This is a genomic window from Micromonospora sp. NPDC004336, from assembly GCF_053602615.1.
Genome location: NZ_JBSGDY010000023.1, coordinates 1 through 50,849, shown reverse-complemented (window position 1 = coordinate 50,849; position 50,849 = coordinate 1). Strand labels below are relative to the sequence as shown.

Here is a 50,849-nt window from a genome sequence, read left to right as displayed (position 1 = left end):
CGGCGCGCCCCCGCCCGTCGCGCTCAGCCTCCGGTGGCGCAGCTCCGGCCGGCCTCGGTGACGCGGTAGATGCTGATCCGGCCGATCTCGTGGGCCAGCTCCAGCTTGTCGCTGGCCTCCAGCCGCTCGCGCTCGTAGTGCTTGTCCCAGGCGCCGGGCATGTTCCGCTTCCCGACCACCACGTACGAGATGTTGAACTGGCGCACCTCGCAGCCGGCCGGGCGGGCGTCGGCGTTGTTCACCAGCCAGTTCCAGGCGTCCCACCGCCGGTCGTAGTTCTCCGTCGGCAGGCCGGGCAGCGGCGGGATGCCGAACAGCAGCGGCACCTCGTAGTCGGCGTACGCCCAGGTGATGAACTCGTGGTGCCGGTCGTAGGCGACGGTGGCGCCGGGCGGGTTGTTCTCCGCCAGCCACCGGTACGTCTTCTCGTAGGACGCGCCCACCGGCGCCCGGCCCTTGAGCGCGCCGCGCAGCGGCTGCCAGCTCGCCGGCACCGCCGCGAGGCCGAGCAGCACCGCCACCAGCACCCCCGCGGCGACCGCCGCCGGGGCCTCGGACCCGCGCAGCGCCGAAGCCTTCGCGGCGACGCGGGTCAGCAGCCACTGCACGGCCAGCCCCAGCACCACCGCGCCGGCCACCGCCAGCACCCCGTAGACCGGGAAGATCATCGAACGGACCCGCTCCCGGACGCCGTACCAGAGGCTGGACAGCGTCATCGCGGTCGCCGAGTCGGACGCGGTGGTCCACACCCCGATCGCGGTCCAGACCACGCCCGCCGCGAACCACGGCCGGGCCCAGCGCAGCCGGGGCAGCACCAGGCAGAGCGGCGAGAGCAGCAGACACGGGATGACGAGCCAGAGGCCGACCTGGATCGTCGGCTCGCTGAGCTGGAAGTCCGCGCCGCCGACCCCCGGGTAGGCGAACAGCACGTAGCGCTGCGGGTCGGTGACCCAGTACTCGAACGACTCGCCGTACTTGCCGAGCAGGGCGGGCGGGTTCGACAGCCGCTCGCCGTTGGCGCCCGCCAGCACCCCGAGCAGGGGCAGTAGCGGCACCAGCCCGGCCACCACCATCGCGCCGGCCGCCGCGGCGACCCGGCGCAGCGCCCACCGGCCGCGTACGGCCAGCAGCATCCCGATCGCCAGGACCGCGATGAACAGCACGTCGTAGGTGTGCGTCATGACGATCCCGGCGCCGCACAGGCCGGCGAGCAGACCCAGCCGGACGGGGTGGGCCCCGCGCGCGGCCAGCGCGATCAGCAGCGCGATCGCCCCCGCCATGCAGGGGGCGGTCTGCTCGGTGATCCGACCCGTGATAACCGACATCCACATCGGGCCGAGCACGGCCGGCGCGGCGGCGGCGCTGGCGGCCACCACCGGCCTGCCGCCGAGGGCCCGGACGCAGGCGTAGACGGCCGCCACCAGCGCGAGCGGCCCGACCACGATCGACCAGGCGCTCAGCACCGTGCTGATCCGCCCGCCGGAGAGTTCCGCCGCCTGCGCCCAGGACACGTTCGCCGCGAGCGGGTAGAAGGAGCAGGACAGCGCCGGGTCGGTGGAACCGCTGGTGCAGGCCGAGGAGATCAGCACGCTGTCGGTCTCCATGATCCGCCGGGTGAGGAAGCCGTGGTTCATGGCGTCCCAGCCGGGCGGGGCGGTGAGCCGGCCCAGCATCAGCCAGCCGAAGGCGACGCTGATCGCGGCGGGCACCGAGATGCCGACGACGTCGGCGAGGCGGGGGCGTACCGCCGGCAGCCGCAGCCGGGCGACGCGGGCCCGCCAGCCGGCGCCGGCCGCCGCGTCGGCCGGGCGCCCGTCGGTGTCCCGGTCGGCGGTGGCCGTGTCCCGGCCGGCGACGTCAGCCTCGACCAGGCCGCGGGTGACCAGCCGGGAGGCGAGCACCGCGAGGCCGGCGAGCAGCACCTCGGCGGCGAGGACCGCCAGCGGGCCGTCCGGCAGGCCGAGCTGCGGCAGCCAGGTCATGGCGAGAGTGACCAGACCCAGGGTCAGCGCCGGTGCGGCGGCCCAGGTGGCCCACCGGTAGCGGCCGGGAGGCAGTGCGAATCCGAGCAGCGCGCCGGGCACGACGGCGACGGCGAGCGCGATGAGGGTGGTCAATCCGTGGATCCTTTCCAACGGAACACGCGGTTCCCCCGCGACGGCTGGTGCGCGGAGCCGCGGCGTGGCCGCGCGCGGCCACCCGGACGGCGAGCGGCCGGACCAGTATAGGAACGCGCGACGGGCGTACCGTGCCGGCGAACCCGCGGTTCGCCGCCCGCCGTCACCGGCGTCGTTTTTGCGGCGGATGATCCAGGTCCGGCCGCCGATCCGGTCCGGAGGGAGCAAATCGTCCCGGTGTGGCGGTACCCGAGCGGTACCGGCGCGTTCCTTCGCGTTAAGGTCACACCGGCGTGGTGGCGGGTGGCCCGCGGGCGCCGGTGCCGTCGCTGTTCGGCGACGACGGGCGGACAGGCGGTCGACCCCGATCTCCGTCCCGTCGCGACCCTGGCCGGCGCGCCGGTGGCGTCCCGGCGTGCCGACGGCCGCCTGAGCGGGGGATCCCTGCCGTCACGGCGCCAGTGACGGTCCAGTGAGCCAGTCGTCGATCTCGTAGGGAGCTAGTCCTTGTTCGGCAAGTTGATGGGACCGGCGGGAGTCGCCGCCCGCGGCGCGCTGCTGCTGCTGGCCTACCTCGTGATGCTCGCCGCCGGCGCGTTCGGCTGGGTCGGCGTCTTCGCCGTCGCCGGGCTCGCCGCGCTCGTCGGCGAGTACGCGCTCGCCCGCTGGTCGCCCGCCACCCACCTGCTGCTGGAGAAGGTCGGCCTGCGGGGCGACTACCGCCAGCTCGCCCGCGACCTCGCGGTCGTCCTGCTGGTGGTGGCCGAGGTCCGGCCCGGCGCGGCGCAGCTCAGCCTGATCCTGGCGCTGCCGTCCCTGGTCTGGTTGATCTCGGTCTTCGCCGGCGCGCTCGCGACGATGATCGACCGGCGCAACCCCCAGTCGGCGCTGGTCCGCAACATCGAGCTGGGCCCGATGCGCGCCGCGCCCCGCCCGCCCGACTGGGCGGCCTGGCTCGCCGGCGACCGGCTGGCCCTGGTCAACGTCGTGCTGGCGCCCGCCGCCGTCTTCGCGGCGGTGCTCGACAACGCCGCCCCGGTGATCGGCGCGGGCGCGGTGGCGGTGTTCGCCGCCGCCCTGGTCGGCGGGATCGTCGCGCTGACCTGGCTGCGGGGGCGCGGCATGGGCCAGAGCCCGCTGCTGCCCGCCGTCCAGCGCTGGCTGGACAGCTACCAGCCGCGGGTGGCCCTCTACTTCGCCGGGCCGGCCAAGGACGTCTACCAGGCCAACATGTGGCTCGCCCCGACCGAGGCGCTCGACCAGCGCGCGGTGGTGCTGATGCGCAGCAAGGAGGCCTTCCTCGAGCTGGCCGACACCCGGCTGCCGGTGATCTGCGTGCCGGCCGGCGTGGACTTCATGAACCTCGAACTGGGCAGCGTGCGCGCCGCGCTCTACGCCGCGAACGTCGGCGCCAACATCCACATGCTCCGCGAGCCCGGCATGAAGCACGTCTTCGTCGGCCACGGCGACAGCGACAAGCAGGCCAGCGTCAACCCCTACAGCAAGGTGTACGACGAGGTGTGGGTCGCCGGTCTCGCCGGGCGCGAGCGGTACGCCCGCGCCGGGGTGGGCGTCCTCGACTCCGACATCGTCGAGATCGGCCGGCCGCAGCTGGCCGGGGTGCACACGTTCGGCGCCGAGTCGGTCGACCGGCCGTTCACCGTGCTCTACGCCCCGACCTGGGAGGGGTGGCTCGACGACGACCCGTACCACACCTCGCTGGTGCTGATGGGGGAGCGGATCGTCAAGGGGCTGCTGGCCACCACGCCCGCCGTCCGGCTCGTCTACAAGCCGCACCCGCTGACCGGCTCCCGCTCGAAGGAGGCCAAGGCGGTGCACGAGCGGATCGTGGAGCGGATCCGCGCGGCGGGCGGCGACCCCGACGCGCGCTCCCTCGACGGCACGCGGCACCTCGTGGTGACCGGCCGGACGCCCGCGCTGTTCGACTGCTTCAACCAGACCGACCTGCTGATCAGCGACGTGTCCAGTGTGGTCTCCGACTTCGTGCAGAGCCAGCGGCCGTACGTGGTGGCCAACCCGGGTGGCCTGCCCGAGGACGAGTTCCGCCGGGACTACCCGACGTCGCGGGCCGCGTACCTGCTCTCCCGCGACTGCGGCGAGCTGGAGAAGATCGTGTCGGTGACCCGGGCCGGCGACGACCCGATGACCGAGGCCCGGCGGGAGCTGAAGACCTACCTGCTCGGCCCGGCCGAGGCGAACCCGATGGAGCGGTTCCGGGAGGAGATCGGCCGGCTCTGCCGCTGAGCGGCGCGGACGCGCGAACGGCGGTGGACGGGGGGCCCGTCCACCGCCGTTCGTCGTCGGGGGATCAGCCCTGCCGCTGCGGCGGGGTGTCCACGTCGCGCGAGACGACCTCGCCCCGCTCGTCGACCCAGCCCTTCGGCCGCGCCGGGTTGCCCGCCACGAGCTGGTACGGCGCCACGTCCCTGGTGACCACGGAACCCGCGGCGATCATCGCGTACTCGCCCACCTCGATGCCGCAGACCAGGGTCGCGTTCGCGCCGATCGAGGCGCCCCGGCGGACCACGGTCGGGGTGATCTTCCAGTCCGGGTTCTGCGCCCGGGGCCGGAAGTCGTTGGTGAAGACCGCGCACGGCCCGACGAAGACCTCGTCCTCCAGGGTCACGCCCTGGTAGACGGAGACGTTGTTCTGGATCTTGACCAGGTCGCCGACCGTGACGCCGGCGTCGACGTACACGTTGCGGCCGATGACGCAGCCGGCGCCCACCTGGGCGGTGGACCGAATGTGGGCCAGGTGCCAGACCTTGGTGCCGTCGCCGACCCGGGCACCCTCCTCGACGTCGGCCGTCGGGTGGACGAAGACCGAGGGGGACGGGGAACTGCTGTCAGTCATCCTTCAACTCGCATGCTCGCAGGGCGCGCCGGGCGCCGTCGGTGACCCGCGTTCGGCGTGCGCCGCGAGCGGCGGCCGGCCGCGCGGATCCGGGCTGCCGCGCCGGCCCCGGGCACGAAAGGGTGGGGTTGGGGCGCGCGGACTCGGCGTAGCATATCGACCCGCTCAGCCCAGCAGCGCCGCCACCGCGTCGGCGACGGGCACGTCCGCCGGCAGCGCGTCGGCGGCCACCACCGCCGGCACCGGCAGCGGCCCGTAGAGGTGGGGGAAGAGCGCGCCGCCGCGCGAGGGTTCCCAGCGCAGCGCCTCGCCCAGCCGGGCCGGGTCGACGGTGAGCAGGGTCAGCCCGGTGGCGCCGGTGAAGACCCGCCGGGCCGTCTCGACCACCTGGTCCGGCCCGGAGAGGTGGATGAACCCGGACTGCGCGTCCGTGGCGGTGCCGGCGAAGTGTCCCGCGGCCAGGGCGTCGTCCCACTCGACGGTCGTCAGCAGCTTGTAGATCACCCCGGCAGCCTACGCACGGCCGGCCCGGTTTTCCGGCGGTACGGCCGCCCGCCGGGCATGCTCTCAGGTGGAGCGGCCGCGTGGAGGGTGGGCGATGGAGAGCTACGACGACGACTGGACCGACGGCCAGCGCGCGCTGTACGACGAGTGCTATCGGGCCGGCGGCGAGTGGGCCGGCGACCCGGACACCCCGACCGAGGACGTGCAACACGTGATCAACCTGGGCCAGGCCGACGACGACGCCCTGGGCGACGCCGAACTCGACTACCCGCCCCTGGTCGACGCGGTCACCCAGGCCACCGGCGAGAACGTCACGAGCGTGCCGGCCAGCCACCACGATCCCGGCTTCCGGGGCTTCGTCGACGGCGTCCGGGACGCCGCCGCCGACGACGTCTTCGGGCTCTGACCCCCGGCCCGCCGACAAGGTCTTCGGGCGCCGACCCCCGGCCCGCCGACGACGTCTTCGGGCTCTGACCCCCGGCCGGCCGACGACGCCGGGCCCGCGCTCCGCGCGCAGCCGGGGCGCGCTCCGCGCGCTCCGCGCGGGCCTACCCTCCCGCTCCGGGCCGGCTTCTGCCACCATTCGGGTCGACGAACCGACGAATGGGGGCCCCGGGTGCGCATCCTGCTGGTCGAGGACGACTGCCGGGTGGCCGCCGCGCTCTCCTCCGCGCTGACCCGGCGCGGCTACGAGGTGGAGCACGCGGCGACCGTCGCCGCCGCCCTCTCCGCCGCCCCCTGCGACCTCGTGCTGCTCGACCTGACCCTGCCCGACGGGGACGGCACCGACCTGTGCCGGGAGCTGCGCCGGCGCAGCAGCCAGCTCGGCATCATCGCCGTCACCGCCCGGGGCGAGGAACGCGACCGGGTGCTCGGCCTGCGGCTGGGCGCCGACGACTACGTGGTCAAGCCCTTCTCCATGACCGAGCTCCAGGCGCGCATCGAGGCGGTGCTGCGCCGGGCGGCGCACACGGTGCCCGAGCGCAACCTCATCGAGGCCGGCCCCGTACGCATCGACGTGGCCGCGCGGACGGTCGCGGTGGACGGCCGGCCGGTGGCGCTGACCCGCAAGGAGTTCGACGTCCTGCTCTCCCTGGCCCGGCAGCCCGGGGTGGCGGTGCCCCGCGAGCGGATCCTGCTGGACGCCTGGGGCACCACCTGGGGCGACGGGCACACCGTTGAGGTGCACGTCGGGTCGCTGCGCGGCAAGCTGGGTGACGCCCGCCTCGTGGAGACCGTCCGCGGGGTCGGCTACCGGCTGCGCGGCGAGTGAGGCGACGCCGTGCGACGTCGGCTGGTGATCAGCTACCTGCTGCTGATGGTGCTGGTGCTGATCGCGCTGGAGACCCCGCTGGCGGCCACCCTGGCGACCCGCGAGACCGACCGGGTGCGCGCCGACCGGCTCGCCGACGCCACCCGGTTCGCCTCGCTGGCCGGCCCGGCGCTGCGCGGCGGCACCTCGGGCCCGCTCGACAACGAGCTGCGCAGCTACGACGACCTGTACGGGATCGGCGCGGCGGTGGTCGACCGGGAACGCCGGACGGTGACCGCCTCGGAGAACTGGCGGCCGGCCGGGGGCACCCGCGAGGCGCTGGACACGGCGCTCTCCGGCCAGCAGGCCAGCGGGCCGGAGTCGGTCTGGCCCTGGGTCGACCGGCCGATCGTGGTGGCGGTGCCGATCAACGACGGCGGCGAGGTGCTGGGGGCGGTGGTCACCGCCACCCCGACCGACGGCGTCCGGCGTTCCGTCACGCTCTGGTGGCTGCTGCTGGCCGGCACGGGCCTGCTCGCCGTGCTGGCCTGCGTGCTCACCGCCTTCGGGCTGGCCGGCTGGGTGCTGCGGCCGGTCACCGAGCTGGACGCGGTCACCCACGAGATCGCCGAGGGCGACCGGAGCGCCCGCGTGCAGCACCGGCTCGGCCCGCCGGAGCTGCGCCGGCTGGCGGCCAGCTTCAACCACATGGCCGACGTGGTCTCCGACGTGATGGACCGGCAGCGCGCGTTCGTCGCGCACGCCAGCCACCAGCTGCGCAACCCGCTGACCGCGCTGCGGCTGCGGGTCGAGGAGCTGGGACCGAGCCTGACCGACGCGGACGGGCGGGCCGAGCACCGGCTGGCCCTTGAGGAGACCGACCGGCTCGCCCTGGTGCTGGACGCGCTGCTCACCCTGGCCCGCGCCGAACGGCGGGAGAACCAGCGGGTCACCGTCGACGCGGCGGCCGTGGCCGCGTCCCGGGTCGCCGCGTGGGAGCCGCTCGCCCGGCACCGGTCGGTCACCCTCCGGCTGACGGCGGACGACCGCCCGGCGTACGCGCGGACCGTGCCGACCGCCATCGACCAGGCCCTGGACGCGCTGATCGACAACGCGGTGAAGTTCAGCGGGCCCGGCGGGGAGGTGACGGTGGTCGTCCGGCACCACGAGGGCGGGACCGCCCTGGAGGTGCGGGACACCGGCCCCGGCATGACCGAGAGCCAGCTCGGCCAGGCGACCGAACGCTTCTGGCGGGCGCCGGAGGTGCAGAACGTCGACGGCGCGGGGCTGGGCCTCGCCATCGTCGCCGTGCTGGTCGACGCCTCCGACGGGCGGCTCACCATGCGCCGGGGCGAGCCGCGCGGCCTGGTCGCCGGCCTCTGGTTTCCGGCCCCGACCGACCCGCCCGACGCCCCCGCCAGGGCGGACGCGCCGGCCACCGGCGACCGCGCCGTACCGTAGCCCGGCCCGCCCGACCCGGCCCCGGCCGCCCGCCGGCGGTCAGGGTTTGGCGGCGCGGTACCAGTCGGCGGCGCCCGGGTGCAGCGGCAGCGGGGCGGTGGCGATGGCCGAGCGGGGGCTCATCCGGCCGGCGGCCGGGTGCGCCGCGGCCAGTTCCTGCCGTCGTTCCATCAGCAGCCGGGTCACCTCCCGCACCAGCGACTCCGGCAGGTCCGCCCGGACGATCAGGAAGTTGGGGTTCGCGACGGTGGTGACCGGGTCGGTGCCGTACACCGAGCGCGGGATGTCCCGGGAGACGTAGACCTCGGGATTGCTCTCGCGCAGCGGCGCGGTCCACTCGCCGAGGTCGACGATCCGGGTCGCGCTGTCGTCGGCGAGCCGCTTGACCGCGCTGACCGGCAGGCCGCCGGAGAAGAAGAACGCGTCGATCGTGCCGGCCCGCAGCGCCGCGACCGAGTCGTCGAGGCCGAGCCGCTCCCGGTGGACCCGACCGTCGCCCAGGCGCGCCACCTCCAGCAGCCGGGACGCGGTGATCTCGGTGCCCGACCCGGGGGCGCCCACGGAGACCCGCCGGCCGCGCAGGTCGGCCAGCGTGCGGACCGGGCCGCCGGCGGTGGTGACCAGGTGCAGCAGGTCGTCGTAGACGCGGGCGACCGCGACCACGGACGGGTGGGCCGCCGGCGCGGCCGGCAGCACGTCGGCCTGCGTGAAGCCCAGCTCCGCCTCGCCCGAGCCGACCAGCTGGACGTTCGCCGCCGACGCGGCGGTGACCACCACGGTGGCGTCGACGTTCGGCATCTCGCGGTTGAGGATGTCGGCCAGCGACCGGCCGAAGGCGTGGTAGACGGCCGTCGGGCTGCCCGTCGCGATCCGGATCGGCACGGGCGGCTCGGGGGCGTCCCGGCAGCCGGCGGTGCCGGGGAGCGTCACCAGCAGCAGCAGCGCCAGCAGCGCCGCCGGCCGGCCGGGGCGCGGGCGGGCGCGTCGGGACCGGGTTCGACTCACGCGCTGCACTCTGCGCCGCGCGGGCCGTCGCCGCAAGCCTTCGTCCACAAGCCGGCCGCGCCGAGCCGGGTCGGCCGCCCCGGCGCCGGTCGACGGCGCCGGCCGCCGCGTCGCCTCAGGCCGGTTGGGCGGCCCGGGCGTGCTCCAGCGCGGCGCTGTGCAGGATCCGCTCCCGGTCGGGGCCGTCGGCGACGCAGACCAGGAAGCAGCCGGTGCCCGGGCGCAGCAGCGCGGGCACCTCCAGCAGGGCGGCCCCGCGCACCAGGACGGCGGCCAGGTCCCGGTCGGTGAGCCGGACGCCGAGGATGTGCCGGCGGACGTGCCGCCCCCCGGCGAGCAGGGCGGCCCGCCACGCCGCCGCCGCCAGCCGGGGGCGCCACGCCCGCCGCGCCGTCGACGCGCCGGGGAACGGACCGCCCAGCAGCTCGCGGCGGCCCTGGCGCCAGCCGGCCTCCAACGCCCGCGCGTACGCCGGGCGGTGTGCCGGCGGCACGGAGAGCCGGTGCAGCTCGTACCGGCGGCGTAGCCCGCCGACGGTCACCTCGTGCTCGATCGGGACGTCGAGGCGGCCGAGCAGCAGCCGGAACCGCTGCGCGGCCTCCTCCCGGTTGAACTCGACGGTCGCCGGACGGTGGTGCGGCACCGGGCGGCGGGTGCCGGCGGCCGCCGGCAGGGGCATGCAGCGCAACAGGCAGGCGGCCTCGAACGCGTCGGCCAGGGTCAGCCAGTCCAGCGGCGGCGGGGTGGACGGCAGTCGCGGCCGGTCGAGCAGGATCGGTTCGGGAGCCAACTCAGGCACTCCTTGTCGGCGTCGGGGTCCTCCTACCGTGACCGGTCGACGCCGACCGCGAAACCCGTCGGCCGCAGCCTTGAGGAAATCTTGCGGCTGCCCTACAGCTCGGTGACGACCAGGTCGACCTGACGTGGCCGGCCGGCGGGGCCGGGCTGCTCCAGCACCGTGTACTTCAGGTCCCGCAGCGCCGCCACCAGCCCGTCGGCCGAGCGCGGCCGCACGCCCGCGGTCAGCAGGTCCCGCACCAGCCGGCCCTTGGTCGCCTTGTTGAAGTGGCTCACCACCGACCGGACGGGCACGCCGTCGACCTCCCGCTCGTGCAGCACCCGGACCGTCACGGTGCGGGCGGCCGCCTCGCCCCGGGGCGTCCAGGTGGCCGCGTACGCGCCGGAGCGCAGGTCGAGCACCGGCCCCGCGCCCGCCGCCGCGTCCATCGCCGGCCCCAGCGCCCGCCGCCAGTACGCCGACAGCGCCCCGACGCCCGGCAGCCGCGCCCCGATCGGGCACCGGTAGGGCGGGATCCGGTCGGTGAGGCGTACCGCGCCCCAGAGGCCCGAGCTGATCAGCACCGACCGGCGCGCCGCCCGCTGCGCCGCCGGCGGAAGCGAGGCGAGGTCGAGCGCCTCGTAGAGCACCCCGGTGTAGAGCCGGCCGGCGGGCGCGGTGGCCGCCACCCGCAGCCGGGCGTTGCGCCGCAGCTCGCCCCGCTGGCCCTCGCTGAGCCCCAGCGCCTCCCGGGCCGCCGCCTCGTCGTCGCCCTCGCTGAGCGCCACCAGCGCGGCCAGCACCTCCTCCCGGGCGCCGGTCAGCTCCGGCAGGGAGAGCCGGGCCAGGTCCAGCCGCCGGCCGGTGCCGGCGTCGGCCTTGCCCTCGGAGGGCGGCAGCAGGACGATCATCGGTGGGCTCCTCGCTCGGCACGCCGTCCGCGCGCCGGTCCGGCCAGCGTACGGGCCGTCGCTACCGCCAGGGCCGCACCGGCGTCTCGGGGTGGTACACGCGATACCCGCCCACCTCGGCGCGCAGCGCCGCGTCGGCCCGGTCGCCCAGCAGCCGGCGCAGCCGGCGCTCCGCGGTCGAGCCGGCCGGCAGCACGTACCCCGGCCGGTCGGCCCGCCCCACCTGCCGCCAGTACGCGGGGTAGCGGTTCTGCCCGGGGGTGAGCTCGCCGTCGAGCACCGCGCACACCACCGACTCGTCCGTGTTGAAGATCAGCCGGTTGCAGGTCCAGTAGTCCCCGTACACCTCGTGCGGGCCGTCCGCGCGGAGCCGGTCGGCCAGCTCGCGGGCCTGCCGCTCCTCGACGCGCGACGCGGCCGTCCCGGTGGCGGCGAAGAGGACGGTGACCACCAGCGCGGTCGCGGCCAGCGCGGCGAGCACGGCGGTGGCGAGCGCCCCGGCCAGCCGGCCGAGCGCCCCGACGGTGCCCCGCCAGCAGGCGACCGCCGCCAGCCACAGGGGCCACAGCACCGCCGGCAGGGAGAGCTGGAGCACCGACAGGTAGCGGGCGTTGTCCAGCGGGCTGGTGGCGGCGAGCGGGCTGCGCACGTACGACAGCAGGGTCAACGCGGCGCCGACGACGAGCGCGAGGTGCACCACGGGGCCGACCCGCCGCCCGGGCGGGGCGCCCGCGGCCCGCCGGTACGCGACCACGGCGAGCGCGGCGGCGACCGCCAGCAGCGCCGGGTAGAGCAGGCCGAACCACTCCTGGCCCCGGGTGCAGCCGTCGACCGGGCAGAGGCCGGTGGCGAGCGGCACCCCCTCCAGCAGCCCGCCGTCCAGCCGCCGCGGCCACGGCGGGGTCGGCCCGGCCTTGGTGCTGATCTCCCGGAGCACCGACAGCGAGTCCTCGCCGGGCGGGGCGACCAGGTTGTCCCGGATCATCGGTGCGACCCCGACGGCGAACCCCGCCAGCAGCAGCGCCCCGGCCCAGCCGAGCAGTTCCCGGCGGGCGACCCAGAGCAGCGCCAGCCCGGCGGCCCCCAGGTAGGGCACGATCAGCCAGTCCGACCACACCGCCACCCCGGCGAGCAGGCCGAACAGCCCCACGGCCAGCCGGCGGTGGCGCACCGTCCCCCGGGCGAGCCCCACCACGACCAGCAGCATCAGCAGCACCGCCGCCTTGACCTCCGGCCGGCCGCCGACCACCGTCAGCTGGTCGCGCACCACCCGCTCCCCGCCGACGGCCAGCAGCCCGACGACGAAGGCGGCGAACCAGGGCGAGCAGATCCGCCGGGTGAGCCGGTGGATCAGCCAGAGGAAGAGCGCGTAGAGCAGCAGCAGCGGCAGGCGCAGCAGCGGCCAGCTCGGCCCGGCCGCCGCGACCAGCGGGGCGGCCAGGTAGGACTCCAGCATCCCCATGTAGCGCTGGCCGTAGAGGAAGACGGGCAGCTCGCGGCCCTGCGCGATGTGCAGCGCGGCCAGCCCGAAGGTGGCCTCGTCGCTGTTGGAGACCGGCACCGTGTGCAGGGTCAGGACCAGCCGGTAGCCGACCCCGGCGAGCCCGAACAGCAGCGCGACGAGCGCCGGCCGGTCGAGCCGCGGACGCCATCGCCCACGCTTGCGCACTGGTTGCGACACGACCAACGCCCCCGTCGTCGTCCCGACCGGAGTGTTTCACGTCGCCGGGGCCCGCCGGGGCGGATCGGCGCAGCCCGGGCCGCCGAAGATCGCCTCGCGTGGCCGAGGCCGCCGGGTTGTGGCAGGGTTGCTGGCGTGCCACCCACTGCCGCCGGCCAGTTGGCCGTACCGAACCTGCACCGGGCCGCGCGGATCGAGGACGCCGTGCACTCGCTGGTCGAGCGCCGGTTGCGGCGCACCGGCTGGCGGACGAACATCGTCGCGTACGCCGGCTACGGCGCGCCGGGTTGGGCGCGGGTGATGTGCCGGGTGCTGCTGGGGCGGCCGGACACCCGGCAGCGGGGCCGGCTGGAGAAGGTGCGCGGCTGGCGCAGCTTCACCACGCTGCCCGCCAAGCACGTCACCGTGACCATCGAGGCCGGCGGGGTACGCCACGAGGCGACCACGGACCGCAGCGGCTTCATCGACACGCTCGTCGAGGCGGACCTGCCGCCCGGCTGGGGGGCGGTACGGATCAGCCTGCCCGACGCCGAGCCGGTCGAGGCGCCGGTGCGCATCCTCGACCCGGAGGTGCGCTTCGGCATCCTCTCCGACATCGACGACACGGTGATGGTCACCGCGCTGCCCCGCCCGCTGCTCGCCGCCTGGAACACCTTCGTCCTGGACGAGCACGCCCGGGCGGCCGTTCCCGGCATGGCCGTGCTCTACGAGCGGCTGGCCACCGCGCACCCCGGCGCCCCGGTCTTCTACCTCTCCACCGGGGCGTGGAACGTGGCGCCGACGCTGACCCGCTTCCTGTCCCGGCACCTCTACCCGGCCGGGCCGCTGCTGCTGACCGACTGGGGGCCGACGGCGGACCGCTGGTTCCGCAGCGGCCGGGAGCACAAGCGGGTCACGCTGGCCCGGCTGGCCAAGGAGTTCCCGGACGTGAAGTGGCTGCTGGTCGGCGACGACGGGCAGCACGACCCGGAGATCTACCGCGAGTTCGCGGCCGCCCACCCGCAGAACGTGGCGGGGGTGGCGATCCGCCGGCTCTCGCCGGCCCAGTCGGTGCTGGCCGGCGGCCTGCCCGCCCCGGCCGGCCAGTCGGCCTCCGGGCCGGTGGGGCAGCGGTGGCTCTCGGCGCCCGATGGCGCCGGCCTGTGGAAGCTGCTGCGCGACGCGGGCCTGGTCTGACTGGTCGACCGGCGCACGGACAAGGGGCCGGCCGCGGCTCGCACCGCGACCGACCCCTTGCCCTACGGGATCAGAAGATCCGGTTGTACGTGTTCCAGCCGGTGCCGATGAGGCGGCCGGAGCTGTACGGCTTGTTGCTGCCATTGACGTTGATGTTGTTGCCGTAGTACCAGAGGGTGCCGTCCGACTTGGTGCCGATCAGATCGACGTACCCGTCACCGCTCACGTCGCCCGGCACGATCCGGGTGTACCCGTCCCAGGCCGTACCGATCTGGATCGGGCTGCTGAACGGCCGGCTCGGGTTGGTCGCGTAGGCGTTCTGGTAGTACCAGAGGGTGCCGTCGGCCTTCGTGGCGATCATGTCGGTGTACCCGTCGCCGGTGATGTCTCCGGCCATGATCCGGTTGTACATGGTCCAGCCGGTGCCGATCGTGACGCCACTGCCGTAGAACGGCTCTACCGAGTTGGTTGCCCACCGGTTGTGGTGCCAGATCAACGTGCCGTCGGTCCGCATGCTGATCATGTCAGCGTGCCCATCCCCGTCGATGTCGCCGCTCGTGGTCTTCGGCAGGGTGTTCCACCCCGCACCGACCTGGCGTCCGGAGCCGTATGGCTTGCCGGGGTTCAGGTTGATGTTGTTGCCGTAGTACCAGAGCGTGCCGTCAGGCTTGGTGGCGACGAGGTCCGGGTAGGTGTCGCCGCTGATGTCCGCGGTCATCACCCGGTCGAACGAGTTCCACGCGCTCCCGATCAGGTTGCCGGAGCCGTACGGCTTGGACAGGTCTCCGGTGTGCGGGTAATACCAGAGCGAACCGTCCGTTCTGGTGGCGACGATGTTGGCGTAGCGGGCCTTCGGCGCCGGCGCGATGCTCCACGCCCGCTTCCACGCCTGGACGAACGCCAGTTCGCCCTTGAACCAGCCGCCGTAGGTCGTCGCGCCGGTTCTGTGGCTGCCGATCCGCAGGCCGCCGGTCGCGTTCCAGACGGTGCTGTGGCTGGCCCGGCCGACGTTCGCCCCGTTGACGTAGATCGTCATCAGGTTCAGTGACTTCTGGAAATTGACGGTCACCAGGGTCCAGACGCCCACTCGGGCGCTGTTCGCCCCGGCGCTCGCGGTGTCGTACGTGGGTGAGGCCACGTCGGTGCGCGGCATGGCGAAGCGCCAGGACCTGTCGCCGGCATCGGTGTAGAGCCTGAACCCGGCGGTGTTCGCGCCGTTCTGAGACAGGACCGTGCCGCCGAGGGCGGCGGGCTTGATCCAGGCGGAGACGGTGAAATCCGTGCTGGTGTTCACGGGGGAGGTGGCGGTGGTGAGGGTGCCGCTGGTGCCGTCGAAGACGACGTCCGGGTCGAACGCGTCACCCGTGCTCCAGCTGACCCCGCTGTTGCCGGTGGCGTGCAGGGTGCCCGCCGTGTCCCGGGCGGTGCTCACCGCCCCGGTATCGGCGTCGTTGAGCTGCCATGCGTGGTCGGCGGTGATGAGGGTCCGGCTGGCCTGGGCCGTGATCGTGCCGGTGCCCACCGAGCCGGCGGCGCCGGGGGCGAGGTTGCTGACGAGCCAGGCGCCCGTGCTGGCGCCGGTGCCGACCGTCCACAGGTCCGGGGTTCCGTTGCTGTCGATGTCGGCGGCTCTCAGCGTGAGGTCCGCGCCGGCGTTCCAGGCGTCGGACAGCTTGTACGCGCTGAACGTGAGCAGGTTGTTGCCGTCGAAGGCGAGGTTGGTCCAGAGGTGGAGAGCACCGGTGGTGCGGTTCCACAGGAACATCGCCGTGCTGCCGGTGAGCTGGGCCGTCGCGATGGTCCAGTTGTTCCAGTCGTCGCCGCCGGTGGGCGTCGGCTGCTCGATGCGCTGCGGGTTGGCGTAGAGGGCGGGGGCGTAGAAGTTGGAGTAGTACGTGAGGTGATGGCCGACGGTGGTGTCGCCGCTGATGCCGAGCAACTCGGGAATCCCGGTCGCGGCGCCGCGGATGTCGCCGGCGTTCACGAGCTGGCGGGGCAGGGTGCCGTCCGAGTCGACGAGGAGTTCGCCAGAGACGCTGAACTGGTTGCCGCTCTGCTGGGCCTGGATGACCGAGCCGTCGCCGTTGGCGCGCAGGACGCCACCGTTTCCGGTCGCCGGGTAGTAGACGAGGACGTCCTGGAGACCGGTGCCCGTGAAGTGGCCGGTGATGGCCTGGGCACCGTTGTAGTCGGCGGGTGAGTTCTGACCGGTGACGCCGTTGCCCCGTGCGCCGATGTTCGTGCCGACCAGCGCGCTCTGTTCGCCGTCGGTGGGCGCGAGCCACAGTCCGGGTGGCAGGCCATGCCTGGCGCCGACGGTGACGAGATCGGGAGCGCCGTCGCCGGTCAGGTCTCCGTCCGCCGCGGTGGCCGCCGGGTTCGAGTTGAACGTGACGCTCTTGCTGTCGCCGATGTTGCCGCCGGCGGAGATGCTCGTGACGGTCAGCGTGTTGGTGAACCGGCTCGGGGTGATGCTGATCGTGGCCGCGCCGTTCGTCGCGGTGGCGTCGGTCGGGGGACCGGCGTTGAGCTGGTAGACGTAGCCGCTCGGGTCGGTGCCCTCCGCCTTCGTGATCTCGACGGTGAACGGCTCGCCGATGGTGGTCGTGCCGTCCGCCACCTCCGGCACGTTCGGCGCGCCGGGGCGGGTGGGGTCGAACGTGAAGGTGCAGGTCGCGGACCAGTCGCTGGGGGTGCGGAAGTCGGTGGCCTGCACCTTCCAGGAGAAGCTCGTCAGTGCCCCGCCTGCGGCGGTGCGCAGCGTGGCGACCGGTACGACGAGCACCGCCGTGCTGCCCGAGGAGTAGGTCAGCAGGCTCGGGTTCGACGAAGCGAGGGCGGTCTGCGTGGTGTCGGACGTCTTCCAGAGCTTGAAGGAGACGCCGAGGGTGCCGCCGTTACGGTCCGACACAGGGGCGTAGAGGGAGACCGATCCGTCACCGACGGTGCTACCGCCCGTGCAGGTGGTCTTCGGGGAGGTGGTCATGCCGGTGGGCTTGTTGGGCTTGTGGTTGTAGCGGATGGTCAGCGTCGGGCTGGTCTCCAGGAACTCCTTCCAGCTCTGCGTGTCGCTGGCCTCGTTCGCGGCGACCATCCACAGCGTCCGGATGTCCCGCTTGGCGGTTACGTCGGCCCGGATCTGGCCGGTGATGTCGAAGGACACCGCGGCGGCGGCGCAGCCGCTGTAGCCGTACGCGAAGCTCTCCGACGCGGCCAGCGGTCCCTTCGACTGGCCTTCCCAGTAGTTCCAGGTGGCGTTGGAGGACGACAGCGTGGCACCGGGGGCGTAGACGTTGACCGTCTTGGGCGTGCAGCTCCACGACCGCGTGTTCGTGACTTTGAAGATCGCGTCGTAGATCTCCGCGCCCACGAGGGTGGTGTGGGGGACCGGGAAGTTGATCAGCGTGTTGGAGCGTTGCTCACCTGAGTTGCCGACCTGCATCCGGTCGTTCGGGTCGGGGGTGTTCTTCCAGTAGTTCGTCGACTGGTGCTGGTACGAGATGGTGGCCCAGCCGCCCTTGCCGGCCCCGTACGGCGTCCAGCTGAATGTCGGGTCGACGTAGACCGGGTAGACCGTCTTCGGGTCGGTGAGCAGCGTCCGGTCCGGGGTCAGCCGCAGCTTGCCGGGGGCGATCTTCACCCCGATCGGGGCGGTCTTCGCGGCGCGGCCCGGCGCGGCGGGGCTGGACGTCGCGGCGCTGCGCGTGGCGGGGCCGGCGGCGGAGTCCCACATGGTCGGGGCGGGGGCGGTAAGCACGGTGGCGCCGTGACGGTCGCGGCCGGTGATGTTCCCGGCGGCGTCGGCGGCGAGAGTGACGTTCTCGCCGACGGTGGTCAGGTCCAGGGCCGCCAGGCTCGGGTTGGCGGCGGCCTGCCGGTTCTTGACCACGAAGACGTGGGAGAAGCCGCCCTCGGCGGTGGCCGTGACGGTGAGGTCGACGCCGGGCAGCACCTCGGGGTAGGTGGCGGTGGGGCCGGACAGGGTCGGCGCGGGCAGTGCATCGGCACGGTGACGGCCAGTGCCCGGGTGCCGCTGCTCATCCGGGCGAGGGGTCCGGTTCCGCCGGGGGAGAGCCGGATCGGGTTCGTCGACACGGCCGCGGTGATGGTGCCGTCGGGCTGGCGGACGAGGGTCGGGTCGAGGGCCTTCCACTTGCCGTCGACCCGGGCGCGGGTCGGTGCGGCCGTCTGGGTCAGCTCGACCACGCCGTTCGGGCGGGCGGTGACGGTCGCGGTGGGGGTGCCGGCGGCGGTGGCCTCGACCGGCTTGCCGGTCCGCCTGGCCTGCGCCATCGCCTGGTCGACCCCGAGCGACGAGGCGCCGGTCGGCTTGGTGGCGGCGGACGGGACGGGCGCGGCGGCGGCCGACGGAACGGGCAGCGCGGTGGCCGCGCCCGTGATGAGGACGCTGGCCACGACGCCTGCGGCGACAGCGACCCGCCTCCTGTCCGGAGGGTGGGTGGTGGGCATCAAGGGTTTCTCCCCCGTGATCGTGTCCGGTGGACGCGCTGCGGCGTCCGGTGAGCGGCCACAGTGAAGCAGCCGTTTGTAGCTCTGCGGAACCTCGCCGTCACACTCGTTTGTCCTTTCGGATGCCATTGGGGCGATCTGATCAATGTGATCTATGTCTATCGTGATCATTTCGTGACCTCCGAACGTGAGCGACGTGACAGATTGATCGCGCCACGGGGGTGTTCGGCCGAACACTCCGCGTGGTTTCTTGTGTCTCGCGGAAGTGGGGTTCGGATGGTGTGGCACGGGGGCATGCGCCTGTGGTCTCGTTCGAGACGGTTGGTCGCGGTGGTCGCGGCGACGTCGTTGATGGTGAGCCTGTTGTCAGGCGCGCCGGCATCGGCTAAGCCGAAGGACGGAGAGGTGGCGAAGCCGCCGGCGGTGTCGCCGGGACGGTCGGTCAAGGGTGTCAAGCCGTCGCCGACGCGGTTCGTGACCCCGCCGGACGACGCGAAGTCCACCCACAAGCCGTCCCGGACGCGGTGGCCGCAGGCGGCGTCGGGACGGTTGGAGCTGACCGCGCCACAGCAGCGGTCGGTGGCGCCGGGCAAGGCGCGTGCCACGGGTACGCCGGTCTGGGTGCAGCCCGTGGCGGCGAAGGACGGTCGGTACGCCGGCCCGCGACGCCTCGACGTGCGCATCGCCGACCGCAAGGCGACCGAGGCCGCGGGCGTGGACGGCGTGCTGCTGTCGGTCGCCCCGGACGTGTCGTCGGGGGCGGTGCGGGTCGGCGTGGACTACGCGCAGTTCGCCGAGGCATTCGGCGGCAACTACGGGTCGCGGTTGCGGCTGGTGCGGCTGCCCGAGTGCGCGCTGACCACGCCGAGTCTGGCCTCGTGCCGCGCGGGCGAGCCATTGGCGTCGGCCAACGACGTGGCGGCGAAGACGGTGTCGGCCGAGGTGCCGATGGCGGGCTCCGAAGCGAGCGGCGCGACGGTGCTGGCCGCGATCGCCACGGCGGGTGAGGAGGGCGGCAAGGGCGGCACGTACGCGGCGACCGACCTGAAGCCGTCGGGGTCCTGGACGGGCGGGGGCAGCACCGGGTCGTTCACCTACTCGTACCCGGTCACCGTGCCTCCGGCGGCGTCGGACCTGGTGCCGACCGTCGCCCTCTCCTACGACTCGGGCAGCGTCGACGGGCAGACCGCCTCCACCAACGCGCAGTCGTCGTGGGTCGGGGACGGCTGGTCGACCCCACGCTCGTACGTCGAGCAGACCTTTGCGTCCTGCATGGACGAGCCGGGCGGCAAGCCGTCCCCCGTCAAGACCTACGACCGCTGCTACGACGGGCCGATCCTGACGCTGTCGCTGAACGGGTCCTCCACGTCGCTCGTGTGGGACGCGGTCAAGAAGGTGTGGAAGCCGGAGTCCGACAACGGTGAGGTCGTCACCCACGTGACGAACTCGAACAACGGCAGCGGCACCTACAACACCGACTACTGGCGGGTGACCCTGCGCAGCGGCGTCACCTACGAGTTCGGCCGAAACCGGCTCCCGGGCTGGGCCTCGGGCAAGGCCGAGACCAAGTCGGTCGACCACTCTCCGGTCTACTCGCCGCACGCGGGCGACCCGTGCTACAACGCGGCCGGGTTCTCCTCGTCGGTGTGCACGATGGCGTACCGGTGGAACCTGGACCACGTCTACGACGCCCACGGCAACGCGATGGCCTACTACTACGACCAGGACGTCAACCACTACGGCCGGAACAAGGGCACCACGGACGTGGCCTACATCCGCGACAGCAGCCTCGCCCGCATCGACTACGGCTTCACCGCCGGCAACGCCTACGGCACCGTGCCCAACCGGATCGTGTTCAACACCGGCGACCGCTGCCTCTCGGGGACCTGCCAGCCGCTGAACTCGACCAACAAGGCGAACTGGCCGGACGTGCCGTTCGACCTGATCTGCAACTCCGGTGTCGACTGCGACAACTGGAGCCCCTCGTTCTTCTCCACCGTCCGGCTGACCTCGATCGAGACGCAGCAGTACAACCCGGCCACCTCGGCGTACGAGAAGGTCGACTCGTACGCCCTGTCGCACACCATGCCGGCCACCGGCGACGGCACGTCGCCGACGCTGTGGCTGTCGGGAGTCACCCGCACCGGCCACGACACGAGCGCAGGCGGATCCACGAGCGCGATCAGCCTGCCGTCCGTGTCGTTCACCGGCACCAAGCTGGCCAACCGCGTCGACACCACCGGCGGCCTGCCGAACTTCTACCGGCAGCGCATCGCCACCGTCACCACCGAGACCGGTTCGGTCATCTCTCCCAGCTACGAGCTGCCCGTGCCCTGCACGGCACCGGTGACGACCGATCCGGCGAGCAACACCAAGTCCTGCTACCCGGTCTACTGGACGCCGGACGGCTACACCGAACAGTTCCGGGACTGGTTCCACAAATACGCCGTCACCCGGGTCACCTCCACCGACCCGACGGGTGGGGCGCCAGCGCTGGCGACGAGCTACAAGTACCTGGGTGGGGCGGCGTGGCGCTACGACGAGAACGAGGTCGTCAAGGCCAAGTACCGCACCTACGGCCAGTTCAGGGGCTACGCCAAGGTGCAGACCCTCAACGGTGACGGCGTCAATGACCGCCGCACCCTGTCCGAGGTCGCCTACTACCGCGGCATGTCGAAGAACAACAACACCACGGTGGTGAACCTGACCGACTCCGCCGGCGGCACCCACGAGGACGTCGACGAACTCGTCGGCAAGGAGTTGGAGAGCACCCGGTACCTGGGCGAGGGCGGCCGGATCGACTCCTCGACGATCACCTCGTACTGGGTCTCCGGCGCGACCGCGACCCGGTCGCGGACCGGACTGTCGGCCCTGACGGCGCAGTGGGTCGAGCCGGTCAAGACCTACAGCCGGCAGGCGGTCATCAGCGGCGGCTCGGTGACGTGGCGGTACACCGCCACCGACAACAGCTACGACGCCAACACCGCCAGCGCCACCTTCGGCGTGCTCAAGCACACCTACACCTACACCGTGCCGGCGAACCCGGCGCACGACCAGTGCACCACCTACACCTTCGCCCCGGTCAACGCGGCGAAGAACCTCGTCGGCCTGGTCAGCCAGGCCGAGACCGTGTCGGTGGCGTGTGGCGGCTTCACCCAGGGCAGTCCGGCCTCGGAGCCCGGCAGCGCCAACACGCTCACCGCCCCGACCACGGTCAACCGGCCGGCCCAGGTGGTGAAGGCCGAGCGCAACTTCTACGACGACACCACCTTCGCCACGACGTTCCCGCAGACGACCGCCCCGACCAAGGGCGACGTCACCATGACCCAGGTCGCCAGGGACCACACCGGTGGCGCCTACGCCTGGCAGACCACCGAGCGGTCGACCTACGACTCCTACGGCCGGGTCGTCGACGAGTACGACGCCAAGGGCAACAAGACCACCAACGGCTACACCATGAACGCCGTCAACCTGGTCACGGGCACCTCGACCACGAACGCGCTGGGCCAGTCGGTGTCCGCGACCGTTAATCCGAGGCGCGGCTCGACACTCACCACGACAGACGCGAACAAGCTGGTGACGAGGCAGCACTACGACGCGCTGGGCCGCAACACCGCCGTCTGGTTGAACTCGCGGGCCACGAACACGCCGGCGAACCAGAAGTTCGCCTACACCGTGTCGAAGACCGGCGTCACGGCGGTCACCAGCGACAAGATCAATTCGCAGCAGGGCTACCAGACCAGCGTCACGATCTATGACGCGCTGCTGCGGACCCGCCAGACCCAGTCGATGACGCCGCAGGGCGGTCGGATGGTCAACGACACGTTCTACGACAGCCGCGGCTGGACCCGCGCGTCCTACAACGGGTGGTGGGACGCCACCACGACCCCGACGGTGAGCACCCCGGCGTCTGCGGCGGACCTGCACAAGCAGGTGCCGAACCAGACCTTCACCACCTACGACGGCCTCGGCCGGGCCGTGATCGTGCAGGCGGCGAAGGACGGCGTCACCGTGTCCAGGACGACGACCGTCCACGGCGGCGACCGCAGCACGGTCGTCCCGCCCGAGGGCGGCGTGGTCACCGCCACGATCACCGACCCGGTTGGCCGCAAGAAGGAGCTGCACGAGTACAGCGCCCGGCCGACGGTCACCACGCCGGCGGACACGTTCACCGGCACGTTCACCGTCACCGGCGGCACCGCCACGATCAGCAGGTACGGTTACGACGGCCACGGCAACCAGTCCACGCTCACCGACGCCGAGGACAACGTGTGGACCTCGACCTACGACCTGCTCGGCCGGGTCGTGGCCAAGTCCGACCCCGACGCCGGTGACAGCACCATGCGCTACGACGCCAACGGCAACCTCGAGCAGTCGACCGACGGCCGGGGCAAGACGCTGTCGTACACGTACGACGCGCTGAACCGCAAGACCGGCGAGTACGCCGCCACGGTCGAGAACCAGTCCTCGGCCAACCAGCGGGCCGCCTGGGTGTACGACAACAGCAACGCCGTGGCCGGGGTCACCAACGCCATCGGCAAGCTGACCACCACCACCGCCTACCGGGGTGGCAAGGCGTACACGACCCAGCAGAAGGCGTTCGACGCCTTCGGCAGCTCCCTCGGGGCGACGGTCACCATCCCGGACACCGAGGGTGCCCTCGCCGGGTCGTACGCATTCGGGCACACCTACCACTCCCTGGTCGGGCTGCCGATGACCGACAGCTACCCGGCAAAGGGCAGCCTGCCCACCGAAACGGTGTTCCGCAGCTACGGTGGCGTGCTCGACCTGCCCAAGACCCTCGGTGGGCTTGCCGGCTACACCAACGACGTCAGCTACGACGCCTGGGGGCGGGTCGATCAGCAGAAGATCGGCACCGCCACCAGCTTCGCCGCCGTCACCAACACCTACGACATCCACACCGGCCGGCTGACCAACCAGCTCGTCACCCGCTCGACGGCGACCCCGTCGACCGTCGACGAGCAGGAGTACAGGTACGACCTGGCCGGCAACATCACCCGCAAGGTCAGCAAGCGGAACGGTGGCACCACGCCGGCCGAGACGCAGTGCTACGGCTACGACGGCCTGGCCCGGCTCACCGAGGCCTGGACCGCCACCGACGCGTGCGCCGCCGCGCCGACCGACGCCAACAAGGGAATGGTCGGCAACGCCATCGGGGCCGGCAGCGCCTACTGGACCAGCTGGCAGATCGACGTCGTCGGCAACCGCACCAAGCAGGTCGAGCACAACCTCACCGGCGGCGCGGACACCACCACCACCTACACCTACGACGGCAACGGCCAGAACAAGCCCCACACCCTGACCTCCACCAGCACCACCGGCGGGGCGACCGGCTCCACCTCCTACGCCTACGACGCCGCCGGCAACACCACCGGCCGCAACGCCGCCCAGGGCAACCAGACCATGACCTGGGACGACGCCGGCAAGCTGACCGGAGTCACCGGCGGCGCCAGCGGCGACAACACCTTCGTGTACGACGCCGACGGCAACCTGCTGCTCCAGAAGGAACCGGGCAAGACCACCTTGTACCTACCGGGACAGCAGCTCACGCTCAACACCGCCACCGGCGTGATCGACGGGGACCGTTACTACGCCCTGCCCGGCGGCGGTAGCTGCATCCGCAGTGGCAGCGGCACGGCGTACTCTTTCGCCATCGCCGACCACCAGGGCACGCCGTCGCTCTATCTCGACAACACGGCCCAGAACCCGACCTGGCGGCAGTACACGCCGTACGGCGCGGCTCGCGGCGCGGCAGTGACGGCGCCCGACAACCGCGGCTTCCTCAACAAGCCGATGAGTCCGACCGGACTGACTATCGTCGGCGCCCGCGCCTATGATCCCGCCATCGGCCGGTTCGTATCGGTCGACCCCTTGCAGGACACAGCGCAGCCGCAGCAGTGGAACGCCTACTCGTACGCCAACAACACGCCGGTCACCTCCAGCGACCCGACTGGCATGATCCCTGAAGACTGCCGTCACTTCGACTGCTACGGCTATGACCCTCGACCGCTGAAGAAGGGTGACGGACGCGGTGCGGGAGGGTGCCATGGAGGCTGTGGTACCAAGAAGAATGTTTCTTGGGGAAAAAAGCGCCATCTGGGCAGCACCAAGTCCAAGCCTGGCAAGTATGTGCCGCCCGCGAGAAAAACGCCGCCGCGGAAGAACCCGTTCTTCGGGGTGGGGCCGGGCCTTGATCCAAGCGTTGGTCGTTCCCAGGTATGTGTCTTCAATCGGTGTGTCGGTTGGCAAGCGGGCGGTTGGTGCGTGGATTGCATGGTGATGGAGTTGGGGCGGCGGGCTCAAGATGCTGTTGAACCCCTGAAGGCTGTTCATCGCTATGGTCAGATCAATGCATCCGCATGCTTCATGTTCTGTATTGGCTTCACCTACCAGGATGGTTACGTGAGCAGTACGGCTGGCATGGGGGTGGGTCTTGGGGTCAGTGCGACCGTCGGGGGCGTCAGCGCAAGGCCCTATCAGCAAAGCCCGAAGGGCTGGCAGACGTGCTTCGGTGATGGCCCTGGCGGCTGCTATACCGGCGGTGTAAAGTCCGGCGGGAAAGATCAGAACGGTCATGCGAAGACCTACCACGGTATGAGTGTCGGTGTTGGCATGTCACTGTGGGTGGGTGTTACCTACAATTTCTGGGGCACGCAAATTGGCGGTGACGACGGCTGGTGGCTTCCGGATATGGAAGAGGATTGAGTAAGGGGGCGTCGTGATGTGGCGAGGGGTGATTAGTATTCTGTTGGGTGCTCTCTTGATGACAATAGGAGCAGCCCTCGCGCTGAATTACCGAGGGATTGCGACGAAGCACATAGCGCTCGCTATGGGTGTCGTGCGCCCATTGACGTCGTCCAGAAAACTGATGTGGGAGGACGAGCAACTCGTCAGACGGCGGAAGTTCTTCGTCTTGTTGGACAGGTTTATTGGAGTGCTGATGATTCCAGTGGGCATGGTGATGCTGGCTACCGGCGGGCAGTACTTGCTGCGATTAGCATGAAAAAGGGCCTCTTAGCTTGAGAAGGGGACGGCCGGCGCTCCATGACAGCGCTCGGTGTCATTCAGGGAGCAATCTGCTCTCGGGACACCGAGCGCTGCCTTGCAGATGCCTCTGCCGCGGCGGAGGCATCTGTGCGAGTTCTGCGTCGGTGTTGAGTACCTCCGCCCAAGTGCCGCTGGCCGGCGGCCCTTCCGGTGGTCCTTCAGAGCAGGGCGGGACGATGGGTGCGAAGATCCACGCGGCGAAGCCGTGGGTGAAGCTGGGCGTCAGCCCGTTCGGCATCTGGCGCAACGCCGGCACCGACCCGCTGGGCTCGCGTACCACCGGCCTCCAGTCGTACGACGCCATCTACGCCGACCCCCGGCGCTGAGTGCGGGAGGGTTGGGTCGATTACATCGCCCCGCAGCTCTACTGGCACATCGGCCACTCGGCGGCCGACTACGCGGAGCTGGTCCGCTGGTGGTCCGAGACCGTGACCGGCACCGACGTGCAGTTGCTCGTCGGGCAGGCCACCTACCGGGCCGGGGCGGCCGGGCAGGACGCGGCCTGGCAGGACCCGGCCGAGCTGACCGACCACCTGACGCTCAACCGCACCTACCCCCGGGTCCTCGGCGACATCCACTTCAGCGCCAAGGACGTCCGCGCCGACCGGATCGGCGCCGTCTCCCGGGTGGCGACCGACCACTACCGCCGGCCCGCGCTGGCGCCGGCCGGGGTGGGCGGCGCCGCGCCCGCCGCGCCCAACCTCACCTCGGCCGTACGCGGCACGGCCGGCGTGACGCTCAGCTGGCAGCGCGGCGCCACGGGCAGCACGGCCGCGTACGCCGTGTACCGGCTGCCCGGCGACGGCGCGGTCGACCCCTGCGACCTCGCCGACGGCCGGCACCTGCTCGGCACGGTCCGCGCCTCGGGCACGACCGGAACGTTCACCGACGCCACCGCCGCGGCCGGCTCGACGTACCGCTACCTGGTGACCGCCCTCGACCGGCTGCACCACGAGAGCCCGGCCAGCAACGCGCGGGTGGTCACCGGCACCGGCGGCACGTTCAGCGTGATCGTGGACAACGCCACCGCCGGCGGCTTCACCGCCGCCGCCACCTGGGGCACGTCGTCGTACCTCCCGGCGCGCTACGGCGCGAACTACCGGTTCGCCAGCCCGGAGGCGGTCAGCGACCCGGCCTGGTTCACCGCGACGCTGCCCGCCACGGGCAGCTACCGGGTGGAGGTCTGGCACCCGGCCGACCCCGGCTACAACAGCGCCGCGCCGCACCTGGTGGCGACGGCGAACGGGACCGTGACGGTCAAGGTCGACCAGCGCACCGGCGGCGGGCAGTGGCGGGTGCTGGGCACCTACGATCTCGCCGCGGGGACGCGCCAGGTCGTCGGGGTCAGCCGCTGGACCAGCGCCCAGGGATACGTCGTCGCCGACGCCATCCGAATCACCCGCCTCTGACCCGCACCGCCACGTCCCCCGTCGTACCGGCCCGCCGATCTTGCAGTTTCAGCCCCGACCTTCTGGTCTTTCGGGACATATCTGGGGCAGAAACTGCAAGATCGCGGCTGGTGGCGGGGGGGCGGGGGGTGGTGGGTGGGTGGGGTCAGGCGTGGTGTAGCCAGAGGACGGCGAGGGGCGGCACCTGGAGGGCGGCGGACGCCGGCAGGCCGTGCCACGGCACCGCCTCGGCGTGCACCTCGCCCAGGTTGCCCACCCCCGACCCGCCGTAGTGGTGCGCGTCGGTGTTCAGCACCTCCGTCCACGCCCCGCCGGCCGGCAGGCCGATCCGGTAGTCGTGCAGCGGCCGGGCGGAGAAGTTCGCCACGCAGACCAGGGTGGAGCCGTCGGGGGCGATCCGGACGAACGAGACGGCGTTGTTGGCCACGTCGTCCCCGGCGATCCAGCGGAACCCGGCGGGCTCCGTGTCCTGCGCCCACAGCGCCGGGACGTCCCGGTAGACGCGGTTGAGGTCGCCGACGAGGCGCTGCACGCCGGCGCGGGCCGGGTCGTGCAGCAGGTGCCAGTCGAGGCCCCGCTCCTCGCTCCACTCCCGGTCGTCGGCCAGCTCGCAGCCCATGAAGAGCAGCTGCTTGCCCGGGTGCGCCCACATGTACGCCAGCAGGGCGCGCACGGTCGCCAGCCGCTGCCAGGTGTCGCCGGGCATCTTCCCGGCCAGTGAGCCCTTGCCGTGCACCACCTCGTCGTGGCTGATCGGCAGCACGTAGTTCTCGCTCCAGGCGTACGCCAGGGAGAACGTGAGCTGATGGTGGTGGTGCTGCCGGTAGATCGGGTCCTTCGAGGTGTAGAGCAGGGTGTCGTGCATCCAGCCCATGTTCCACTTAAAGCCGAAGCCCAGCCCGCCGGTGTCGGTGGAGCGGGTGACCCCGGGCCAGGCGGTGGACTCCTCGGCGATCATCAGCACCCCGGCGTGGTGCTTGTAGACCGTCGCGTTCACCTCCTGCATGAACGCGATGGCCTCCAGGTTCTCCCGGCCGCCGTGCACGTTCGGTGCCCACTGCCCCTCCTGGCGGGAGTAGTCCAGGTAGAGCATCGAGGCCACCGCGTCGACCCGCAGCCCGTCGACGTGGAACTGCTCACACCAGTAGAGCGCGTTGGCGACCAGGAAGTTGCGCACCTCCCGGCGACCGAAGTCGAAGACGTACGTGCCCCAGTCGGGATGCTCGCCGCGGCGCGGGTCGGGGTGCTCGTAGAGGGGCGTGCCGTCGAAGCGGGCGAGGGCCCACTCGTCCTTGGGAAAGTGCGCCGGCACCCAGTCGAGGATCACGCCGATGCCGGCGGCGTGCAGCCGGTCCACCAAGTGGCGGAAGTCGTCCGGGTCGCCGAAACGGGACGTCGGCGCGTAGTAGCCGGTGACCTGGTAGCCCCACGAGCCGCCGAACGGGTGTTCCATCACCGGCAGGAACTCCACGTGGGTGAAGCCCAGCCCGGTGACGTACGCGACCAGCTCCTCGGCCAGCTCCCGGTAGCCCAGCCCGGGCCGCCACGACCCCAGGTGCACCTCGTAGACGCTCATCGGCTCCTGGTGCGGCTGCCGCCGCGCCCGCCGCGCCAGCCAGTCGGCGTCGCTCCACTCGTACGTGGAGTGGTGCACCACCGAGGCGGTGGCCGGCGGCACCTCCGCGTACGCCGCCAGGGGGTCGGCCTTGTCCCGCCACTGCCCGTCGGCGCCCAGGATCCGGTACTTGTAGCGGGCCCCGGCCCCGACGCCCGGGACGAAGATCTCCCACACCCCGCTGGAGCCGAGCGAGCGCATCGGCCAGCCGTCGTCGGGCCCCCAGCCGGCGAAGTCGCCCACCAGCCGGACGCCCCGCGCGTTCGGCGCCCACACGGTGAACGCCACGCCCTCGTCGAAGACCCGGGCGCCGAGGGCCTCCCAGAGGCGCTCGTGCCGGCCCTCGCCGATCAGGTGCAGGTCCAGCTCGCCGAGCGTGGGCGGGTAGCGGTAGGGGTCGTCGTGGGGCCGGCCGTCGACCTCGATCCGGTAGTCGAGCACCTCGCCCGGCACCGTCGCCTCGAAGACCCCGGCGTCGTGCGCGCGCCGCATCGGGTGCCGCTCGCCGCCGACCAGGAGGGCGACGTCGGCGGCGCCCCGGCGCAGCGTGCGCACGATCGTGCGCCCGTCGGCGGGGTGCGCGCCGAGGACGGCGTGCGGATCGTGCGTCGCGCCGGTGATCAGCTCGTCCATCGGGCGTCGTCCTCCTGGGCGGGGGCGGTCGGGGCGGTGCCGCCCGAGAGGTCGTCGGGCACGCTCTCGACGGTCAGGTCCGGCGCGCCGGACGCCGGCGCCGGGCCGGCGTCGGGACCGGCGACCGGTCGCCGCACGGTCAGCACGTGCGCCGGTTGCAGGTACGGGTCGAGGCGTACGGCGTTGCGCTGCCCCCAGTCGTAGCTGGCGCCGGTCAGCTCGTCGTGCACCGTGAACCGGTCGTGCCAGTCCAGCCCGAGCGCCGGCATGTCGAGCGTGGTGTTGCCCCACTGCACGCCCTGCGGGTCGAACGAGCAGACCACGACGACCGTGTTGCCGGTGTCCGGGTCGTGCTTGGACCAGCAGAGCAACGCCGGGTTGTCGATCTCGTGGAAGACCAGGTTGCGCAGCTGGTGCAGGGCCGGGTTGTCCCGGCGCACCCGGTTGAGGGTGGCGATGAACGGGGCGAGTGAGCGCCCCTGCGCCTGCGCGCCGGCCCAGTCCCGGGGGCGCAGCTCGTACTTCTCGTTGTCGAGGTACTCCTCCGCGCCGGGGCGGGCGACGTGCTCGAACAGCTCGTAGCCGGCGTACATGCCCCAGGAGGGGGAGAGCAGCGCGGCCAGCACCGCCCGGATCTTGAACATCGGCGGGCCGCCGTGCTGCAACGACGAGTGCAGGATGTCCGGCGTGTTCGGCCAGAAGTTCGGCCGCATGTGGTCGGCCGCGGCCACCAGTTCCTCGCAGTACGCCCGCATCTCGGCGGCGGAGGTGCGCCAGGTGAAGTACGTGTACGACTGGGTGAAACCGATCTTGCCCAGGCCGTGCATGATCGCCGGCCGGGTGAACGCCTCGGCGAGGAAGAGCACGTCCGGGTCGACCCTCTTCACCTCGGCGATCAGCCAGTGCCAGAAGTCGAACGGCTTGGTGTGCGGGTTGTCGACGCGGAAGATCCGGATGCCCTCGCCCACCCAGTGCAGCACCACCCGCAGGATCTCCGCCCGGATGCCCTCGGGGTCGTTGTCGAAGTTCAGCGGGTAGATGTCCTGGTACTTCTTCGGCGGGTTCTCCGCGTACGCGACGGTGCCGTCGGCCCGGGTGGTGAACCACTCCGGATGCTCGGCGACCCAGGGGTGGTCCGGGGCGCACTGCAACGCCAGGTCCATCGCCACCTCCAGGCCCTGCTCGGCGGCGGCGGCGACGAAGTCGCGGAAGTCCTCCGCCGTGCCCAGGTCGGGGTGGATGGCGTCGTGGCCGCCCTCGGCGGCGCCGATCGCCCACGGGGAGCCGACGTCGTCCGGCCCGGCGGTCAGCGAGTTGTTGCGGCCCTTGCGGTTGATCCGGCCGATCGGGTGGATCGGTGGCAGGTAGAGCACGTCGAAGCCCATCGCGGCGACCCCGGGCAGGCGCTCGGCGGCGGTGGCGAAGGTGCCGGAGCGGGCCGGCGCGTCGACGGTCGCGGGGATCGCCCCCTCCGAACGGGGGAAGAACTCGTACCAGGCGGAGAAGAGCGCCCGCCGTCGGTCCACCCAGAGCCGGTGCTCCTCGCCGGTGGTGACCAGCTCGCGTACCGGATGCCGCCAGAGCAGGGCGGCCAGCTCGAGCGCCGGGGCGACCCGGCGGGGCAGTTCCAGGCGCTCGTCACGCAGCGCCGCCACCGCCGCCGTCACCCGGTCGACGTCGCCCGCCGGCACCAGCTCGGCCGCGGCCGTCAGCACCCGGGCGCCCTCGGCCAGGTCGTTGGCCAGCTCCGCCGGCCCCTGACCGGCGGCGATCTTCTTGGTGACCGCGTTCTGCCAGGTCAGGTAGGGATCCTGGAACGCCTCGACGGTGAAGGCCCACTCGCCGACCGCGTCGGGGCGGATGACCGCGTGCCAGCGGTCCTGGCCGGGCTCGCCGGGGCGCATCCGGGTGAACGGTCGGGCCCGCCCGTCGGGGCCCAGCCACACCACGTTGCAGCCCAGCGCGTCGTGCCCCTCGCGGTAGGCCCGCGCCGACACCGGCACCGGCTCGTCGACGACCGCCTTGGCCGGGTAGCGACCGCAGGAGACGACGGGGGAGACGTCCTCGATCGGGAAGCGACCAGTCACCGCTTCAACCTACTGCGGGAGATCGTCTCGCGCTCGGTCAAGCGCCTCCTTCCGGCCCGCGCGGGCGCCGCCACCGCCGGGCCTCGCGCCCCCGCGACGGTCGTGGGGCGGGAGGCCCGGCCGTGGCGTACGCCGGGCGGCCGGAGCTAGACCCGGGTGACCCGGACGGCGTCGGCCACGACGTAACCGGTGGCGTTGGTCCACCGGCTCACCGCGACCAGGTTGCGGTCGCCGGCGGCGAGCGGGAAGGTGCCGAGCGAGCGCCAGACGCCGCCGTTGGCGCGCTGGTCCACGTTGACCGTCTGGTTGCCCGAGGAGGTGACGACGACGTGCGGGGCGGCGCTGCTGTAGCCCGGGTCGGCCGGGTGTCGTACCTCGATCCGGTAGTTCCCGGCGGCCGGGATGGCGACCTTGAACCAGGCGGCGTCGCTGGCGGGGGTGGGGGTGGCGAAGCGGTAGTCGGCGCCGTAGCGCTGGCTGGAGTAGGTCGAGGTGCCCCAGTTGGTGCTCGCCGTGAACCGCCCCGCGGTGGCGTTGTCCACGATCGCGCTGAAGCCGGGCGGGTTCGGGCTGCCCAGCCCCAGGTAGGCGGCGATGCCCTCGGCGTGGCCCCGGGCGGTGGCGGTGATGAAGTCGGCCCGCTTGAGCAGGTTCGCGTCGGCGAGGGTGTCGATGAAGAGGTTCTCGGTGAGCACCGCGGGCATGTTCGTCTCGCGCAGCACGTGGAAGTTGGCGGTCTTGAGCCCCCGGTCGACGACCGAACCGACGGACCGCATGCCGGCGAGCACCCTCGGGTGCAGCGCGTTGTGCAGGTTCACGGTGGCCGCGTCCGCCGTCGGGTACCGGTAGCTCTCGAAGCCGGTGCCGCCGCCGGAGTTGATGTGCACGCTGACGAAGAGGTTCGCGCCCCAGGCGTTGGCGTCGTCGGTGCGGTAGGTCAGGCTGCGGGTGATGTCGGTGGTCCGGGACATGCGGACGTCGACGGCCCAGTTGGCCTGCAGGATGTCGCGCAGTTGGAGGGAGATGTCGAGCGTCAGGGCCTTCTCCTGCAGCCCGTTGCCGACCGCCCCGGGGTCAGTGCCGCCGTGGCCCGGGTCGATGTAGACCTTGGGCGACGCGGCCAGCGCGCGGCCCCCGAGGACGGGGACGGCCGCGACGCCGGCGAGGGCCGCGAGCAGGGTACGCCGCCGCAGCGCCGAGTCATCGAACATGTGCACCTCGCTTGGGGAATCACCGAAGAGATCAACGATTCCCGGAATATAGCGGAGCATCGATGCACATGAAAGATGTCTACGTCCGTGGATCTGACGCGCGAAGATTTCCGTCCAACCGGCCCTCCTCAGCCGGCGGCGCCCACCGACCGGTACACCTCCAGCGTCCGCCGCGCCACGGCGTCCCAGGAGAACCGGTCGACCGCCCGGCGCCGGCCCGCGAGCCCGAACCCGGTCGCCCGCTCCGGGGCCGCCAGCACCTCGTTGATCCGCGTCGCCAGGTCGGCGACGAACCGGCCCGGGTCAAGCGGCCGGCCCGAGCCGTCGGACGCCTGCTCGATCGGCACGAGGAGGCCGGTCTCGCCGTCGGCCACGACCTCCGGGATGCCGCCGGTCGCGGTCGCCACCACCGCCGTCTCGCAGGCCATCGCCTCCAGGTTGACGATGCCCATCGGCTCGTAGACCGACGGGCAGACGAAGACGGTGGCGTGCGTGAGCACCTGGACGACCTCGTGCTTGGGCAGCATCTCGGCCACCCAGACCACGCCCGAGCGGGTCGCCCGCAGCTCGGCCACCAGCCCCTCCACCTCGGCGGCGATCTCCGGCGTGTCGGGAGCCCCGGCCAGCAGCACCAGCTGGGTGTCGGCCGGCAGCTCCCGGGCCGCCCGCAGCAGGTAGGGCAGCCCCTTCTGGCGCGTGATCCGCCCCACGTAGACCACGCTGGGCCGGGCCGGGTCGATGCCCAGCCGGTGGACCACGTCCGTGCCGTGGTCCGGGGAGTACTCGTCGGTGTCGATGCCGTTGTGCACCACCCGGACCCGGTCCGGGGCCACCGCCGGATACGCCTTCAGCACGTCGCGCCGCATCCCCTCGCTGACCGCGATCACCGCGTCGGCGGCCTCGAACGCCGTGCGCTCGCACCAGGAGGAGAGCGCGTAGCCGCCGCCGAGCTGCTCGGCCTTCCACGGCCGCAGCGGCTCCAGGCTGTGCGCCGTCACCACGTGCGGCACCCCGTGCAGCAGCTTCGCGGCGTGCCCGGCCAGGTTCGCGTACCAGGTGTGGCTGTGCACCACGTCGGTGCCGGCGCACGCCGCCGCCATCTCCAGGTCCACGCCCATCGTCCGCAGCGCGGCGTTCGCGCCGGTCAGGCCCGCCGGCTCGGCGTACGCGGTGACGCCCGGCTCGGTGCGCGGCGCGCCGAAGCAGTGCACCCGCACGTCGGCGAGCCGGCGCAGCTCCCGGGCCAGGTACTCCACGTGCACGCCGGCCCCGCCGTACACCTCCGGCGGGTACTCCCGGGTCAGCAGATCGACGCGAAGGTGTGCGGAATCCGTCATCCCCCGCACCCTAGTGCAGGAGTGTGCCCGTACGAGTGGTGAAGTCCCCGGCGGATGGTTAGCGTCGGGACATGGCTGCCAAGGTGCTCGCGATCGTCCTGGCCGGCGGGGAGGGCAAGCGCCTCATGCCGCTCACCACGGACCGGGCCAAGCCGGCCGTCCCGTTCGGCGGGATGTACCGCATGGTCGACTTCGTCCTGTCCAACCTGGCGAACGCCGGCTATCTGAAGATCGTCGTGCTGACCCAGTACAAGTCGCACTCACTCGACCGGCACATCACCAAGACGTGGCGGATGTCGACCCTGCTCGGCAACTACGTCACGCCGGTGCCGGCGCAGCAGCGCCGTGGCCCGTGGTGGTTCGCCGGCTCCGCCGACGCCATCTACCAGAGCTTCAACCTGATCAACGACGAGCAGCCGGACTACGTGATCGTCTTCGGCGCCGACCACATCTACCGGATGGACCCGCGGCAGATGGTGGAGGACCACATCGCCTCCGGCGCCGGGGTCACCGTGGCCGGCATCCGGCAGCCGCTGTCGACGGCCGACCAGTTCGGCGTCATCGAGGTCGGCGAGGACGGCCGGCGGATCCGGGCGTTCCGCGAGAAGCCCACCGACGCGGTCGGCCTGCCCGACGCCCCCGACGAGATCTACGCCTCGATGGGCAACTACGTGTTCACCACGAGGGCGCTCTGCGAGGCGGTCGAGCGCGACGCGGAGGACAAGACCAGCAAGCACGACATGGGCGGCAGCATCATCCCGATGCTGGTCGAGCGCGGCGAGGCCAACGTCTACGACTTCCGCGACAACGAGGTGCCGGGCAGCACCGACCGGGACCGCGGCTACTGGCGCGACGTGGGAACGCTCGACTCCTTCTACGACGCCCACATGGACCTGATCAACGTGCATCCCGTGTTCAACCTCTACAACTTCGAGTGGCCGATCTACACGGCGCAGCCGCCGTACCCGCCGGCGAAGTTCGTCCACCAGTGGGGCGAACGGGTCGGCCGGGCGGTCGCCTCCATGGTCTCGCCCGGCGCGGTGATCTCCGGCTCGCTGGTGGAGAACTCGATCGTCTCGCCCAAGGTGAAGGTGCACTCCTGGGCGCACGTGGACGGCGCGGTGCTGATGGAGGGGGTGGACATCGGCCGGCACGCGGTCGTCCGCCGGGCCATCCTCGACAAGAACGTGATCGTGCCCGAGGGCGCCGAGATCGGCGTCGACCTGGAGAAGGACCGGCAGCGCTACACCGTCTCCGACAACGGCATCGTGGTCATCGGCAAGGGACAGAAGGTGGAACCGTGAGCAGTCATCCCCGGGCCGGTCAGCCCGCCCAGCCCGCCGACCTGGTCGACGTGCCGCGGCTGGTGACCGCCTACTACGCCGAGCACCCGGACCCGCAGGACCCGGCGCAGCAGGTCTCGTTCGGCACCTCCGGGCACCGCGGGTCGAGCCTGCGCAACGCGTTCAACTCCGACCACATCCTCGCCGTCACCCAGGCGCTCTGCGACTACCGCCGCGAGCGGGGCCTGGACGGGCCGCTCTTCCTCGGCCGCGACACCCACGCGCTCTCGGCCCCGGCCGCCGTGGACGCCCTCGAGGTGCTCGCCGCCAACGAGGTCACCGTGCTGCTGGACAGCCGCGACGGCTACACCCCCACCCCGGCGGTGTCGCACGCCATCCTCACCCACAACCGGGGACGCACCAGCGGGCTCGCCGACGGCATCGTGATCACCCCGTCGCACAACCCGCCCGACGACGGCGGCTTCAAGTACAACCCCACCCACGGCGGCCCGGCGGACTCCGACGTCACCGGGTGGATCCAGGACCGCGCCAACGCCATCCTGGCGAACGGGCTCAAGGAGGTCCGCCGGATCCCCCACGCCCGCGCGCGGACCGCCGACACCACCGGGGCGTACGACTTCCTCGCGAACTACGTCGACGACCTGCCGGCGGCGATCGACATCGACGCGATCCGCGCCGCCGGGGTGCGCGTCGGCGCCGACCCGCTCGGCGGGGCGAGCGTCGCCTACTGGGGCGAGATCGCGCAGCGGCACCGGCTGGACCTGACCGTGGTCAACCCGACCGTCGACCCCACCTGGCGGTTCATGACCCTCGACGGCGACGGCAGGATCCGGATGGACTGCTCGTCGCCGAACGCGATGGCCTCGCTGATCGCGGCCCGCGCCGACTACCAGGTCTCCACCGGCAACGACGCCGACGCCGACCGGCACGGCATCGTCACCCCCGACGGCGGCCTGATGAACCCCAACCACTACCTCGCCGTGGCTATCGCCCACCTGTTCCGCACCCGGACGGACTGGGGGCCGGCCGCCGCGGTCGGCAAGACCCTGGTCTCCTCCTCGATGATCGACCGCGTCGCCGCCGACCTGGGCCGCCCGCTGCTGGAGGTGCCGGTCGGCTTCAAGTGGTTCGTACCCGGGCTGCTCGACGGCGCGGTCGGCTTCGGCGGCGAGGAGAGCGCCGGCGCCTCCTTCCTGCGCCGCGACGGGGCCACCTGGACCACCGACAAGGACGGCATCCTGCTCTGCCTCCTCGCCGCCGAGATCATCGCCACCACCGGCCGCACGCCGAGCGAGCACTGGGCGGAGCTGGCCGGGCGCTTCGGCGCGCCCGCGTACGCCCGGATCGACGCGCCCGCGACCCGGGAGCAGAAAACCGTGCTCGGCAAGCTGTCGCCGGAGCAGGTGACCGCCACCGAGCTGGCCGGCGAGCCGATCACCGCGACCCTCACCACCGCCCCGGGCAACGACGCGCCCATCGGCGGGCTCAAGGTCGTCACCGAGTCCGGCTGGTTCGCCGCCCGGCCGTCGGGGACGGAGGACGTCTACAAGATCTACGCCGAGTCGTTCCAGGGGCCCGAGCACCTGGCCCGGATCCAGCAGGAGGCGAAGGACCTGGTCTCGGAGGTGCTCGAACGGGCCTGAACACCCGAGACGTCACTCCTTGTATCGGCGCTCGTTACGCATCGTGTTCGTATCGAGAGTCGGGGGTTCAACGTTGTCCAGCCTTCTTCGCTCCGTGGTCCGGTCGATCCGGGGTCGGTGGATCGCGGCCCGCGACCCGCAGGCGTACGCCCGGATGGTCGGCGTCAACATGAGAGGGCGGGTCACCTTCTACGGTATGAGCCCCGGGATGTTCGGCTCCGAACCGTGGCTCATCACTCTCGGCGACAACGTCCACATCACGGCCGGGGTGCAGTTCGTCACCCACGACGGCGGGACGCTGATCCTGCGCAGGGAGCACCCCGACCTGGAGTGGACGGCCCCGATCACCGTCGGCGACGACGTCTACATCGGGATGCGTTCGCTCATCCTGCCGGGGGTCGGCATCGGCAACCGGTGCGTGGTCGGCGCGGGCTCGGTCGTCACCAACGACCTGCCCGACAACACCGTCGCCGTGGGCGTACCCGCGCGACCGATCCGCACCACGGACGAGTATCTCGACCGGCTCAAGGCGAAGTCCCTGCGGGTCGGCCACCTGCCGGCGCAGGCAAAGGCCGAGGCGATCAGGAAGATCTACGGCATCGTGAGCGGTTGAGGCGTCGGCGCGGTCAACGGGGCGGGGGAAGGTCACGGCGGTTGAGTTGCTCGCGCAGCCCTTCGGGGAGCAGCTCACGCAACTGTTCGGGCAGCAGCGGCAGGTCCAACAGACTGAGCTTGAGCTGGTTGCGCTCCTGGTAGCGGCGCGGGTCGAGGCGGACCACCAGTCCCGCCTCCCGGCGGTAGCTGATGTCGATCGCTCCCTCCGTGGTCGCCGGCCGGATCACCACGCCATCCATCTCCACCGCCACGGGAGCGGAGCCCGGTGTGAGCTCCAGCCGGATCTTCTCCTCCGGCGAGAGCACCAACGAGCGGGAGATGCCTGCCATCGGCGCCGACGGGGTGACCACCACGGCCTGGGTGGCCGGAGACACCAGCGGCCCGCCCGCCGCGTAGCTGTACGCGGTCGATCCTGTCGGGGTGCTGACCACCAGCGCGTCGCACCGGTAGTAGCCGTAGCGTTGTCCGTCGACGGTGAGGGTCGCGCTGACGAAGCCGGAGCCCGGGTGGCGGGCGAGGGCTATGTCGTTGAACGCCACGACGTCTTCGCCGCAGACGTCGCAGACCAGACAGCTGTGCGCCTCGATGGTGAAGTCCCTGCTGGTGAGTCGCTCCAGCGCATCGGGTAGCTCCGGCGGTTCCACCTCCACCAGGAAGCCGAGCCGGCCCAGATGCACACCGAGCACCGGTTTCGGGTCGCCGACCGTCGCGCGGAGCGCGCCAAGCATGGTGCCGTCCCCGCCGATGCTGATCAACGCACTGACCTGCGCGATCAACTCGTCGAGGGCGAGCGCCTCGACGCCGGACGGGACCCGGTGCCGGTCCTCGCGGCGTACGGCGAGGCCCGTGTCGTGCCGGGCCGCCCAGTCGGCGACGATCTCGACGATCCCGGTGACGTCCCGCGTCGGGTGCAGCACCAACCCCAGCGAGACGCGGTCCATACGTACAGCTCATCACACCGGTGGGGCAGGCGGCGGGTGTACCGGGAAGGGCCGTCCGGCCCGACGGCTCTGCGACGTCTCGACCGTGACCTGGGTGAACCTTGTTCGTTGCTCCCACCGGACGGGCCCGGCGCTCCGGGTCGACGCCGTAGGTGTGAACGAGGAGAACGTCGTTGAAGGTCGTCGTGACGGGGGGCGCCGGCTTCATCGGTGCCAATCTGCTCCATTCGCTGGTCGACAACCCCCGGATGGACGATCTGGTCGCGGTCGACGACCTCTCCACCGGATCGCTGGACAACCTCGCGGACCTGCCGGTCCGATTGCTGCGCGGCACGGTCCTGGACGCGGAGGTGCTCGACGAGGCGTTGGCGGGTGCCGACTGCGTGGTGCACCTGGGTGCCTTGGGATCGGTGCCACGATCCATCGACAACCCGCTGGCCAGCCACCACGCCAACGCGACCGGCACCCTGATGGTGTTGGAAGCGGTGCGGCGGCACGACGTTCCGCACGTCATCGTCGCCTCGTCGTCGTCCGTCTACGGCGCGAACCCGGTCCTGCCCCGGCAGGAGTCGCTCCGGCCGATGCCGGTGAGCCCGTACGCGGTGTCGAAGCTGGCGACGGAGGCGTACGCACTGGCCCACGCCTCCTGCTACGACCAGGCCGTCCTGGCGTTCCGCTTCTTCAACGTCTTCGGCCCACGGCAGGCCGCGCACCACGCGTACGCCGCGGTGGTGCCGAGGTTCGTGTCCGCGGCGTTGAGCGGTCAGCCACTGCGGATTCACGGCGACGGCCGGCAGACCCGCGACTTCACCTACGTGGGCAGCGTCACCTCGATCATCGAGGACGCGATCGTCCGGCGGGTCGCCTCGCCCGACGTGGTGAACCTCGCCTTCGGGGCACGCATCTCCCTGCTCGATCTGGTGGGGGAACTCGAGAGCGTGCTGGGTCGCCCACTCGACCGGGCACACGAGCCACCTCGACCGGGAGACGTCCGCGACTCCCAGGCCGACTCGACCCGTCTGGGGGAACTCTTCCCCTCCCCCCGCCGGTACTCCCTGCGGGAGGGACTGCGGGCGACCGTCGCCTGGATGTCCGAGCAGGTCCTGGTCGGTCGCTGAAGTCGGTCATGCGACCCGCACCCCGCAGAACCATCACTCCCGCCGTCTCCTCGGGCGGAAGCACCGCGCGGCCACCCGACCCGCGTGTCGCGGACAAGGGTGGCTCCGAGCGCAGCCGGCGTCTCGCCTCCGGCATCGCCACCGCCGTTCTCAGCCGGGGCATCGGTGTCGTCGTTCCGCTGCTGCTGATCCCCGTCACCCTCTCCTACCTGGGTACGGAGCGATACGGCCTGTGGTCCGCCGTGCTGGCGCTGGCCGGCATGGCCGCGTTCGCCGACCTGGGCCTCGGCAACGGTCTGATGACGAAGCTGACCCTGTGCCACGGTGCCGGCGATCATGAAGGCGCGCGCCGCTACCTGTCCAGCGCGTACTGCCTCATCCTGCCGGTGGCGGTGGCGCTCTGCGCCCTGCTCTGGCTGGCCGCCCCGGCGCTGCCGTGGTCGTCCCTGCTCGGACTGCCCGGCAGCATGACGCCGGGGGAGGTCCGTGGCATGGTCCTGGTCGGCCTGACGGCCGTCGTGCTGAACATCCCGCTGTCGTTGATCACCCGCGTCCAGTACGCCACTCAGCAGGTGGCGGCCAGCAACGTGTGGCAGGCGGCGGGGAGCGTGCTGGCCCTGCCGCTCGTGTTGCTCGCGGTGTGGTCCGGTCAGCCGCCTGTCGTGGTGGTGGGGGCGGCGGTCATCGGTCCGCTCCTTACGAATCTCGCGAACTCCGTCTGGGTGTACGGGTACCGGATGCCGGAGATCCGTCCGCGGCTGCGTCACGTGGACCGCCGTCTCGCCCGCGGACTGCTCGGGCTCAGCGGAATGTTCTTCGTGCTGACCGTCGTGATGTCGGCGGCCAACAACGCCGACTCCCTGATCATCGCGCGGACCCTCGGGCTGGAGCAGGTCACGGAGTACGCCGTGCCCGCCAAGGTCCTGGCACAGGCGGGGATGCTGGTCGGGCTGGTCAACGTGCCGCTGTGGCCGGCCAACGGTGAGGCCCTCGCGCGACGCGATTTCGCCTGGGTCGGTCGGACCGTGCGCCGGATGACGCTGATCTCCACGGCCGTCACGCTGGTGCCGTCGGTCGTCCTGGTGGTCGTCGGCGGGCCGCTCTTCTCCGCCTGGCTCTCCGTTCCCCTGGGCGGGGACCGGTGGCTTCTCGGTGGTCTGGCCCTGTGGTGGGTGCTGCTCGCCGGCATCTCGCCCCGGTTCATGGTGCAGAACGCGATGGGTCTGGTGCGTCCGCAGCTGCTCGGCTGGGCGGCCTATCTGGTCGTCTCCCTGATCGGAAAGTGGTGTGGCGCGATGTGGTGGGGCATCACGGCGCTGCCGTACGTCGCCGTGGCCACCTATCTGGTCACGGTGCTGCCTGCCGCGATCTACGGCTACCGGAAGGCACTGAGGATGTCCGGCCTGCCGACGGCCGACAAGGAGGTGGCGTATGTGGTGCGATGACGACTATCCGCGGGTGCTGGTGGTGGGCGCGCAACCGTTCAACCGCTCGACCAATGACGGGATCACCCTGTCGAACCTCTTCCACGGCTGGCCGGCCGACCGGCTCGCCCAGGTGCACACCGTGGACAGGGCCCGCTGCACGGACGTGTGCACGTCGTTCTACCACTTCGGCCTGCGGAACTATCCCGTCGACCACGGGCTGCGCAGGTTGCTCGGAGCGGCCGGCGGGCCGGTCGGCTCCGCCCTGGCGTCGGGCGGAGCGATGCCCGCATCGCGAGGCGGCAGGTCTCGGCTGATGGCGCAGGTGCGCGCCGTGGCCGACCTGACTCCGTGCCGCTTCCCCGACGACCTGGGACCATGGCTGCGCAGGCACCAGCCCGACCTCGTCTACTCGTTCCTGGGCAGCGTCCGGGTGAACAGGCTGGCGGTGCGGATCGCTCGCGATCTCGGGATTCCCCTCGTGCCACATTTCATGGACGACTGGCCACGCACCAACTACGGTTCCGGCGAGTTGTTCGGGCTGGCCCGTGTGTCGTTGCTCCGCACACTGCGCGCCGCGGTGCGGATCGCACCACGCGGCATGTGCATCAGCCAGCCCATGGCCGAGGAGTACCAGCGCCGGTACGGCATCCCCTTCGGCGCCTTCGCCAACTGCGTCGATGACGCCGCCTTCGCCGCCCACCCGGCGGACGACGCCGCGCGGGTGCCGTCTGAGGCCATCGAGCTGGTCTACGTCGGCGGGCTGCATCTGGGTCGGTGGCAGACCCTCGCGCGCCTCGCCGAGGTGTTGGACCGGTTGGCCGGCGACCCGCCCGTGCCGCGGCTGACAATCTACGCCCCGGAACGCGACCTGTCGCAGTTCCGGGAGGCCTTCGCGGGTCGGCGGTCGGTGTCCCTCGACCGTTGGTTGCACAGCGACGAGGTGCCCAAGGTGCTGCACGCCGCGGACGTGCTCGTGCACGCCGAATCCTTCGCGCCCGCGCACCGCCGGTACACGCGGCTGTCGCTGTCCACGAAAATCCCGCAGTACCTGGCCGCAGGACGGCCGATCCTCGGCTTCGGCCCCGCGGAACTCGCCTCCATGCGGCACATCGTCGAGGCGCGGGCCGGCGTCGTCGTGGGAATGGACGAACCGGAGCCGTTGCTGCGAGCCCTGCGACAACTCGGGGATGCCGATCTTCGATCCGGCTGGGGGCGCAACGGCCTGGACCACGCCCGGCGCCACCACCGCCGGGAAGCGCTCGGTCGACGGTTCGCCGAGTTCCTGGGCGAGGCCGGCAGGTCGGGCGCGGGCAGCGGCAGGCGCCGGAGCTGTGGGGAGCACACGGGTGGATGAGTGCACGGTTCGCCGGCGGGAGTGGGTGGCGTACGTCGGCCCGTTCCAGTTCCCCTGGGGACAGCCGGGCTCTCGGCGCGTCTTCGGCATCGCCGGCTCGTTCGCGAGCGCCGGCTACCACGTGGTGATCGCGAGCGGGGAGGAGGGCCCTCGGGCGATCACCGCGCTGGAAGGCGTGGACGGACCCGGCTCCGTCTCGTACCTGGGACTCGGGGAGACGACCTCGGGAGGTGGATCCCTCCTGGCCCGGGCCGTGCACTTCGCCGTGCGCCTCGGCCGCCGTACCGTCGACTGGCTCGACGCCCAGCCGACGCGCCCCTCGCACGTGGTGGTCTACGGTGGCGCCGCGCAATACATGCTCCACCTGCGACGCTGGTGCCGCCGCCACGGGGTGCCGCTGCTGGCCGACGTGGTCGAGTGGTACGACCCGAGGCACCTGCGAGGCGGTTTCCTCGGCCCACTGCACCTGAGTTCGGAGACGGCGATGCGGTACTACTACCCGCGCTGCGCCGGGATCGTGGCGATCAGCTCGTTCCTCGAGAACTACTACCGTGAGTCGGGTACGAATGTGGTCCGGGTGCCGCCCACGCTCGACGTGCGCACCCTGCGGGTCAGCCCGACGGCCCGCCGGCGCCCGGCCGATCTGTCCCTGGTCTACTCCGGCACGCCCGGTCGGAAGGACCTGCTCGGCACGATGATCCGAGCGGTCGATCGGCTCGAGCGACGGGGGGCCGCGATCGAACTGCGGATCTACGGGCCGACAGTGGCGCAGGTCCGGGACCTGGCCGGCCTCGACCGGCTCCCACAGGGTGTCGACGTGCGGGGCCGGCTGGCCCAGCAGGATGTGCCGCAGGCCCTGCGCGAGGCCGACTTCAGCGTGATTCTGCGTCGGCCGGAGCGGTTCGCGCAGGCTGGCTTTCCCACCAAGTTCTGCGAGAGCCTCGCCAACGGCACGCCGGTGATCGCGAACCTGACCAGTGATCTCGGGGACTACCTACGTCACGGCGTCGAGGGGCTCGTCTGCGACGGCTGGTCGGAGGCGGAACTGGCGAAGGGACTGCACGCCGCGCTGGAGTTGACCGCGACGCAGCGGGAAGCCATGCGCGGGGCCGCCCGAAAGCAGGCGCTCGAGTCGTTCGACTACCGCGCCTACGCTCCCCGGCTCGCCGCGCTCCTCGAGGCCGCCCGGCCCTGAGGGCGGCGGGCGTCGCTCCCGGGCCCGCGTGTCGCGAAGCCGGACCGGCTCCGCGACGGGCACGTCACGGGAGACGACGAGTCGGAGGACGAATCATGTCCGCCGAAACCCGCCCACCGGGCCGGATCCGTTCCCTGGCCCGCAGGCGGTGCCGCCCGCTGTCGGCCACCCTTCCCTTCGTGGCGACGGCCAGGGCGGAGACCAGGGCCAGCACCAGCCAGGCGCCCTGCGAGTATTCCCAGTGCCCGCTCATCCAGATCGGCAACAGGGCCGTCGCGAAGACGCCGGCCGCGACCCGGCCGGCGTGGCCAGCATGCCGGGCGGCGCCGGCGAGGGCGGCCACCACCGCTGATCCGTAGAGGAGCACACCGAGCAGACCGAGATCGGTGCCTACGGCGAGGAACAGGTTGTGTGGTCCGATCTGAAGGGGGTTGACCATTCGGAAGATTCCGGGACCGAGCCCGGTGAAGGGTTGCTCCATCCACGCCGACACCGCGATCGGCCACACCTCGAGCCTGCCGGAAAGGTCACCGGTCTCGCGGCCGAAGAGCCTGTCGAACCATTGTGCGGTCGCGTCGAAGTAGCCCGTGGCCGTGAACGGGACCAGGACGATCAGCGCGGGTACACACGCGCGTGCCGCCGCCCAGGCCCACGTCGAACCGATGGTCGTCGCGAAGAGGTACGACGCGCCCAGGACGAGCCCGAGCGTGGCCCCCTTGGAGCCGGTCAGCACCACGCCGTAGCCGAATGCCAGCAGGGCGCCGAGGAGCGTCGCCTGCACGACGCGCGCTCGCGGGCCGAACCGGAGCAGGACGACCGCGAGCACGGCCCCCGTCACGAACGTGTACGAGGTGTAGTTCATGTTGATGCCGTCCAGGCCGTACCGGACGTTGTAGTCGAGGAGCGTGTCTCGGTGGTCGGCGTTGTCACGAGCGCCGACGACCAGCATGAACGAGGTGGCGACACAGCCCGCGAGATGCGCGAAACCCACGAGGAGGAGATGGTTCCTGCCCCGTACGACGTGCCGGACCGCGATGAAGATCAGGCACGCGGACGCGTACATGTAGGCCAGCCACCGGGTGGTCGAGGGATCGCCGGCGTCGACGAGCAGGGTGCTGCCGAGAGCCCACAGGGCGGTCAGACCCGCCAGGACGTCGGCGAGACGGAACCGGGGGAGACGGAAGTCGACCAGGAGGGCGATCACCGCGGCCGCGCCCCCGTAGGTGGCGGCCGTTGTCGGCGACCAGGCAGCCACGAAGGCCACCGTACAGATCAACGCCAGTCCCGGGAGATCCCTGGCGGGAAGCGCGCGGTTCGGCGACGGTGCCGTCCCGGCGGTGTCCCCGAACCTCGCCGAGGCGGGGCGCTGGGAGATTCGGTGCTGGCCCTCCCGGACAGGAACAGCCGGACTGAACGTCGGAGGGCTCGTCATGAAACCGCTTCCCCTTCGAATGCGGGCTCGGTCTGCGTGTCAGGACGCGAGTTCTGGTGTCCGGGATGCCGGACCGGCGCGCCGTGCCTGCTGGTGACGGCGTCTCGTAGGGCGCTGTAGAAGGCGTCCCGGCGTCGGGCGAGGCTCTCCTGGGAGAAGTCGCGGGATCGGGCGAGGTTGCGGGCCGAGGCCTCGGCCCGCCTTGCCGGCTCGCCGAGCAGGCGGCCTATCGCACGCGCCAGGGCGGCGGGGTCGTCCGGCGGAACGATGTCCTCCTCGGCGAGCAGCTCGGGGATACCCCCCACCGAGGTGCCGACGGCGGGCAGCCCCCGAGCCATCGCCTCGACCAGCGCCTTGGGGAGGCCCTCGGTGCGCGACGGCATGGCGAAGACGTCGGCCTGGTCGAGGTACTGCCGGACCTTCGCCCCCGCGGAGACGGAGCCGACGAATTCGATCCGGTGACGTACACCGAGCCGATCGGCCAACTGCTCCAGCCGGGCCTGCTGGCGCCCGGTTCCGACATGGACACACCGGACCGGCAGCCCGGTGGTGACGAGCCGGGCGAGGGCCTCTGTCAGGGTGTCGATGCCCTTGTACAGCATCTCCAGCGATCCGACCGAAACGACGACGTACTCGCTGCGTCGCGCGGGTGGCGGCGGAGCCGCCACGAAGGCCTCCGGGGGCATCTCGACACTCGAGTACGCGGCGGTCACGGCGTCCGGCCCGGCGGGGTACCGCCGTTGCAGGTACCGCTCGGTGACGTAGGCGACCCCGATGGCGGTACGGCACTGGTGCCGCAACGACGTCGTGTGGCGCCACCTCAACCAGGGACGGAGCGGGTGGTCGACCACGCCCGGGGCGTAGACCGTGTCGGGGTCCGCCATCACCTCGACGGCGTAGGGCAGGCCGGCGCGTCTGCGCGCCGCGGCCAGCAGCGAGCCCAGCACGGTGGGCGCTCGCAGCACGAGGACCGCGTGTGGGTCCTCCGCGCCCCGTAGCGCGCGAACGACCGATGCCCGGCGGCGGGCGTACTGCCAGGGGCCGAGGTAGTGCGGTATCTGCCGCACGACCACGCGGGGCCCGTCGACGCGGTGCGAGTCCGGAGCCACGGAGGCGGCGTCCGCCACCCGCGCGATCACCACCACTTCGGTGAAGGCGGACAGGTAGCGGGTGAAGAAGCCGTAGGCGGGGCCCTCACGCGTCCAGACCGCGCCGTCCGGCGTACGGATGAACCGCGCTTCGACCGCGACCAGAACCCTCATCTCGGGTCGTCCAGGGCGATCGTGTCACCTGTGGCGGACACGAGGTCCCTGCGCGTGGACCGTGGCTCCGGACTGTTGTCGAGCATGGTGCTCCTAGGACTGGCGGGGCATCGGGGCGGGGCGGAGTGCGTCGATGAGGCGCCCTGGCACGTGCCGTCGACCTGGTGGGAAGGACGCTGCCTGAGTATTACCAGCTTCCACCGCGCCGATTGCGAGTTTCACGTATTTCGTGCTTTCGACCTGTCGGTGCGGGCCGGAGGGAAGCCCGCACCGCAGCCGTCCGCGCCCCACTCCGCTTTCCTGAGCGTTTTGGGCGTTTCTGTGGCTGCCCGAGTTCGTTGCCCGTGGTGTGACCCGGGGCTCTGACCTGCCTCTCCGGGCATCGAGACCTGCTGACGATCCAGACGGGGAGCAACCAGTGACGTATTCGACGACCGGACGCCGGGTCCTCATCACCGGCGGCACGGGTTCCTTCGGCAAGACGATGGTGCGACGGCTCCTCGACCGCGGCGTCGGCGAGGTGCGGGTGCTCAGCCGTGACGAGGCCAAACAGGACGACATGCGTCGCATGCTCGGCGACGACCGGGTCCGCTACCACGTCGGGGACGTGCGCGACTACGACTCGGTGCTGCGGGCCAGCCGGGGCATCGACTACATCTTCCACGCGGCGGCCCTCAAGCAGGTCCCGTCGTGCGAGTTCTTCCCGCTGGAGGCGGTGCGGACCAACGTCCTGGGCAGCGCCAACGTCGTCGAGGCGGCGGAGCGCAACGGTGTCGGCTCCGTCGTCGTGCTGAGCACCGACAAGGCCGTCTACCCGGTGAACGCGATGGGCATGAGCAAGGCGCTGATGGAGAAGGTGGCCCAGGCGCACGCCCGGAACAACCCGAACAGCGCCACCACGGTCTCCTGCGTCCGGTACGGCAACGTCATGTACTCGCGCGGCTCGGTGATCCCGCTGTTCATCGAGCAGATCAAGGCGGGCCGGGCGCCCACGGTGACCGACCCGGGGATGACCCGGTTCCTGATGTCGCTGGCCGACTCGGTGGAACTCGTCGAGCACGCCTTCCAGCACGCCCGGCCCGGCGACATCTTCGTCCGCAAGGCCGCCGCCTGCACGATCGGCGACCTGGCCGAGGCGGTCTGCGAACTCTTCGACGTGCCGGCCAAGCTCGACGTGATCGGCGTACGGCACGGCGAGAAGCGGGACGAGACGCTCGCCAGCCGCGAGGAGCTCGCCCAGGCCGACGACTTCGGCGACTTCCTCCGGGTGCCGCTGGACGCGCGCGACCTGAACTACGCGCTCTACGTGGACGAGGGGGAGCTGGGCCAGGGGCCGGCCGAGGACTTCAACTCGGCCAACGCGCCGCGGATGCGCGTACCGGAGATCGTCGAGCTGCTGAAGACGCTGCCGGAGGTCCGCGCGGAGCTGGCCCTGCGGGATCCGGTGCTGGCGTGCTGAGGCTCGCGGTCACCGGGGCCGGCGGCTTCCTCGGCTGGCACGTGCGGGTGCTGCTGCGCGTCCTCGGCTGGCCGGAGCCGGTCGTCGTCACCCGCGCCGACCTGGCCGACCCCGAGCGGGTCGCCGCGAAGGTCGACGGGGTCGACCGGGTGCTGCACCTGGCCGGCGTCAACCGGGGCGAGCCGGCGGACGTCTCCGCCGGCAACGTGCAGCTCGCGGCCCAGCTCGCGCAGGGTCTCAAGCACTGCGCCGCGCCGCCCGGCTCGGTGGTCTTCGCCAACTCGGTGCAGGCCGGCAACGGCACGCCCTACGGTGACGCGAAGGCCGCCGCCGCCCGCGTTCTCGCCGACACGGGCCTGCCCGTCGACGACGTCCTGCTGCCGAACCTGTACGGCGAGCACGGGCGACCGTTCTACAACTCCGCGGTCGCGACGTTCTGCCGGCTGCTCGCCGAGGGCGGTCAGCCGGAGGTGCACGGCGACCGCGAGCTGAGCCTGGTGCACGTCACCGACGCGGCGGCCCGACTCGTGGGTGTTCCGGCCGCGCAGTCGTGGGATCCGGCGATGCCGGCGCTGCGGATCGGCGTACGGGCCCTCGCCGACCGGCTCGCCGACGTCGCCGCCACCTACCGGACGGGGGAGATCCCGGCCCTGCTGGACCGGCACGACGTGCGGCTGTTCAACACGTACCGGTCGCACTGCTTCCCCGCGCACTACCCGTTGCCGCTGCCGCGCCGGGCCGACGCCAGGGGCGAGCTGGTCGAGACGGTCAAGGCGCACGGGGGCGGCGGGCAGACGTTCTGCTCCACGACCCGTCCCGGCGTCACCCGGGGCGAGCACTTCCACCTGGCCAAGATGGAGCGGTTCGTCGTGCTGCACGGCTCGGCCGTGATCAGCCTGCGCAGGGTCGGCGACACCGAGGTGGTGCGGTTTCCCGTCTCCGGCGACGAGCCGGTGCTGGTGGACATGCCCACCATGTGGGTGCACAACCTGGTCAACACCGGCCCGGACGAGCTGGTCACCATGTTCTGGACGAACGAGGTGTTCGACCCGGGCCGGCCGGACACCTGGCCCGAGCCGGTGGAACCGCCGGGGGCGGAGCGGGCGGTGGGCGGCCCGTGAGGATCGGCCTGGTCAGCCAGTGGTATCCGCCGGAAGGGGTGTTCATCCCCGGCAACCTGGCGCGCCAGCTGGCGGAGCGGGGCCACGAGGTGCGGGTGCTCACCACCTTTCCGAGCTATCCGCACGGTCGCGTCTTCCCGGGCTGGCGGCAACGCTGGCGGCACGTCGAGGCCGACGGCCCCGTCGCCGTCCGGCGCGTGCCCGCCTATCCCAGCCACGACACGTCCGCCGCCCGGCGCGCGCTGAGCCACCTCTCCTTCGGGGCCAGCAGCGCGCTGGGCGGCGTCCGTTGGCTGGCCGGCGTCGACGTCACCTACGTCTACCATCCGCCGCCCACCTCGTTCGCCGCGGCGGCGATCGCCCGCCTGGCCCGGCGTACGCCGATCGTGCTCCACGTGCAGGACCTGTGGCCGGAGTCCGTGTTGGGGTCCGGCATGGCGCCGACCGGCCTGGCCGGCCGCGCGCTGCGGCGGGGGATCGCGGCGTCGATGCGTGCGACGTACCGCCTGGCCGGTGCCGTCGTGGCGATCTCGCCGGCGATGGCCGACCTGGTGGTGGCCCGGGGCGCGGACCCGGCCCGGGTCCGGGTGGTGTGGAACTGGACCGACGACGCGCTGTTCCGGCCGGTGCCGGCCACCGACGCGGCCCGCGCGGTGCTGGGCCACCGCGGACGCTGCACGGTGATGTTCGCCGGCAACATCGGCCTGTTGCAGGGCATCGAGACCGCGATCAGGGCCGCGGCCGCCGTCCGCGAGCGGGTCGACCTGGTGCTGGTCGGCTCCGGCGCGGACGAGGACGCCGCCCGGCGGCTCGCCGCCGACCTGGGCGCCGACAACGTCCGCTTCGTCGGCCGTCGCCCGCCGGAGCGGATGGCCGAGTTGTACGCCGCCGCGGACTGGCAGCTCGTCTGCCTGCGCGACCTGCCGGCGCTGCGCGGCAGCATCCCGTCGAAGCTGCAGGCCGCCCTCGCCTGCGGCGCCCCGGTGATCGCCTCGGTGGGCGGCGACGCGGCGGCGCTGGTCCGCTCGGCCGGCGTCGGGCTCGTCGCCCCGCCGGGGGACTGGCGGGCGCTCGCCGCGCGGTTCTCCGTCGCGGCGGCCGAGTCGCCGGCGACGCGGGCGGAGCTGGGGCTGCGGGCCCGGCGCGTCTACCAGGAGCGCATGTCGCTGCGGGTGGGCGTGGACCAGTTCGAGGACATCATGAGCAAGCTGGCAGCGCAGAGAGGACGGGCATGACCCGGATCATGACGGTGGTCGGCACCCGACCCGAGATCATCCGGTTGTCCCGGGTGATCGCCCGGCTCGACGACACGGTGGACCACCTGCTGGTGCACACCGGCCAGAACTGGGACAGCACGCTATCCGACGTCTTCTTCAAGGAGCTGCGGCTGCGCGAGCCGGACCGGTTCCTGCGGGTGGACACCTCGTCGCTCGGTCGCGTGCTGGGCGGCGTGCTGGTCGGCATGGAGGAGGCCATCGCCGAGACGCGCCCGGACGCGCTGCTCGTGCTCGGCGACACCAACAGCTGCATCGCCGCGCTGATGGCCCGGCGTATGCGGGTGCCGGTCTACCACATGGAGGCCGGCAACCGGTGCTTCGACCTGAACGTCCCGGAGGAGACGAACCGCCGGCTCGTCGACCACGTCGCCGACTTCAACCTCGTCTACACCGAGCACGCCCGGCGCAATTTGCTGGCCGAGGGCCTGCATCCGCGCCGGATCCTGCACACCGGCTCCCCGATGCGGGAGGTCCTGGAGCACTACCGGTCGGACGTCGCCGCGTCGGCGATCCTGCGGCAGCTCGACCTCGCGCCCGGCCGGTACTTCGTGGTCAGCGCGCACCGCGAGGAGAACGTGGACCAGCCGGCCCGCCTGGAGCGCCTGCTCGACTGCCTCCGGGCCGTCCGGGACCGGTGGGGGCATCCGGTGCTGGTCTCGACGCACCCCCGCACCCGCAAGCGGTTGGAGGCGTTGGCGCCGGACGCCGCCGCCCTCGACGGGATCGCGTTCCACGAGCCGTTCGGCCTCTTCGACTACGTACACCTGCAGACCAGGGCCTACTGCACGCTCTCCGACAGCGGCACGATCAGCGAGGAGGCCGCGATCCTCGGCTTCCCCGCCGTGACGCTGCGCGAGTCGATCGAGCGCCCGGAGGCGTTGGACGCCGGCGGGATCATCATGACCGGCCTCGACCCGCAGGGCGTGGTCGAGGCGGTGGAGGTCACCGTCGGCCAGGTCGCCGCGCAGGGGGTGCCCTGCCCGGTCGACTACCGGGTGCCGGACACCTCCCGCCGGGTGGTCGACTTCATCCTCTCCACGGTGCGGCGGCACCACGACTGGGCCGGCATCCGCCGCTGAACCGGACGACGGGGGCCGGCGACCGGGGTTCC

The 50,849-nt window shown here is 72.2% G+C and carries 35 protein-coding genes; 20 read left to right on the top strand and 15 right to left on the bottom strand.

Features of this window, described 5'->3' with window-relative positions; translation table 11 throughout:
- Positions 1-23: 23 nt before the first annotated feature.
- The gene (locus ACWENR_RS08155) at positions 24-2,117 is read right to left on the bottom strand and encodes a DUF6541 family protein (RefSeq protein ID WP_452276316.1); all 2,094 of its coding nucleotides are present in this window, start codon (positions 2,115-2,117) and stop codon (positions 24-26) included.
- Positions 2,118-2,624: 507 nt separating this feature from the next.
- Here ACWENR_RS08155 and ACWENR_RS08150 point away from each other — a divergent pair.
- Positions 2,625-4,382, top strand: a complete 1,758-nt coding sequence (locus ACWENR_RS08150) for a CDP-glycerol glycerophosphotransferase family protein (RefSeq protein WP_452276315.1) — start codon at positions 2,625-2,627, stop codon at positions 4,380-4,382.
- A gap of 64 nt (positions 4,383-4,446) precedes the next feature.
- Here ACWENR_RS08150 and ACWENR_RS08145 read toward each other — a convergent pair whose 3' ends face one another.
- Together ACWENR_RS08145 and ACWENR_RS08140 are read right to left on the bottom strand one after the other, a co-directional pair.
- Positions 4,447-4,992, bottom strand: coding sequence for an acyltransferase (locus ACWENR_RS08145; protein ID WP_452276314.1), 546 nt, complete (start codon positions 4,990-4,992; stop codon positions 4,447-4,449).
- 165 nt (positions 4,993-5,157) lie between these two features.
- Entirely contained in the window at positions 5,158-5,496 is a 339-nt protein-coding gene (locus tag ACWENR_RS08140; RefSeq protein ID WP_452276313.1) for a DUF952 domain-containing protein, read from the bottom strand.
- A gap of 94 nt (positions 5,497-5,590) precedes the next feature.
- On the opposite strand from ACWENR_RS08140, the gene ACWENR_RS08135 reads away from it, so the two are divergent.
- The 3 genes from ACWENR_RS08135 (at position 5,591) to ACWENR_RS08125 (ending at position 8,209) form a co-directional block, all read left to right on the top strand.
- Positions 5,591-5,902 (top strand): hypothetical protein, encoded by a 312-nt coding sequence (locus ACWENR_RS08135; protein ID WP_452276312.1) that lies wholly within the window; start codon positions 5,591-5,593, stop codon positions 5,900-5,902.
- A gap of 210 nt (positions 5,903-6,112) precedes the next feature.
- Positions 6,113-6,769 carry a response regulator transcription factor gene (locus ACWENR_RS08130; protein ID WP_452276311.1) on the top strand — a complete coding sequence of 219 codons (657 nt, stop codon included), beginning with the start codon at positions 6,113-6,115 and terminating at the stop codon, positions 6,767-6,769.
- A gap of 9 nt (positions 6,770-6,778) precedes the next feature.
- The gene (locus tag ACWENR_RS08125; protein ID WP_452276310.1) at positions 6,779-8,209 is read left to right on the top strand and encodes an ATP-binding protein; all 1,431 of its coding nucleotides are present in this window, start codon (positions 6,779-6,781) and stop codon (positions 8,207-8,209) included.
- Between the two features lie 39 nt (positions 8,210-8,248).
- Here the strand turns inward: ACWENR_RS08125 and ACWENR_RS08120 are convergent, their stop codons facing one another.
- The 4 genes from ACWENR_RS08120 to ACWENR_RS08105 form a co-directional block, all read right to left on the bottom strand.
- Entirely contained in the window at positions 8,249-9,223 is a 975-nt protein-coding gene (locus ACWENR_RS08120; RefSeq protein ID WP_452276309.1) for a TAXI family TRAP transporter solute-binding subunit, read from the bottom strand.
- A 106-nt stretch (positions 9,224-9,329) separates the two neighbouring features.
- Entirely contained in the window at positions 9,330-10,004 is a 675-nt protein-coding gene (locus tag ACWENR_RS08115; protein WP_452276308.1) for a hypothetical protein, read from the bottom strand.
- Between the two features lie 101 nt (positions 10,005-10,105).
- On the bottom strand, positions 10,106-10,903 hold the full coding sequence (yaaA, locus tag ACWENR_RS08110; protein WP_452276307.1) for a peroxide stress protein YaaA: 798 nt from the start codon (positions 10,901-10,903) through the stop codon (positions 10,106-10,108).
- A 61-nt stretch (positions 10,904-10,964) separates the two neighbouring features.
- Entirely contained in the window at positions 10,965-12,584 is a 1,620-nt protein-coding gene (locus tag ACWENR_RS08105) for a hypothetical protein (protein ID WP_452276306.1), read from the bottom strand.
- A 135-nt stretch (positions 12,585-12,719) separates the two neighbouring features.
- On the opposite strand from ACWENR_RS08105, the gene ACWENR_RS08100 reads away from it, so the two are divergent.
- On the top strand, positions 12,720-13,760 hold the full coding sequence (locus tag ACWENR_RS08100) for an App1 family protein (RefSeq protein ID WP_452276305.1): 1,041 nt from the start codon (positions 12,720-12,722) through the stop codon (positions 13,758-13,760).
- A 70-nt stretch (positions 13,761-13,830) separates the two neighbouring features.
- On the opposite strand, the gene ACWENR_RS08095 is transcribed toward ACWENR_RS08100, so the two are convergent.
- Positions 13,831-17,712 carry a LamG-like jellyroll fold domain-containing protein gene (locus ACWENR_RS08095; protein ID WP_452276304.1) on the bottom strand — a complete coding sequence of 1,294 codons (3,882 nt, stop codon included), beginning with the start codon at positions 17,710-17,712 and terminating at the stop codon, positions 13,831-13,833.
- Between the two features lie 270 nt (positions 17,713-17,982).
- Here ACWENR_RS08095 and ACWENR_RS08090 point away from each other — a divergent pair, with 270 nt between their 5' ends.
- The 4 genes from ACWENR_RS08090 to ACWENR_RS08075 all read left to right on the top strand — a co-directional run bounded on the left by ACWENR_RS08090 (position 17,983) and on the right by ACWENR_RS08075 (position 26,707).
- A complete protein-coding gene (locus tag ACWENR_RS08090) occupies positions 17,983-18,297 on the top strand; it encodes a hypothetical protein (protein WP_452276303.1) in 315 nt (104 codons plus the stop codon).
- Between the two features lie 338 nt (positions 18,298-18,635).
- Positions 18,636-24,956, top strand: a complete 6,321-nt coding sequence (locus ACWENR_RS08085) for an RHS repeat-associated core domain-containing protein (protein WP_452276302.1) — start codon at positions 18,636-18,638, stop codon at positions 24,954-24,956.
- A gap of 518 nt (positions 24,957-25,474) precedes the next feature.
- Complete coding sequence (locus tag ACWENR_RS08080) at positions 25,475-25,624, top strand: hypothetical protein (protein WP_452276301.1); 150 nt, start codon at positions 25,475-25,477, stop codon at positions 25,622-25,624.
- Entirely contained in the window at positions 25,625-26,707 is a 1,083-nt protein-coding gene (locus ACWENR_RS08075) for a golvesin C-terminal-like domain-containing protein (protein ID WP_452276300.1), read from the top strand. It abuts the gene before it with no gap.
- A gap of 145 nt (positions 26,708-26,852) precedes the next feature.
- Here the strand turns inward: ACWENR_RS08075 and glgB are convergent, their stop codons facing one another.
- The 4 genes from glgB to glgA all read right to left on the bottom strand — a co-directional run bounded on the left by glgB (position 26,853) and on the right by glgA (position 33,590).
- Positions 26,853-28,955: a 1,4-alpha-glucan branching protein GlgB gene (gene glgB / locus ACWENR_RS08070; RefSeq protein ID WP_452276299.1), complete on the bottom strand. Its 2,103-nt coding sequence runs from the start codon at positions 28,953-28,955 to the stop codon at positions 26,853-26,855.
- Positions 28,943-31,042, bottom strand: coding sequence for a maltotransferase domain-containing protein (locus ACWENR_RS08065; protein ID WP_452276298.1), 2,100 nt, complete (start codon positions 31,040-31,042; stop codon positions 28,943-28,945). Before ACWENR_RS08065 ends, glgB begins: the two co-directional genes overlap by 13 nt.
- Positions 31,043-31,188: 146 nt before the next feature.
- Entirely contained in the window at positions 31,189-32,253 is a 1,065-nt protein-coding gene (locus ACWENR_RS08060; RefSeq protein ID WP_452276297.1) for a golvesin C-terminal-like domain-containing protein, read from the bottom strand.
- Between the two features lie 128 nt (positions 32,254-32,381).
- Positions 32,382-33,590, bottom strand: coding sequence for a glycogen synthase (gene glgA, locus ACWENR_RS08055; protein WP_452276296.1), 1,209 nt, complete (start codon positions 33,588-33,590; stop codon positions 32,382-32,384).
- A gap of 71 nt (positions 33,591-33,661) precedes the next feature.
- Here glgA and glgC point away from each other — a divergent pair, with 71 nt between their 5' ends.
- The 3 genes from glgC (at position 33,662) to ACWENR_RS08040 (ending at position 37,150) form a co-directional block, all read left to right on the top strand.
- Positions 33,662-34,894 carry a glucose-1-phosphate adenylyltransferase gene (gene glgC / locus ACWENR_RS08050; RefSeq protein WP_452276295.1) on the top strand — a complete coding sequence of 411 codons (1,233 nt, stop codon included), beginning with the start codon at positions 33,662-33,664 and terminating at the stop codon, positions 34,892-34,894.
- Entirely contained in the window at positions 34,891-36,537 is a 1,647-nt protein-coding gene (gene pgm, locus ACWENR_RS08045) for a phosphoglucomutase (alpha-D-glucose-1,6-bisphosphate-dependent) (RefSeq protein ID WP_452276294.1), read from the top strand. The genes glgC and pgm overlap by 4 nt, the downstream gene beginning before the upstream one ends.
- Before the next feature lie 73 nt (positions 36,538-36,610).
- Positions 36,611-37,150, top strand: coding sequence for an acyltransferase (locus ACWENR_RS08040; protein WP_452276293.1), 540 nt, complete (start codon positions 36,611-36,613; stop codon positions 37,148-37,150).
- Between the two features lie 13 nt (positions 37,151-37,163).
- On the opposite strand, the gene ACWENR_RS08035 is transcribed toward ACWENR_RS08040, so the two are convergent.
- On the bottom strand, positions 37,164-38,093 hold the full coding sequence (locus tag ACWENR_RS08035; protein ID WP_452276292.1) for an NAD(+)/NADH kinase: 930 nt from the start codon (positions 38,091-38,093) through the stop codon (positions 37,164-37,166).
- Between the two features lie 173 nt (positions 38,094-38,266).
- Between ACWENR_RS08035 and ACWENR_RS08030 the strand changes: the two genes are divergently transcribed.
- From ACWENR_RS08030 to ACWENR_RS08015, 4 genes are read left to right on the top strand one after another with little or no spacing between them, the layout of a single operon-like run.
- A complete protein-coding gene (locus ACWENR_RS08030) occupies positions 38,267-39,211 on the top strand; it encodes an NAD-dependent epimerase/dehydratase family protein (RefSeq protein WP_452276291.1) in 945 nt (314 codons plus the stop codon).
- Positions 39,212-39,219: 8 nt separating this feature from the next.
- Entirely contained in the window at positions 39,220-40,656 is a 1,437-nt protein-coding gene (locus tag ACWENR_RS08025; RefSeq protein ID WP_452276290.1) for a lipopolysaccharide biosynthesis protein, read from the top strand.
- The gene (locus ACWENR_RS08020; RefSeq protein ID WP_452276289.1) at positions 40,643-41,992 is read left to right on the top strand and encodes a glycosyl transferase family 1; all 1,350 of its coding nucleotides are present in this window, start codon (positions 40,643-40,645) and stop codon (positions 41,990-41,992) included. The genes ACWENR_RS08025 and ACWENR_RS08020 overlap by 14 nt, the downstream gene beginning before the upstream one ends.
- The gene (locus ACWENR_RS08015) at positions 41,985-43,187 is read left to right on the top strand and encodes a glycosyltransferase (RefSeq protein WP_452276288.1); all 1,203 of its coding nucleotides are present in this window, start codon (positions 41,985-41,987) and stop codon (positions 43,185-43,187) included. The genes ACWENR_RS08020 and ACWENR_RS08015 overlap by 8 nt, the downstream gene beginning before the upstream one ends.
- A 64-nt stretch (positions 43,188-43,251) precedes the next feature.
- On the opposite strand, the gene ACWENR_RS08010 is transcribed toward ACWENR_RS08015, so the two are convergent.
- Positions 43,252-44,442 carry an O-antigen ligase family protein gene (locus tag ACWENR_RS08010; RefSeq protein ID WP_452276287.1) on the bottom strand — a complete coding sequence of 397 codons (1,191 nt, stop codon included), beginning with the start codon at positions 44,440-44,442 and terminating at the stop codon, positions 43,252-43,254.
- A gap of 173 nt (positions 44,443-44,615) precedes the next feature.
- Positions 44,616-45,881, bottom strand: coding sequence for a glycosyltransferase family 4 protein (locus ACWENR_RS08005; RefSeq protein ID WP_452276286.1), 1,266 nt, complete (start codon positions 45,879-45,881; stop codon positions 44,616-44,618).
- 418 nt (positions 45,882-46,299) lie between these two features.
- Between ACWENR_RS08005 and ACWENR_RS08000 the strand changes: the two genes are divergently transcribed.
- The 4 genes from ACWENR_RS08000 to wecB are packed head-to-tail and all read left to right on the top strand — an operon-like array spanning position 46,300 to position 50,817.
- The gene (locus ACWENR_RS08000; RefSeq protein ID WP_452276285.1) at positions 46,300-47,340 is read left to right on the top strand and encodes an SDR family NAD(P)-dependent oxidoreductase; all 1,041 of its coding nucleotides are present in this window, start codon (positions 46,300-46,302) and stop codon (positions 47,338-47,340) included.
- Positions 47,334-48,461, top strand: coding sequence for a polysaccharide biosynthesis C-terminal domain-containing protein (locus ACWENR_RS07995; protein WP_452276284.1), 1,128 nt, complete (start codon positions 47,334-47,336; stop codon positions 48,459-48,461). The genes ACWENR_RS08000 and ACWENR_RS07995 overlap by 7 nt, the downstream gene beginning before the upstream one ends.
- Positions 48,458-49,696 carry a glycosyltransferase family 4 protein gene (locus tag ACWENR_RS07990; protein ID WP_452276283.1) on the top strand — a complete coding sequence of 413 codons (1,239 nt, stop codon included), beginning with the start codon at positions 48,458-48,460 and terminating at the stop codon, positions 49,694-49,696. The genes ACWENR_RS07995 and ACWENR_RS07990 overlap by 4 nt, the downstream gene beginning before the upstream one ends.
- A complete protein-coding gene (wecB, locus tag ACWENR_RS07985) occupies positions 49,693-50,817 on the top strand; it encodes a non-hydrolyzing UDP-N-acetylglucosamine 2-epimerase (protein WP_452276282.1) in 1,125 nt (374 codons plus the stop codon). Before ACWENR_RS07990 ends, wecB begins: the two co-directional genes overlap by 4 nt.
- The last annotated feature ends 32 nt before the right edge of the window (positions 50,818-50,849 follow it).

What these genes read in the sequence shown, in the direction of transcription:
- ACWENR_RS08145 (WP_452276314.1), bottom strand. Translation starts at nt 4,992, where the DNA reads ATGACTGACAGCAGTTCCCCGTCCCCCTCGGTCTTCGTCCACCCGACG.
- ACWENR_RS08135 (WP_452276312.1), top strand. Translation starts at nt 5,591, where the DNA reads ATGGAGAGCTACGACGACGACTGGACCGACGGCCAGCGCGCGCTGTAC.
- yaaA (WP_452276307.1), bottom strand. Translation starts at nt 10,903, where the DNA reads ATGATCGTCCTGCTGCCGCCCTCCGAGGGCAAGGCCGACGCCGGCACC.
- ACWENR_RS08080 (WP_452276301.1), top strand. Translation starts at nt 25,475, where the DNA reads ATGGGTGCGAAGATCCACGCGGCGAAGCCGTGGGTGAAGCTGGGCGTC.
- glgB (WP_452276299.1), bottom strand. Translation starts at nt 28,955, where the DNA reads ATGGACGAGCTGATCACCGGCGCGACGCACGATCCGCACGCCGTCCTC.
- ACWENR_RS08060 (WP_452276297.1), bottom strand. Translation starts at nt 32,253, where the DNA reads ATGTTCGATGACTCGGCGCTGCGGCGGCGTACCCTGCTCGCGGCCCTC.
- glgA (WP_452276296.1), bottom strand. Translation starts at nt 33,590, where the DNA reads ATGACGGATTCCGCACACCTTCGCGTCGATCTGCTGACCCGGGAGTAC.
- glgC (WP_452276295.1), top strand. Translation starts at nt 33,662, where the DNA reads ATGGCTGCCAAGGTGCTCGCGATCGTCCTGGCCGGCGGGGAGGGCAAG.
- ACWENR_RS08035 (WP_452276292.1), bottom strand. Translation starts at nt 38,093, where the DNA reads ATGGACCGCGTCTCGCTGGGGTTGGTGCTGCACCCGACGCGGGACGTC.
- ACWENR_RS08025 (WP_452276290.1), top strand. Translation starts at nt 39,220, where the DNA reads ATGCGACCCGCACCCCGCAGAACCATCACTCCCGCCGTCTCCTCGGGC.
- ACWENR_RS08020 (WP_452276289.1), top strand. Translation starts at nt 40,643, where the DNA reads ATGTGGTGCGATGACGACTATCCGCGGGTGCTGGTGGTGGGCGCGCAA.
- ACWENR_RS08005 (WP_452276286.1), bottom strand. Translation starts at nt 45,881, where the DNA reads ATGAGGGTTCTGGTCGCGGTCGAAGCGCGGTTCATCCGTACGCCGGAC.
- wecB (WP_452276282.1), top strand. Translation starts at nt 49,693, where the DNA reads ATGACCCGGATCATGACGGTGGTCGGCACCCGACCCGAGATCATCCGG.